Source organism: Chitinophaga niabensis (assembly GCF_039545795.1).
Classification (GTDB): domain Bacteria; phylum Bacteroidota; class Bacteroidia; order Chitinophagales; family Chitinophagaceae; genus Chitinophaga; species Chitinophaga niabensis_B.
This window is the reverse complement of sequence record NZ_CP154260.1, coordinates 6,633,006-6,690,676: the sequence shown is the minus strand read 5'-3', so window position 1 is coordinate 6,690,676 and position 57,671 is coordinate 6,633,006. Positions and strand designations below refer to the sequence as shown.

General features: G+C 42.5%; 43 protein-coding genes and 1 tRNA gene (2 of these 44 cut by a window edge). 17 read left to right on the top strand and 27 right to left on the bottom strand.

The window, feature by feature from the left end; genetic code table 11:
* Positions 1-137, top strand: the end of a protein-coding gene (locus AAHN97_RS26955) for a polysaccharide deacetylase family protein (protein WP_343305175.1). Its footprint begins 478 nt before the window's first position; 137 of the gene's 615 nt are visible here — the last part of the coding sequence; its start codon lies off the left edge, out of view; its stop codon occupies positions 135-137.
* Positions 138-190: 53 nt separating this feature from the next.
* Here the strand turns inward: AAHN97_RS26955 and AAHN97_RS26950 are convergent, their stop codons facing one another.
* Positions 191-1,069, bottom strand: a complete 879-nt coding sequence (locus AAHN97_RS26950) for a hypothetical protein (RefSeq protein ID WP_343305174.1) — start codon at positions 1,067-1,069, stop codon at positions 191-193.
* A gap of 120 nt (positions 1,070-1,189) precedes the next feature.
* Here AAHN97_RS26950 and AAHN97_RS26945 point away from each other — a divergent pair, with 120 nt between their 5' ends.
* Together AAHN97_RS26945 and AAHN97_RS26940 are read left to right on the top strand one after the other, a co-directional pair.
* Positions 1,190-1,960 (top strand): TatD family hydrolase, encoded by a 771-nt coding sequence (locus AAHN97_RS26945; protein ID WP_343305173.1) that lies wholly within the window; start codon positions 1,190-1,192, stop codon positions 1,958-1,960.
* Positions 1,961-2,002: 42 nt separating this feature from the next.
* Positions 2,003-3,040, top strand: a complete 1,038-nt coding sequence (locus tag AAHN97_RS26940) for an asparaginase (RefSeq protein WP_343305172.1) — start codon at positions 2,003-2,005, stop codon at positions 3,038-3,040.
* Positions 3,041-3,180: 140 nt separating this feature from the next.
* Here the strand turns inward: AAHN97_RS26940 and AAHN97_RS26935 are convergent, their stop codons facing one another.
* Positions 3,181-4,086 (bottom strand): sugar phosphate isomerase/epimerase family protein, encoded by a 906-nt coding sequence (locus AAHN97_RS26935; protein WP_343305171.1) that lies wholly within the window; start codon positions 4,084-4,086, stop codon positions 3,181-3,183.
* 44 nt (positions 4,087-4,130) lie between these two features.
* On the opposite strand from AAHN97_RS26935, the gene AAHN97_RS26930 reads away from it, so the two are divergent.
* The 6 genes from AAHN97_RS26930 to AAHN97_RS26905 all read left to right on the top strand — a co-directional run bounded on the left by AAHN97_RS26930 (position 4,131) and on the right by AAHN97_RS26905 (position 9,729).
* On the top strand, positions 4,131-4,376 hold the full coding sequence (locus AAHN97_RS26930) for a YdeI/OmpD-associated family protein (protein WP_074241014.1): 246 nt from the start codon (positions 4,131-4,133) through the stop codon (positions 4,374-4,376).
* An 86-nt stretch (positions 4,377-4,462) separates the two neighbouring features.
* A tRNA-Ser gene (locus tag AAHN97_RS26925) sits at positions 4,463-4,547 on the top strand.
* A gap of 461 nt (positions 4,548-5,008) precedes the next feature.
* The gene (locus AAHN97_RS26920; protein WP_343305170.1) at positions 5,009-6,151 is read left to right on the top strand and encodes a reverse transcriptase domain-containing protein; all 1,143 of its coding nucleotides are present in this window, start codon (positions 5,009-5,011) and stop codon (positions 6,149-6,151) included.
* A 5-nt stretch (positions 6,152-6,156) separates the two neighbouring features.
* The gene (locus tag AAHN97_RS26915) at positions 6,157-7,377 is read left to right on the top strand and encodes a hypothetical protein (RefSeq protein ID WP_343305169.1); all 1,221 of its coding nucleotides are present in this window, start codon (positions 6,157-6,159) and stop codon (positions 7,375-7,377) included.
* The gene (locus AAHN97_RS26910) at positions 7,377-8,018 is read left to right on the top strand and encodes a hypothetical protein (protein WP_343305168.1); all 642 of its coding nucleotides are present in this window, start codon (positions 7,377-7,379) and stop codon (positions 8,016-8,018) included. Before AAHN97_RS26915 ends, AAHN97_RS26910 begins: the two co-directional genes overlap by 1 nt.
* Positions 8,011-9,729, top strand: coding sequence for a response regulator (locus AAHN97_RS26905; RefSeq protein WP_343305167.1), 1,719 nt, complete (start codon positions 8,011-8,013; stop codon positions 9,727-9,729). The genes AAHN97_RS26910 and AAHN97_RS26905 overlap by 8 nt, the downstream gene beginning before the upstream one ends.
* Before the next feature lie 452 nt (positions 9,730-10,181).
* Here AAHN97_RS26905 and AAHN97_RS26900 read toward each other — a convergent pair whose 3' ends face one another.
* Positions 10,182-10,451: an antibiotic biosynthesis monooxygenase family protein gene (locus AAHN97_RS26900; RefSeq protein WP_343305166.1), complete on the bottom strand. Its 270-nt coding sequence runs from the start codon at positions 10,449-10,451 to the stop codon at positions 10,182-10,184.
* 85 nt (positions 10,452-10,536) lie between these two features.
* Here AAHN97_RS26900 and AAHN97_RS26895 point away from each other — a divergent pair, with 85 nt between their 5' ends.
* The 6 genes from AAHN97_RS26895 to AAHN97_RS26870 all read left to right on the top strand — a co-directional run bounded on the left by AAHN97_RS26895 (position 10,537) and on the right by AAHN97_RS26870 (position 17,242).
* The gene (locus tag AAHN97_RS26895; RefSeq protein ID WP_343305165.1) at positions 10,537-11,112 is read left to right on the top strand and encodes a Crp/Fnr family transcriptional regulator; all 576 of its coding nucleotides are present in this window, start codon (positions 10,537-10,539) and stop codon (positions 11,110-11,112) included.
* Between the two features lie 59 nt (positions 11,113-11,171).
* On the top strand, positions 11,172-11,642 hold the full coding sequence (locus AAHN97_RS26890; protein WP_343305164.1) for a nuclear transport factor 2 family protein: 471 nt from the start codon (positions 11,172-11,174) through the stop codon (positions 11,640-11,642).
* A gap of 496 nt (positions 11,643-12,138) precedes the next feature.
* Complete coding sequence (locus tag AAHN97_RS26885; RefSeq protein WP_343305163.1) at positions 12,139-13,110, top strand: helix-turn-helix transcriptional regulator; 972 nt, start codon at positions 12,139-12,141, stop codon at positions 13,108-13,110.
* 563 nt (positions 13,111-13,673) lie between these two features.
* Positions 13,674-14,027 (top strand): HTH domain-containing protein, encoded by a 354-nt coding sequence (locus AAHN97_RS26880; protein ID WP_343305162.1) that lies wholly within the window; start codon positions 13,674-13,676, stop codon positions 14,025-14,027.
* Positions 14,017-16,155, top strand: coding sequence for a protein kinase/lanthionine synthetase C family protein (locus AAHN97_RS26875; protein WP_343305161.1), 2,139 nt, complete (start codon positions 14,017-14,019; stop codon positions 16,153-16,155). Before AAHN97_RS26880 ends, AAHN97_RS26875 begins: the two co-directional genes overlap by 11 nt.
* Before the next feature lie 19 nt (positions 16,156-16,174).
* Positions 16,175-17,242: a hypothetical protein gene (locus tag AAHN97_RS26870; protein ID WP_343305160.1), complete on the top strand. Its 1,068-nt coding sequence runs from the start codon at positions 16,175-16,177 to the stop codon at positions 17,240-17,242.
* A gap of 108 nt (positions 17,243-17,350) precedes the next feature.
* On the opposite strand, the gene AAHN97_RS26865 is transcribed toward AAHN97_RS26870, so the two are convergent.
* From AAHN97_RS26865 to AAHN97_RS26815, 11 genes are all read right to left on the bottom strand, one after another.
* Positions 17,351-17,746, bottom strand: a complete 396-nt coding sequence (locus AAHN97_RS26865; protein WP_343305159.1) for a hypothetical protein — start codon at positions 17,744-17,746, stop codon at positions 17,351-17,353.
* Positions 17,747-18,296: 550 nt separating this feature from the next.
* A complete protein-coding gene (locus tag AAHN97_RS26860) occupies positions 18,297-18,695 on the bottom strand; it encodes a hypothetical protein (RefSeq protein WP_343305158.1) in 399 nt (132 codons plus the stop codon).
* 42 nt (positions 18,696-18,737) lie between these two features.
* Positions 18,738-19,610 (bottom strand): hypothetical protein, encoded by an 873-nt coding sequence (locus tag AAHN97_RS26855; RefSeq protein ID WP_343305157.1) that lies wholly within the window; start codon positions 19,608-19,610, stop codon positions 18,738-18,740.
* 100 nt (positions 19,611-19,710) lie between these two features.
* Positions 19,711-20,079, bottom strand: a complete 369-nt coding sequence (locus tag AAHN97_RS26850) for a hypothetical protein (RefSeq protein WP_343305156.1) — start codon at positions 20,077-20,079, stop codon at positions 19,711-19,713.
* Positions 20,080-20,228: 149 nt separating this feature from the next.
* Positions 20,229-22,790 carry a metallophosphoesterase gene (locus AAHN97_RS26845; protein WP_343305155.1) on the bottom strand — a complete coding sequence of 854 codons (2,562 nt, stop codon included), beginning with the start codon at positions 22,788-22,790 and terminating at the stop codon, positions 20,229-20,231.
* A gap of 21 nt (positions 22,791-22,811) precedes the next feature.
* Positions 22,812-24,260 carry a RagB/SusD family nutrient uptake outer membrane protein gene (locus AAHN97_RS26840; protein WP_343305154.1) on the bottom strand — a complete coding sequence of 483 codons (1,449 nt, stop codon included), beginning with the start codon at positions 24,258-24,260 and terminating at the stop codon, positions 22,812-22,814.
* A gap of 31 nt (positions 24,261-24,291) precedes the next feature.
* A complete protein-coding gene (locus AAHN97_RS26835) occupies positions 24,292-27,660 on the bottom strand; it encodes a SusC/RagA family TonB-linked outer membrane protein (protein WP_343305153.1) in 3,369 nt (1,122 codons plus the stop codon).
* Between the two features lie 396 nt (positions 27,661-28,056).
* Entirely contained in the window at positions 28,057-29,148 is a 1,092-nt protein-coding gene (locus AAHN97_RS26830; RefSeq protein ID WP_343305152.1) for a FecR family protein, read from the bottom strand.
* 36 nt (positions 29,149-29,184) lie between these two features.
* Positions 29,185-29,727, bottom strand: a complete 543-nt coding sequence (locus tag AAHN97_RS26825; RefSeq protein ID WP_343305151.1) for an RNA polymerase sigma factor — start codon at positions 29,725-29,727, stop codon at positions 29,185-29,187.
* A gap of 363 nt (positions 29,728-30,090) precedes the next feature.
* Positions 30,091-30,837, bottom strand: coding sequence for a hypothetical protein (locus AAHN97_RS26820; RefSeq protein ID WP_343305150.1), 747 nt, complete (start codon positions 30,835-30,837; stop codon positions 30,091-30,093).
* 46 nt (positions 30,838-30,883) lie between these two features.
* The gene (locus tag AAHN97_RS26815) at positions 30,884-31,480 is read right to left on the bottom strand and encodes a TetR/AcrR family transcriptional regulator (RefSeq protein ID WP_343305149.1); all 597 of its coding nucleotides are present in this window, start codon (positions 31,478-31,480) and stop codon (positions 30,884-30,886) included.
* A 151-nt stretch (positions 31,481-31,631) separates the two neighbouring features.
* Between AAHN97_RS26815 and AAHN97_RS26810 the strand changes: the two genes are divergently transcribed.
* Positions 31,632-32,852, top strand: a complete 1,221-nt coding sequence (locus AAHN97_RS26810; RefSeq protein WP_343305148.1) for an MFS transporter — start codon at positions 31,632-31,634, stop codon at positions 32,850-32,852.
* Positions 32,853-32,921: 69 nt separating this feature from the next.
* Here AAHN97_RS26810 and AAHN97_RS26805 read toward each other — a convergent pair whose 3' ends face one another.
* From AAHN97_RS26805 to AAHN97_RS26775, 7 genes are all read right to left on the bottom strand, one after another.
* Positions 32,922-33,425 carry a hypothetical protein gene (locus tag AAHN97_RS26805; RefSeq protein ID WP_343305147.1) on the bottom strand — a complete coding sequence of 168 codons (504 nt, stop codon included), beginning with the start codon at positions 33,423-33,425 and terminating at the stop codon, positions 32,922-32,924.
* Between the two features lie 306 nt (positions 33,426-33,731).
* The gene (locus tag AAHN97_RS26800) at positions 33,732-36,374 is read right to left on the bottom strand and encodes a TonB-dependent receptor (protein ID WP_343305146.1); all 2,643 of its coding nucleotides are present in this window, start codon (positions 36,372-36,374) and stop codon (positions 33,732-33,734) included.
* Positions 36,374-39,160: a M16 family metallopeptidase gene (locus AAHN97_RS26795; RefSeq protein ID WP_343305145.1), complete on the bottom strand. Its 2,787-nt coding sequence runs from the start codon at positions 39,158-39,160 to the stop codon at positions 36,374-36,376. Before AAHN97_RS26795 ends, AAHN97_RS26800 begins: the two co-directional genes overlap by 1 nt.
* 22 nt (positions 39,161-39,182) lie before the next feature.
* On the bottom strand, positions 39,183-40,796 hold the full coding sequence (locus AAHN97_RS26790; protein WP_343305144.1) for a SusD/RagB family nutrient-binding outer membrane lipoprotein: 1,614 nt from the start codon (positions 40,794-40,796) through the stop codon (positions 39,183-39,185).
* 13 nt (positions 40,797-40,809) lie between these two features.
* The gene (locus AAHN97_RS26785; protein ID WP_343305143.1) at positions 40,810-44,265 is read right to left on the bottom strand and encodes a SusC/RagA family TonB-linked outer membrane protein; all 3,456 of its coding nucleotides are present in this window, start codon (positions 44,263-44,265) and stop codon (positions 40,810-40,812) included.
* Between the two features lie 190 nt (positions 44,266-44,455).
* On the bottom strand, positions 44,456-45,598 hold the full coding sequence (locus AAHN97_RS26780; protein ID WP_343305142.1) for a FecR family protein: 1,143 nt from the start codon (positions 45,596-45,598) through the stop codon (positions 44,456-44,458).
* A 66-nt stretch (positions 45,599-45,664) separates the two neighbouring features.
* Positions 45,665-46,255 (bottom strand): RNA polymerase sigma-70 factor, encoded by a 591-nt coding sequence (locus tag AAHN97_RS26775; RefSeq protein ID WP_343305141.1) that lies wholly within the window; start codon positions 46,253-46,255, stop codon positions 45,665-45,667.
* Between the two features lie 143 nt (positions 46,256-46,398).
* Here AAHN97_RS26775 and AAHN97_RS26770 point away from each other — a divergent pair, with 143 nt between their 5' ends.
* A complete protein-coding gene (locus tag AAHN97_RS26770; RefSeq protein WP_343305140.1) occupies positions 46,399-47,826 on the top strand; it encodes an AAA family ATPase in 1,428 nt (475 codons plus the stop codon).
* Between the two features lie 54 nt (positions 47,827-47,880).
* Here AAHN97_RS26770 and AAHN97_RS26765 read toward each other — a convergent pair whose 3' ends face one another.
* From AAHN97_RS26765 to AAHN97_RS26740, 6 genes are all read right to left on the bottom strand, one after another.
* A complete protein-coding gene (locus tag AAHN97_RS26765) occupies positions 47,881-48,999 on the bottom strand; it encodes a TlpA disulfide reductase family protein (protein ID WP_343305139.1) in 1,119 nt (372 codons plus the stop codon).
* A 14-nt stretch (positions 49,000-49,013) separates the two neighbouring features.
* Positions 49,014-50,153, bottom strand: coding sequence for a TlpA disulfide reductase family protein (locus AAHN97_RS26760; protein ID WP_343305138.1), 1,140 nt, complete (start codon positions 50,151-50,153; stop codon positions 49,014-49,016).
* Between the two features lie 11 nt (positions 50,154-50,164).
* Positions 50,165-51,439 (bottom strand): hypothetical protein, encoded by a 1,275-nt coding sequence (locus AAHN97_RS26755; RefSeq protein ID WP_343305137.1) that lies wholly within the window; start codon positions 51,437-51,439, stop codon positions 50,165-50,167.
* Positions 51,440-51,455: 16 nt separating this feature from the next.
* Positions 51,456-53,003, bottom strand: coding sequence for a RagB/SusD family nutrient uptake outer membrane protein (locus tag AAHN97_RS26750; RefSeq protein ID WP_343305136.1), 1,548 nt, complete (start codon positions 53,001-53,003; stop codon positions 51,456-51,458).
* Between the two features lie 11 nt (positions 53,004-53,014).
* The gene (locus AAHN97_RS26745; RefSeq protein WP_343305135.1) at positions 53,015-56,527 is read right to left on the bottom strand and encodes a SusC/RagA family TonB-linked outer membrane protein; all 3,513 of its coding nucleotides are present in this window, start codon (positions 56,525-56,527) and stop codon (positions 53,015-53,017) included.
* A 114-nt stretch (positions 56,528-56,641) separates the two neighbouring features.
* Positions 56,642-57,671: the 3' portion of a FecR domain-containing protein gene (locus AAHN97_RS26740; RefSeq protein WP_343305134.1), read on the bottom strand. The gene runs 164 nt beyond the window's last position; only the last 1,030 of its 1,194 coding nucleotides appear in the window; its start codon lies beyond the right edge, outside the window; the stop codon is at positions 56,642-56,644.

The window sequence follows — 57,671 nt, the reverse complement described above, 5'->3', positions numbered from 1 at the left end:
TTGTGTTCAAACTGCAAGCGGGGTCTATTGTTGTATTTCACGATAGTGAAAAAGCATGGGACAGGCTGAGCTATGCTTTGCCCAGGGTGCTGGAACATTGCGCCCGTAAAGGGTTACGGGTAGAAGCTATTGTATAAAAAAACGCCATAACCCTAAGGTTATGGCGTTAGCATATTGTTTGGAGAAAATATTATCTCGGTAAAGTGATCTCTTTTGTTTTATCACCTACAGTCAGTACTGCTTTGTTATCACAATCGCCATTGCCATAGTCAAGGCTGGCTTTAAATGAGTTCACAGTAAGTTCCAAAACACCTTTTCCTACATAAGCGCAACTGAGCTTGCGGATCAGGCCTGATTTGATGGCAACGGTAGCGAGCACGCTGCTGTCCTGCAGGCTGGCATTACCTTTTAATTCATAAACATCATCAGAGATCACCCATGGCGTGTTAGCACCTTCTTTCTGCGCTAAAATGCGGTTGCCGCTGTAAGTAACCACCTTGCCGGAAGGATAGGTGAGTTTACCTTCAGCAATGGTATAAGTATAACCGAAACCATCGTTGTTAGACGTGTTTTGCACGGTTTGTTTTCCTTCTACCTTAATATCATTTACATAATAATTATCGAAAGTGATCTCTGCTACAGCACCGGGGCTTATAAAGATCTTATTTACAACGATCTTCAGTTTGCCTTTACGGGTACGGTTACCTTCAGTGCAACCATCTTTAAAATCGATAATGATCGTTTTAGGATAAGTCTGAAAGTCTGCGGGGTCTATGCTTAAAGCAACACCGGTACACCTGGAGTAATCATTCCATGTAGCGTTGGGTGCTTTTCTATTTCCACCATTGAGGTCTGATTCAGTGGTATTGTAGTCTAAAGCAATCGCGAAGGCATCTTCATATAAAGCATTGATCTCAGCTTCCTGCTGAGCTGCAGCGATTGTTTGATTATCTCTTTTATCATCGGCTCCTGCTTTATCATCTTTCTTACAGGCAAAGAAAATGGTAATAGCGCCAATTGCTAATGCGGTAACGGAGAGTACTTTGTTGGTGTTAAAATAGTGTTTCATCAGAACGGTTTTAATAGGTATTGGCTAATTGAGACTGTACCTTTGTGAAAAGGTTTAAATTAAATATTAGGATTTTCCAGAACTTAAAGATAAACAATTAATTGAAAAAAACTATATATAATGATCTGGATTGACACGCATGCCCATTTATACTCCCCTGAATTTGATTCAGATAGGAGTGAAATGGTCACCCGGGCCATCCGGCAGGGGGTAAACAGGCTGCTGATGCCCAATATTGACGAGGACTCCATACCCGGGATGTTAAGCCTGGAGGCTGAATTTCCGGAGGAATGTCTCCCCATGATGGGCCTGCACCCCTGTTACGTGAAAGAAAACGTGGAAGTACAACTGGCTATTGTGCAGGATTGGTTAACAAAGCGGAAATTCTGGGCCGTAGGGGAAATAGGGTTGGATTTTTACTGGGATAAAACTTTGCTTGATCAGCAATACGCTGCTTTCCGCCAGCAGATCAGGCTGGCCATGGAACACCAGCTCCCCATCGCCATCCATAGCCGGGAAGCCACCAGGGCCTGTATAGATGTGGTAAAAGAACTGCACAACGGCCATCTCACCGGCGTATTCCATTGTTTTTCAGGCACTAAGGAAGAAGCACAGGAGATTATAGACCTGGGATTCTACCTGGGGATAGGCGGTGTGGTGACTTTTAAGAAAGCAGGACTGGATGTACTGATGGCTGATATTGACCTTCAACATGTTGTGCTCGAAACAGATGCTCCTTACCTGGCACCTGTCCCTTATCGTGGTAAAAGGAACGAAAGTGCCTATATCCCATTGATCGCTCAGAAGCTCGCAGATGTAAAAAATCTAAAAATTGAGGAAGTAGCTGCAATTACTACAGGTAATGCCCGGAAATTATTCAAAATGCACTAACTGATAAGTGAATACATTTGCATGCAATTCTATAAGAGATAAATGACGAAGATTTTAATCATCTATACCGGTGGTACCGTTGGGATGATCTACGACGAAAAGACGACTGCATTACGGCCCATCGGCTTCAATGAGATCAGGAACAACCTACCTGAGCTTTATCGCATGGGAATTGACTTCTACGTTTACGCCTTCAATCCTCCCATGGATTCTTCAGACATGCTGCCGGAGATCTGGACGGAGTTAGCCAGCATTATTGAAGACCGTTACGACCGCTATGACGGGTTTGTGATCCTCCACGGTTCTGATACTATGGCCTTCACGGCCTCAGCACTCAGCTTCATGCTGGAAAATCTTTCCAAGCCCGTGATCCTTACCGGTAGCCAGTTACCGATCGGCAAGATCCGTACAGATGCTAAAGAGAATATCATCACCGCCATGGAAATTGCTTCCACCAAAAGCAATGGCCACTGTATGGTCCCCGAAGTCTGTATTTATTTCGACTTCATGCTTTTCCGCGGCAACCGCGCCAAGAAGTACAATGCTGAAAAGTTTGAAGCCTTCTACTCCATGAACTATCCTGCCCTGGCTGAAGCCGGCATCGATATCAAATACAAGAATAACTATGTATTGCCTGTTCCCGAAAAAGGATTGGTCGTTCACAAGAACCTGGATCCCAATATCGGGGTACTGAAAATATTCCCGGGCATTACCCGCCGCGCTGTGGAAGCCATTGTGAATACACCCGGCATGCGGGGTTTGATCCTGGAAACATTCGGAAGCGGTAATGCCACTACGCAAGCCTGGTTCACAGAATGCCTGCAAAAGGCTGCCGATAAAGGTATCCTGATGGTAGACATTACGCAATGTGATGGTGGTTCTGTTGAATTAGGGAAGTATGAAACCAGTCAGCATCTGCAAAAAATAGGTGTAGTAAGCGGCCATGATATGACGTTTGAAGCAGCTACCACTAAGTTGATGTTCCTGTTAGGACAGAACATTCCCATGGATGAGATGAAGCGTTTGATAGAGTTGCCGTTGAGAGGAGAATTGACGCCTGCAACAGAGATCTTGCCGTAAGGCTGGGAGCTAGAGAGCTGTAAGCAGATTAGCCATGCGTTTTATATTCTGCTTGTAATAGCATTAGCACCAAACTTTTGAGTTGGGCTTTTATAACCTGCTTTCTATAACATTAGCGCCGAACTTCAAGTTCCTGCTTTCTAGATCCCGGCAAGCATCCCTTTCAGCGTCTGCACATCTTTCTTCAACTTACCTAATACGATCTGCTGCTTTTCCTTTACAGGCAAAGCCTGCTGCGCCTTGCTCAACAATTCATATTCGAGGTGCAATGTGATAGGCACATGAATATTGAATTCTTTCACCTTTTGGAAAAACGCTTTAAAATTCACTACCCCTTCTCCCAGCGGCACATTCTGCAAGGTATTGTTCACCCATTTGAAATCTTTTATCACCAGGGTATTGATATGCGGATAGATCAGCTCAAAGGCTAAAGGCCAGCTGTTAGCTCCTTCCACTGTAGCGTGGCGGATATCGTATTGCACACCGGCATACTTCGGATTTACATCTCTGACCATGGCATACAGGTCCCACACACCCGCTCCCACTTTCAAACCAGCATGATTCTGGTAGGCTGACTGGATGTTTAATTGAGCATTTAGCTTTGCCAGCTCCTTTAACTGTTGGTTACGAACCCTGATGCTTTCCTCGATAGACTTCTCTTTTATATAATCATACCAGCCCATCCGGTAATATTTCACGCCCTGGTCAGCCGCGGTTTTCAGTAAAGTATCTGAACCCTGCGCCTCCAGGATAGCCGTAGTTATTAAAGTTGTTTTAAGACCTGCACTTTTAGCAGCCGCTACAGCCCTAGGGAGATCTGTAGTCACCTTTTCCGGTAATACATGCCCTTCCGGCCGTACGGTATAATCCACCCCATCCAAACCGGCGGCAGCGAAAGTTTCGCAGAGCAGGTTGTAATCCATCCATTGAAAGGGTTTGGAGAAGGCATGGATTTCCCAGTCTTTCCTTAATTTAAATGAGGAAAACGGTAAGGCAGCGCCGGCCATGGCAATGGTTTGAATAAAATCCCGTCTGTTATATGGCATGATGTTGGGTTTTCTATTTCTAACAAAGTACAAATCTCTTCTTTATGAAAAAAGACTTCAGCTCCTTAAAACGCCCGAAGTACCCCATGCCGGACTTCATTGAACAGGCCCTGACGAAACACAAACTGTTTGAGGCCTACGAAAACCGCCCTCCTTATCAGCAAAACGACTATATCCACTGGATCAGCAGCGCCAAAAGAGAGGAAACCAGGCTGAAAAGGTTGAACCAGATGCTGGATGAGCTGAAGAAAGGCGGGAAATACATGAATATGGTTTATAACGGCAAATAGATATAATTAAAACAAATACGGCATTTACTTGGATTTTTTAGACAAAGGCATATCTTTGCAGCCCCGAACGAATAATTTGGGACAACGGAAAGGTGCAGGAGTGGTTGATCTGGCTCGCCTGGAAAGCGGGTATACCGCAAGGTATCAAGGGTTCGAATCCCTTCCTTTCCGCAAGTTTTAAAATGCTCATCAGACGAATCTGATGAGCATTTTTTTTAGAAGAAAGGTTCCATCTGCTATTCCCTCGTCCATTATCATCGCCCCTACGATATTTTAGGTGAAAAAGTTATATTTACATTAAACCCTTAGTTCTTTAAATGCCTGCCCAAAGATTTTGAATTTGCCAGCTGTTGTGGGCCTGCGCCCATGAGAATCGGTCTGGTAGTCTCATTTTTCAGTCTGAATGGTTGCACAGTAATTTCGCTAGGAGTTTTGGAATCGTTCATAGCTGACTCCGTTTAGATATTTCTGACTCTATATTAGATTATTTCTGAATCTTTAAGAGTTATAGATCTTGAAGACGAGTCGCTCCATACATAAAGAAAACAAGGGCAGGCATTTAAAGTGCATAAAGATTGCATATGGATATAACGGAGGAACAAACCCAAAAAATAAAGACGGTTTTCAGACGCATGAAAACCAAAGAAGACCTGTTGGAATTACTTAATTACACAAAATCTATCATTTACGGCGAAAAATCCTTTCCCTTTACAATACAACAACTCAACTATTACTGCAATTCTAATAACAAAGCCAGATATACTGTCTTCAAGGTAAAAAAGAAATCAGGCGGAGAGCGAATAATACATGCACCCAAGATGGGTTTGAAGAGGATCCAGGAATGTTTGAAAATGATTCTCGAAACCTTCGATGCGATAAAACCTCAGGCAACAGGTTTCGTTAAAGGCAAATCAATTGTGGATAATGCTCAAATTCATAACGGCTATAAATTTGTATTTAATACGGATTTAAAAGACTTTTTCCCTTCAATTGATCAGGCACGAATATGGAAAAGACTACAGGTTCCCCCCTTTAAACTTAATGAGGAATCGGAAAGAGTAATCTTAGCCAACATAATTGCCGGGCTTTGTTGCGAGAAGATGGAGGTAGAACGATTAGACAAAGTCGGAAAATGGACAAAAGTAGTGGCCTCTGTTTTGCCGCAAGGGGCGCCCACTTCCCCAATAATCAGCAATATTATCTGCTCAAATCTTGACTACAAACTGCTATTCATGGCAAAGCGTTTTGGGCTGAACTATTCTCGCTATGCAGATGATATAACTTTTAGTGGCGATAAGGATGTCTTTTTCAAACATAAAGGTAACTTTATGAAAGAACTTAATAGGAATATTAAAGATGAGCGATTCAACATTAATCCGGAAAAAACAAGATTACAAAAAAGTCAATACAGGCAAGAAGTAACCGGTCTCATCGTCAATGATCATGTCAATATACCCAAAAGATACATTAAGCAATTGCGTATGTGGTTATATTATTGGGAAACATATGGATATGAGAGAATGAGTAGTTACTTCAAGCCCGCCTATATAAAAGACAAAGCTCATATTCTAAAGGGAGATTCCCCTGATTTCCAGTCCATTATCAGAGGAAAGCTGAATTATATCAAGATGGTTAAGGGACACGATGATGCATGTTACAATAAGCTTGCGGAAAGGCTTAAACAGTTGATCGCTCCAGATGATTATTTTTCTTTTCTGCTGGATACCTGGGAGAAGAAGGGGCTCAACAAAACAATGGAACAATTCTATAGTTAATCTTTATGCATGATATCAATAAATTTTTATCCGATTTTTTGAATAAAGGGACACTAAACCCCGAAAACAGAAAGCGTTTTATAAAATTGATTGAAATTGAAATCAAGAAAGGAGTAGAAATAAACGCCGATCTTCTGGGCAGAATCGATGCATTACAATCGGAAATCGGCACCGTAGAAGATCACAATACACAACACACCAATGAAAAAAAATCAGACTTAGTGACCGCAGAAGCCGTTAAGAATGAAAAGCGGAGCCTTCCACAGTACAAAAACCCTAAAAACCTCGCTAGGTTTTTAACTAGCCTAAACAGTAATACTATCCTGAAATCCACGACCCATTCTATCGATGCAGATTTATACGATGAACTGTTGTATAGAATGGGCATACCATCGTATGATTATGAAACTCACTTCAAATACATCAAAAAGGAGTATGACGAACTACTTCAGCAGTACAGAACGGCACTTCCGCCTGCTATTGTAGCAAAACTAAATGAATTCTATTTTTTTGAAAAGAAAACCGGTTGGTCCGAAGCGCATATTAGGATAGGTTGGTTTTCGGAAGAAATAAAAACCTGGTGTAGAAACCATCCTGGTTGCTGTCCCAACCCCGGGAACGATATGGAATACCTCTCCCCAAACCTTTTCCGAAGGGAAAGGGATGTAGACAATAATGTGCTGAACAATTTTCAGGATATTATTGATTCACTCAAGATGCAGATTGAATGTCGGGATAAGTCCTATCTTGAAAATGCATTATGGAAATTAAATTTCGACAAATTCAGACAATTGAATATAACCTTGGATGGAATAACAAAATGTCTACAATTTTACACAGACGTAGAGAAATTAAAGCAAGCGTACAAGAATATTATTCATATGTGTATAGAAGAACATAATAAAAAAAATGGATCACTTAAGGACCTACAAATTGAAGTCTCCTTAAAAAAGGAAAAACGTACTACTGATGATGTGGTAATTTTAAGCATTCTTCATAAAGGAAGTGTGTTTGGAAAAGATATTACTCCCCCATTTAGATATGGAAAATCATTGACCAATCTTATTCAGAACCAGTTAAACGGCATGTGTAACCTTGAATTACAAACAGTACTTCCTGATGGTCGATCCGTTATTTTCGATCTTTGGCCCAAAGGGAATTCAATTATCCCATTGCATGAGTCCATGAATGGAGTGCAATTTAATCTCATATTTAATTTAGACTAATGATCTATTTGATAGACGATAAAATTATCAGGCAGGAAAAGTATAACTGGACAAAAAAAGAATTTGCCCAATACAATAACGCATTGACCGTTATCCATTCCAAACTGGAATTGGATAAAACAAAAGAGCGAATGTTTTCTACAGATGATATTATCCTTTTTCATGACTCTTTCTTTGATAATCCGGGAAACAAACATGAAAAGAATGTTGTACAAATTAGACAAGACCTCATTGACCGTACCAGGAAAAAAGCAACGGTTGTGTTTTTTGGTGGAGCAGTAGGAAGCAGAACTATTTCAGGAAAATATGTATCCATACCAGTGAATATTCTGTACAATAATCTAGAAGTATTCCTAAATAAATATATTGAACAAGGAATGAATAATTCAATTGAGATCCGTTATCTGGTGTTTGGGGATAGATTCGACATTGAAGAAATAGCTGTTCTCAAAGAAAAAATTTGGCGGGAATTGTATGATCATCCGAATAATGGTGAGCTCAACATAAAAAGTGAACTTTCCCTACAACTGAACCAGCTTTTGAATATTACCGGCGGTACGATGGACTTTCAACAAAAATTTACAGTTGAATCTTTCAAATTCCAACTTTCAAAGCTTATAAAAAAATACATTAATGGCTAATTGTTTATTGGCAACGGATAACTCCCTGGTTAGAAAAGATGATTTTAAAAATGATACGGTTATCAAAAGCATCTCTTGGGATGTGGATGTTCATGTAGATGTATATATGGACAATTTTATCAAAAACCATCTCCAGGAAGAATATACCAATATCTTTGTTCCATTGTCAATTGGCAATACTATTACCGATTTCTTGGGGCTAAGGTTTGCAATGCACATCCGAACGGCGGCAAACAGCTTGAACCAATTATCCAACATTATTATTTACGGCATGTTTACACAGGAAGAATTGCCAAAAGACAATGAATTCCTCCCAATTCTTTTCACGAAAGGAATTATACTGACTGATTACTCTATTGATGGCATTGCACCATACCTATCAAAGACAGAACGCATTTTAAAAGAAGATCAGCTACAACAAATGGTGCATACTGTGCCATTACAGATACCCGAAAACTATTTTGATTCCCATAGTATAGCTAATATCTGGGGATTATTCCAAATATTTACAAGCGCCGGAATCGATTTCACCAGCATCCCAAGCATTCAAAATCAGCGAGACAAACTGGCCGGCATTTATTTCAAATGGCTCTTGGCTCAGCAGAAACCGTACGGATCGGTAAAATCCAGAGCAAGTACACCGATAAATTACCAAGATGTTCTATTAATTGATGATGAAGCTGCAAGAGGTTGGAAAGATGCACTTGAGTTTGTATTTGGGGTCCCGCCTGCAAACCTTACGGCCGTAAGCACTCTGGAACAAGCAATAGATTTATTAGACAATAAACAGTTTCAACTAATATTTCTAGATTTACGGTTAAACGAACTGGATCATACAAACCGTAAATTGGAGGAGTATGGAGGGCATGTGTTGCTTACAGAACACATCCGAAAGGATTTCCATGCTTTGAACTTTGCAACACCGATAATATTGTTAACTGCATCCAATAAAGCCTGGAATATTTCAGAAATGATGGATAAGGGGGTGGATGAATACTACATAAAGGCACATCCGGAACAATCAGGATTGTCCTCCAAATACATCTATGAGCGGCTATTAAACAGCCTCCCTCTTCTGACAGAACTCGAGGTTAAAAGAAAGGAAATATGGAAATTCTCTCTGGAAATTGAACAATTAGCCACCATAAAAATTGGTGATAGTAATATTAAAACGCGAATAGCTGAAAAACTTAAAATTGGGTATGGAACACTTTTCAGAAAAAGCATTCAAGTTGAGAAAGATATTCTTATTTTTAATAATGAGATTTTAGCCTATATCATATTTTGGTCTGTGTTAGAGGAAATCTCCCACGATTTTTACGATCGCAGCACACCTTACGAATGGACGCTAAAAGATAATAATTACTCACTACAATGGACAAACCCAGGCGCCCCCAACAAAGTTAAAAGTAAATTTCCACATGTATTGGAAAGTATCAATAACGAAGAAAGCAAGAGAAAAGCAGGATTGGATAATATTCCACTATCTCAACAGATTGCAGGAATACTCAGATATCAATTAATGTGGACACCTACAAAAATAATCGCAGATTTCTCCAATTCCCTGAATGATTATAGAAATGAAATAGATTATATCCATAGCAGTTCAATTTCCATATATACAAAACGCCTTGTAGATAACCAAGATAGTACTCTTGGGTATTACAAATGCATTGAAATGTTAACATTCTTGAAAATACTTCTAACATAAATAAAGCATCCGGATACAATTTATTCCGGCACAACATGCCACTAATTATTCTGGCTTTACACTTCGCCCATATTTTTCAAATATTGGATGCTGTTGATATATACATTGCATATCTTCAAATGAAAGACAAACCATCGTAGTTGGTTCCAGGCATTGAATAGAATACAGGCTGTGGCCTTGTGTAAGAAAAGCTGGTTAATGCGTGTCGTAATCCCCTTCTGCATAGAAACCAACGGTTATTTCATTTCCGTTCTGACCGATATAAGAGGACCGGACCAGGCCGTTTGTTATAAACCTATTGCCTTCTGTACTTTACCCGATTGAAGAAAAAGGTCTTTTTTTTTATTTCACTGAAAGTGAGTTTTGAAGCGAAATGGGAGAGATCAGGATCAGTCACGTTAGGGCAGATTGCCCTAACGGATTGTAAGAATATTTCTGCTCCCGGCTCCATTTTATAAACATACAACATTGTGAAGTTCCTGGTAGGAGCGTTTCGGATGGATCCCCGGCGGCAAATGGGGAACAACATACTGAGCGAACCACTGGTCTGCATCTTTCCTGGATTCCCATACTTCCATAACCGCCCAGCCATCATCAGTTGGATGCGCACATTGCAAAATGAAACCAGGTGCCTGTTTGATCAGATCTTTCACTACTGATAAAACACCTTCATATCCCTCCAGGGTTTGCCCTTTAACTTTACTTGAAATGAGTACTGCCATGTTTTTTTTAAAGCAAATCTGCAGGAATACAGGAGAAAGGACAATAGTATAATTATACTATCTTGATCTGGTAAAGACCTTCTATATGCCCGAACATCCTTCCATCATCCACAACATCCTTCAGCTCGTAGATCTTACTGAGCAGGAAATTGAATTCATTACCTCCAGGCTTGTTTTTACCAGGCTCAGAAAAAAGGAGTTTTTATTACGAGAAGGAGAAGTATGCAAGTATAAGAACTACATCGTAAAAGGGTGCCTGGTCATGTACTACATAGATGAGGAAGGCCGTGAAAGGGTCATTCATCTGGCAGACCGGGACCATTGGGCCAATGATCTCTACAGCTATTTCACCGGTAAACCTGCGAGCTTCTTTTTCCAGGCCCTGGAAGATGCGGAAGTTCTTCAGCTATCGAGGCCGGACCTTGATGCGATATTTACAAACATCCCCAAGATGGAACGCTTCTTCAGGATCAGGTATCAGAATTCCCTTGTTATCCAGCAGCACCGGATCATCCAGAACCAGTTTGAAACCGCTGAACAGAAGTACCAGGAGTTCAGGCAAAAGTACCAGGACCTTGAGCAACGTATTCCCCTTAAATATATCGCCTCCTACCTTGGCATTACCCAGCAGTTCCTGAGTGTATTACGAGCTAATTTTTAATGTAGATTAAAAATTTCCTTCCGCAATGGTCGTTCCTTTGAAGTACAAATATCAACATCATGAAAAACGTACTCACAGGAACATTGCTCTTTTTGGCAGCATGTAATAATATGTTTGAGAAGAAAACATCTGCCCAGGTAAAAAAGCTAAAGGCCATTATGGAAGAAACAGACAAGACATGGAGCTTCCAGCCATTGATAGACATCTTAGCTGAAGATGTGAAATTCAAATCTACTATCCCTGCCGGAACTCCGATCAGTGGGGAGTTTCGTGGCAAGGAGGCTGTGGCCCGGTATTTCAATGTGATATTGCAGGATGTAGCGGTGTTTAAGCAACAGGTGCCTATGGAATTTATTGAAGCAGGGAATCGTGTGATTATCCTGGGCGATGATGCTTATACATTAAAGAAGAACGGGGCAACGCATAGGAGCCCTTATGCCGCGATATTTACATTTGAGGAGGGATTGATCAGGGATATATTGATCATTCAGGATCTGTCGGGGATCTGGGATGCTTATAGGGAGAGGTAGAAAGGATCAGGTATATTGTTAAAAAGAGATAATCATAGATTATCTCTTTTTTTGTCTACCGCTTACGCGTAAACTATTATGGGCATTAAACCCGCAAACTCATTTAACCTTCTGAAAGTATTTTTAACAAATCACAACCAGATATCCATTAGCGTTAGTAACATCTATTAACAAATGTGGATTAGGATTCCTCACTTTTATACTACTTTCCAATGTTAAGTAATTGTGATCTTTATTTTTCAAATGGCTGATAATAATAAGCATAAGGTATTAGCCATGCCATAATATTATCAAAAATCACTATGACTGCGATTTGGCGTATGTTAATTGATTTAATTGCACTAGTTAGCCCTAATTTTGGTTAACAGTTTAGCTTAAAATTAATACTCGGCTAGTATACAGTAAATACTATTTAACCTAAATCCGATTTTCCCAATTTAAGACAACCAAGTAACCCTCAGACATGTTGAGCTATCCATTTTCAACCAAACCGCACATGCGGTTTATCATTAAAGGCGTGCCGGAAGAAGAAATTACCCTTACCACTGAGATCCCATCGCAGTATCGCTCACATATCTATCCCTATGCCCAAGCTATACTTGAAGAATCCGCTGCGGTGAGTATCATTCACCAGGTAATGCAAATCAATGGGTTCACTGTCTGCAACCATATATTCTTTGCTAAGAAGAATGTAATGCTTGCTCCTTATTCAGCCGAGCCTGTATCAGCCCTTCATTTCATGATGAAAGGAAGTATCCGCTGCGAACTGGCGGATGTGGGGTCCTTATGGCTACGCGCAGGACAGTTTGGATTCTTCCATGTGAGCAATGCCAGTCATAAAGCCTGGCTGGAAAAAGATGGGGTGTATGAATCCTTTCATATTGATTTCACGCGAGAACAACTGCTGGCACTGGCCTCTTACTCAGATCTGATCAGAAAACTGCTGGATAAATCGGAGAAAAACCAATCCGCCTATGTAATGCCCTCCGCAGGAATAATGGTCAACCGGCTTTATGAGCTGATTAATGAAATACGTCAAACCCCTCCCTCTTATAAAATGAAAGAACTGGAAATGCCTGCACATATTTCTTTGCTGCTCGCCAATGCCTTAAAGGATGCAGAGCAAAGCTCCGTCTCCATTCCAGCCAATGATGACACCCTCCTGTTCACTACTATCCACGCTTACATCCTCAATAATCTATCCCGTGAATTAGGCAATGTAGAGATCGCCCGTGATTATAACATCAGCGTTTCCAAACTGAAAACAGGCTACAAAAAAGTCTATGCGGAATCACTGCAGTCATTCGTAAGGCGTGCCCGGCTGGAAACCGCCAGGGAACTCATTCTCACCACTAATCTTACCATGCATAAAATATCGGAGATGGTAGGCTATGGGGATTATGGGAATTTCAGCAGAAGATACCGCGCATACTTCGGTCATCCTCCCAGTGAAGTAGTACGGCGGTAAAATGTCCAATAAGACAACAAATATGTCCGAACTGCTATTTTATTTTAATGTTAATTATCTCAACTTTATAGTAGAAGATACAGATGTATTAACCCGGCATTATTTTTAGCTTGAGATATGAGCGAATATTTAACTATTGCGATGCAGAGTTAAATACGGCTATGTTATTGTTATTACCCAATCATCTCACTTAGAGATTACCACCAAAATAAATTAGTGTTATCCAATGACAAAAGACACCCTGCAGCGCTTAGAGCGTATTGACCGACTTATCCAAATTAAAGCCACTGGATCCCATACGAAACCAGCCATTAATACTAGCATTTACGAGAGACATGCCTATATGTGTTTAAATCTCCTGAAGAGTTTTAAAGCGCATATTGATAATGAAAAACTGAGTTGTTGTTGTAGTCAGGAAGAATATTCTCCGATTTTTAAATCTCTATAAGAAGCAGCAAATTCTACTATTCTAATACGGTACCAGTTTGACCATAGAACTCTTCCATTTTAGAATGAGAAAGCAATATCATGTCTAACAACTAACATCTATAAATTATTTATTCATGTATTACGAGGAAACTATCAGACGGATAGAAAGGATCGATTATCTCATACGAAAAAAAGGCACAGGCAATGCAGCGAAGCTCGCTGAGCGGTTAGGCGTATCCAGGGCCAGCGTTTATGAGTATATCGATTTTATGAGACATAAGGGTGCCCCTATTAAATACAGCCAGAGCCGACAGACGTTTTATTATGATGAGGATGGATATTTTGCCACGTGTTTTGTATCCAAGGGGGAGGCAAATAAAGGATCCCTGGAAGGCCCTCGAAACATAATTTCCTACTTGACAACATTTGCTTTTATGATACCAGCCCTGGTTGAAGATCTGGGTCTAAATCTGCTATATGAACTCTGAAATCATTGTTGAAACTGCATTACCTATTGAGGAAACCGAGGTAAAAGGGAAAGTTGAGAAAAAGGGGGGGAAACGAATTGGGTATAATTACATAATATTAAAGAGTCTGAAAGAGCATCCTAAAAATGATGTAGTAAAGTGTATTTATATTAAAAGCTTTACCCAATTTGGTGTTTGTGTCATTAAAGAAGGAACAGCAGGAGAGCTGAAGGATAATTACAACAGGGATATTAGGGACAGATTAATCTGGCAAAAAGAACTGCATGAATTATTGCAGGACAAAGTAAGAATACCTCGGTTTGTTGGAAGCTTTGAAGAGAACGGGAATTATTATCTGGCAATCGAGCATATTAAGGGGCGAACACTGGGGAACTTATACAGAGAGCACGGAGTAAATCTACGGGAAGGATTAATTAATGGGAATAAACTCGGGATCCGGTTTCTTGGCTATTTGCTGCAGATCATTGACCTCCTAGATACATTGCATAATAATCAAATCGTACACCGTGACGTGACCTCCGCTAATTTTATAATTACTCCCAGACAGAAGGTAGCAATAATTGATATGGAATTGAGTTATTCCATTCAGAAACAGATGCCCTCACCTCCTTTTATGCTTGGAACATATGGCTATATGTCGCCGGAGCAGCTTGCTGTATCAACACCTACCATAAAGGAAGATGTTTTCTCAGTTGGAGCCATCATGTTACAAGCATGGACCAATATTGCCCCGGCTAAGTTGACACAGGCATCGGTAGAAGAACTGGAAGACAAAGTGGCGTTCTTTATCCCGGACAGGGAAATGGCCCGTATTATATCTCAATGCCTTCATCCAGATGCAGAAAAAAGACCAGTACTAAAAACGGTCCATCAAATTGTAGAACAATATAGATCCGATCTAAAGAGAAGAACAAACCGAAAAGTACAAACTCCTGTTTTTCTTAGCAAAGAACAGATAAGATTAACTATACAGCAAACAATCAATACACTATCAACTTCATTACTCACGGATAAAGAAAAAGGTTGGTTTGCAGAAAACCGGAACGCCCCTATTAAAGAAAAAAACAAGATCGCCAAAGGCTGGTATACCAATTTCCAGCACGGGGGAGCTGGCCTGTTATATTTACTTGGCCGGGCGCATCTTGCAGGATTTGATGTTGAAATAACCAGGCCTTCGATAAACTTTGCACTATCATTAATTGAGAACAAATGCACGAATAATATTAAAAATGCATCTCCAGGCTTATACCTTGGTACCGATGGAATTGCGGCCTGCCTTTCAGAAGCAATACATCATGGTTTGATCGATCCCTCTGACAAATATCGGGGTTGGATAAACGATCTATTGAGGAAAAAATCCGATTCAGATGGCATTCTATCTGGTATTGCTGGTCAGGGCCTGGCTAACATGATCGCTATCACAGCTGGGAAAGAAGAAATAAATATTCGTTTACAAGAATATGTTAGTCATTTACTGAACAAACAAACCGAACAGGGAGCATGGACACGTGATCAAACAACAAGAGTAACAAAAGGTTTCGCGAATGGTATATCCGGCATTATCTATTTTTTACTGGAATATGCACAACATTATAATGATAGTCGGTCTTTAGCAGCTGCAGAGCGAGGCCTTCAATGGCTAATGAATAATTCATTCAAGCAAAAAAACATTATTGAGTGGCATTCTTCAAAAGGAGGCAAAATATCACCATGGTGGTATGATGGTAATCCAGGAATTGCTCTAGCCTTTATAAAAGGCTACGCCATAGTCAGAGACCAGACATATAAAGAATTTGCTACCGGCGCATTGAATATTCACCCTAAAATGCTACTAACGGGGAATTCTAGTCTATATAATGGTTTAAGTGGATTAGGAGAAGTCTATCTCGAAGCCTATCAACTATTACAGGATGATCAATGGATGGAACGGGCTGAATGGATAGCACAACTCATAATGAGACTAAAAAAGACGCATGCTAGGTATGGCTCATATTGGCTGGTAGAGAATGAAAAACAACCGGTACCTGGTTTTACACAGGGCAATGGAGGGGTGCTACATTTTCTGTTGCGGTATTGTTACCCAGGAAAATTCAGCCTCCCCATGACACCAATCCACAGTAAACTTTAAATCCCGATATTCTAATACAATGAAAAACAAACTAGCCACACTGCTAATAGCATGCGCCATGTACGCGTGTAATAATCCACAACAGCCGCAGACATATAATCAAACAGGTCCAAAAATTATAGTGGAGGTAGAGCTTCCCAAGGATTTCAAGAGAACCAGTATCCTGCTTAGCTCTATTCCTGCTGATTATGTGGGAAGACCTACATGGCAGGAACATAGACCAGAGATAAAAGGTGATTTTGTAAAATGGACCATATTCAGTGATAGTGCACGGATAGTGGATCTGAGGCGGGTGCTTGGCAGGGGGAGTCAGATACAGTTTTATGAACCAGGGGATAGTATTCATATTGATCTAAAAAATGTGAAACCTGTCTATTCGGGAAGGAATGCGGATAAGTTTATTATGCTGGAAGAAATGTTTGCTAAAACAGCATTGTTAGCTGCTCCCAGGAACCCAAGGTTCAGCAGAACTGACTCATTACAGGATTACCTGGAGTGGAGTAACTATCTGAATGCTAAAGAAGCGATCATGGATGAGGCATTAACAGCCTATCAAGACCGCCTGACGCCGATTGCTTTTGATCACGTGAAAGCAGAGACAATAGTAGAAATTGAGTATGAGCGATTGATGAAGTTTGGTGCGCTTGCCGGAAAATTAATATATGAAGGAGCTGAAGGTAAGCTGGGAGACATATTTGACTCCACAGCTAACAATAAGCATGCTCAATGGCTGCATGCATATACCGGTAAAGTTGGAAATGCTTATTACTTATATGATTTTGTGAGAAAGTCAATAGAAAGAAAGTATGATTTCGCCAGAGAACATGACAGTTTACGAAGTACAGGAAGGAAGATCTTATATGCAGATCTGGCAAAAAAAATATATAAAGGTAAGGTGTTGGAAGAATGCATGATGTATCTCCTTACCTCCCAGGGATTAAAAGAACATACGCTAAAAGGTGATTCTCCTGAGATAGATACCCTTCTGGCAGCATACTATGCGCAACCTGAATACCCTGAATACAAACAATATGTTAAAGAGTATGAAAAAAAAATAAAGGAAGCTATCCTTCAAAAAGGGAAATGAAAATTATAATTGTCTGTAACCCGGTTTCATCTTGCTTCAAGCTAATTAAAAATTAAAGATCGAGGATTGCAACACCTCAATCTTTTCACGAACTAAAATTATACGGAATCAATTGTCATTTTCGGATTTAAAATTTTCATGTCCAACAGTTGTAGTTCCATCAGCCGTACACCACCCCATTTCATGTGTATCAGTGCATTCATAAGTATCTCTCGATGTTGCTGAAGCCTCATCTTCCTCATTACCACATTCACCGGTTAAAGTCCAGGAACGATTGCCCCCTACCTGAGAAGAAACCGTTGATGGCACCGAAGCAGTTACTCGGCCATTAATTGTAGATTGAACCGCATGTCCATTATTTGGAATTCGCCCCTGATGCACAGGGCCGGATTTCGCTTTTAAAGGAATCATCGCTGCTGTAAGAGCCGACACTCCCATTAATGTTAATCCCAAAAAAGAAAGTTCTTTCAGAGAGAAATTTTTAAACCTTACTATCTTTTTCATAAGAAAATGTTGAGTTTCTAATCGGCCTTCAGGGCATTAATTTTTATCTGCAAGGGGATTAATCATGATGGATCTATATTCTCGCTTGTGACACTTGTAGTTGCAAACGCCGTTGGATGCCCCATCTCTTCAGTTACCGTACATTCGTCATCTTGTGAAGTAGCTGAAAGTCCATCCTCCTCATCACATGGACTACCAGTCATTGTATAGGAACGATTTCCACCTATCTGAGAAGAAACGGTTGTCGGCACTGAAGCCGTTTCACGGCCATTTACTGTAGATTGTACACTATGGCCATTATTAGGTAAACGCTCCTGAGCGGCAATAGTATGTTTAGGTTTTGATGGGATCATTGCTGCTGCCAGAGCAGATATTCCCCAATAATACCAATCCTAAAAAGGAAGATTCTTTGAAAAAAGAATTCCTCCAACCTTTCATTCTGTACATAATAAAAAATTAACGTTTTATTTAATATTAGGGGAATGAACATCGATATCCAATTGCAGAAAGATATCCAGCTGCACCTATCAGTATCTAAAAACGCCTCAATTTAATCAAGGATCCGTTTATGGAAATTCCACGTCATTCTCCAGATCCTCTTCTGTAGTCTGATAATAAGTAGGTGTCCCTTCTCTATAGTTACCGTGCATTCATTTCCACTTACTGATGTAGCTGAAAGCCCATCCGCTCCATCACAAGGAGCTCCCGTCTTGGTATAAGAACGTACTCCCCCGACATGCTCGGTAACTGTTGCTGGTACTGTAGGAGTCTGAATTCCATTTAATGTGGATTGTATCGCATGTCCATTGTTGGGGTTAGGGTCTTGAGCAACAGCGTATTGGGGTTTTGAGGGGATAATTGCTGCAGTAAGAGCTGATACCCCGATCAGTACTAATCCAAGAAGAGAATGCTTCTTCCTAAGCTTAGCAAAATCTATCCTGTTATACATAAAAATAAATTTAAAGCGAATTAGGCGACAGTATTCTTCTCATTATTGGGCGGTCAATGTATTTAGGTGAACCCTTTCATACCTACCTTCAGAATTTACTCTAAAAAATCTTTTGTTCCTGATGAGTAAAACATCTGATCTATTCTCTGCACCTCCTTCACCACTGGTATAGATATAGGCAAGACCAGCGACCTTTTTTGCAATAAGGTTACGGGGTATGGTATTAGCTTCCTGGGGCAGGATATTTACTTCTGAAGAGTTATCGAAAATATTCGATATAAGAGAAGGTGAATAAGTATTTTTGACTCCTGAATAATGCCGGCGCACCAGCGTATTCAATTGAGTAAAGGATAAATCCTGATCGGAGAACACACCGCTTATATCTACATTCGAGATGAGTATTTTCCCTATTTTCTCTATGACATTTTTCGTCTGCAACCACCTCTTTAATTCCCGGTTCCCATCATAAAGAACTACATATGGAACTTTTAAAGTCTTCTGGCTATTGGCATAATTGGGGTGTACAAATTGCCATGACCCATCAATATTCGAAATCTCATTCTTGCCTAGTATAAAATGAACGTAACCACCACAAAATTGAGCCTTTTGTTCTAGCGCATAAATGAGCCAAAGACATTCTATATTTATTTTATTCTCTTTGAAGCAATTACCAGCAATGACTAAATGGCCCTCCCCAAAGGTCCAGTTATATGCTGCGTCTATTATCTCATATTTTAACAAAAATCTCCTTAAAGATCTAAAATCTTTAAGGATGTTATTGACTATCAACATTTTTTTTGGAATCTCAAACTCAGTTGGCTCAGCATAATGATGCTGTTTGAGCCTAACTGAAAAATATCGACCGGTCTCTTCTCTGTGAGGTTCGCAGAGTGCTATTTTTGCTTTCGCGGGCATACACTCAAAGCATAAATTGGTTCAGTAAATTGCGTCTACCAATTGGGAGAATAACTTTTTCATCCGGAAAAGATGAAAAAGTTATTCTCCCAATTCAAAATCATGCGGGATCAAGGTTTTCATGTCCAACACTAGTAGTGGCATCTGCGGTAGCCCAGCTGATTTCAGCAGTATTGGTATCATCGAAAACATCCTGTGATGTTGCTGAATCCTCATCAAATTCATCGCCAGGTAAACCTGTAGTAGTCCAGGAACGATTTCCACCTACTTGAGAAGAAACAGTTGAAGGTACTGAAGCGGTTTGACGATTATTAACTGTCGATTGCACAGAATGGCCATTATTAGGTAGACGACCTTGAGATGCAGCTTCAGATTTTGCTTTTGAAGGAATCATAGCAGCAGTAAGAGCTGATACACCCATTAATGCTAATCCCAAAAGAGAATAGTTTCTAAATGATGAATTTTCCATTTTTTTGATTTTTAAAGTGAATAACTAGATAGTAACTTATGGCCATAGTAATTACTAATACTAAAATAAGCTGATTCTGTCCAGCCAAACTGGACAAAATCAGCTTTTACTAATTATCCTAAAAACTCAACTAAATGGAAGTATTCACTTTATTTTTTTGCAACCGAAGCTTTATTAAATAACAACTCCCTCTTTCCCCGGCTATCAACACTATAATAGGAGTTTCCTTCAATAAGAAGCGCCTCTGATTCACCGTTAGAATGTTTTGTGTCTATATTAATAACCCTACCATTGTAATGGCTGCTAATTTCTTTTGCTACGATGGTATGCCCGGTTATAACTCTTGAAACGTCAAATTTCCTCAGAGTGCTATCTAATATAGCCTCGGACGTCTTTCTGGACGGATGATAGTATTCTCGGTTCCAGAATGGAGATGAGTTTTTCCCATAAATTGATGCTACTGCTTTATTAGAAGACTTGATAGCAAGTGAATCCTTTGAATAAAAAGGTCTTGCCATGCTATTGATCTCGCTTATAGAAATATCGAGCGCGTTCATCTCCCTGCTGATACCTCCATGTACAAAAAGCAGGTCCCCGATTTTTTCCATGATATTCTTTGTCCTCAGCCACATGCCTAGTTCACTATTTTCATCATATAAGTTCTGGTAAGGAAGCTTCATTAAGGTTACATTCTCTCTATACTTTTGTTGCAGATATCTTAAATCCCCATTGAGATTCATGATCTCATGGTTCCCCAAAATAAAATGAACATACCCTCCTGCATCTTTTGCCTTTTGCTCCAATGAATATATCAACCATAAACATTCCGTAACCTGTTTCCCCCTATCGAACATATCACCTGCAAATACCAGATGTCCGGCTCCAAATATCCAATTATACCGGTCATCAATCACATTATTTGCCTGGAGAAGCTTCCTAAGTGCATCAAAATTGCCCTCTATATCTGAAAGTACAAATAACTTCTCCGGACGCGCATACTGCGAAGGTTCTTCCTTATGTAACTTTTTTAATACCACCGGAAATTCTTCATTGGAAACATCCGTTTGAACTTTTAGCTGAACGGTACCAGATTTAGTATAGCTGTCTCTTATAACGGCCTGGCTCCTGACAACAATAGTTATTACAGAATCCTTTGTATGCGTTATATAAGGACCATCATTTAAAAAAGCCAGTTGTCCGTAAATTTCCTTCAGTAATTGTTTCCCTCCGTCCTTCCTGGGATCTGGTAATTTATTAGTCTTGTGTTCAGTATCGAAGTTTCCATTATAAACAAATTTACCCTCTCCGTCCAACAAGAAGACCTGTGGAAAAGAATAAATACAGTAATACTTCGAAATTGGGGAAGCCTTATCCAATGGCCGCGTTTGTAACTTATTAGAATAAGAGCCATAAGTAAGTGTGCGGAGGATCTCACCTCTTTTATCCTGATCAACAACTATTGAGAGCAACACTACATTTGTATCTTTCTCAAAGTTATACATAACTTTCTCCAACGCATTATTCATTTCATCACAATCCTTAGAATCTGGCATTACAAAATTCAGGATCACAACCTTCCTCTTAAACAGTTGTTTATCTACCCATTGACCATTTAAAAGCTGCAAGGAAAAATCAGGAGCATTCGTGTCTGCACTTACTTTTGCTCTTCTGATTCTTTTTTCATAATCTCTAACGTATTGTTTGTAGTCAGGATATTCAGGTTGCGCATAGTATGCCGTCAGAAGGGTATCTATCTCAGGAGAATTTTCCTTCAGTGTATGTTCTTTTAACCCCTGGGAGGTAAGGAGATACATCATGCATTCTTCCAACAGCCTGCCTTTATATATTTTTTTTGCCAGATCTGCATATAAAATCTTCCTTCCTGTGGTCTGCAAAATGTCCTGAGTAGTATTGAAATTGTACTGTCTTTGCACGGACTTTCTCACAAAATCATATAAGTAATAAGCATTTCCAACTTTACCGGTATATGCATGCAGCCATTGAGCATGCTTATTGTTAGCTGTGGAGTCAAATATGTCTCCCAGCTTACCTTCAGCTCCTTCATATATTAATTTTCCGGCAAGCGCACCAAACTTCATCAATCGCTCATACTCAATTTCTACTATTGTCTCTGCTTTCACGTGATCAAAAGCAATCGGCGTCAGGCGGTCTTGATAGGCTGTTAATGCCTCATCCATGATCGCTTCTTTAGCATTCAGATAGTTACTCCACTCCAGGTAATCCTGTAATGAGTCAGTTCTGCTGAACCTTGGGTTCCTGGGAGCAGCTAACAATGCTGTTTTAGCAAACATTTCTTCCAGCATAATAAACTTATCCGCATTCCTTCCCGAATAGACAGGTTTCACATTTTTTAGATCAATATGAATACTATCCCCTGGTTCATAAAACTGTATCTGACTCCCCCTGCCAAGCACCCGCCTCAGATCCACTATCCGTGCACTATCACTGAATATGGTCCATTTTACAAAATCACCTTTTATCTCTGGTCTATGTTCCTGCCATGTAGGTCTTCTCACATAATCAGCAGGAATAGAGCTAAGCAGGATACTGGTCCTCTTGAAATCCTTGGGAAGCTCTACCTCCACTATAATTTTGGATTCCTTTTCTTCCGTATCCTTTTGCCGCAGATCAGACTTTCCAACACTCAACATGCATGTCAGCATCGGCAAAAAAATCAAGATTCTCTTCATTTCTTTTATTTTAGATACTTTCTAGTAATCATCATTTTGCGCTAATCCTGATATCAATACATCACGCTTAGGAATCGGTGCAATGGCCTTAGGGCTGGGGAAGGGTATACTTTTCACCGTAGGATCTGTTTCATCAACCCTGTTAACTCCCTTTTTCCAGCGCAGCAGATCAAACATTCTTAGTCCTTCAAATGCTAACTCCTTTCTTCTTTCTTTATAAATTGTATCCAAAAGGGCACTGCCTGATACAGCTGTTCCCGTAACATATGATTTGGCCCGACTCTGTATCGCGTTCAAATAAAAACGCGCACTATCGTTATTATTCAATTGCGCATAACATTCTGCTGCTGTCAGGTACATTTCCGAAGATCTCAAAACGGTCTGGTAATAAGCGTTGGCTTTATCAGGAGTTGGATCAGTTGTTGCTCCGGATGGAAATTTGGTTATATTCCAGTTTGTAGCGGCAGCAGTGACCCAGCTTTTCCTAAGATCAGCAGGATTTGATGTTAATAATGCGGCGATATCTGATGTAGCCCTGAACTGAATTCTTGATCTGAAATAAAAATTAGCGAATGTGGTAGCATAATTATTATTCGTAGAAGTTCCGGGAGGTAATTGGAACAAAGCTTCTGTTTCTTCTGGAGTAAAGAGTTTTGCAGGATAATTCGCTGTCATAATTGGGACCTGCCGGCTGACTTCTGTAGCCAATCCTTTTGCAGATCCATAGTCTCCTTTAAATAAATACACCCTCGCCAATAAGGCCATGGCTGCATTGCGATTCATTGTCAGCGTAGTACCTGCATTAGATGGGAGCAATAGTACTGCCTCATTAAGATCTGCAATAAGTTGATTGTAAACCTCAGAGACGGTATTTCTCCTCTCTACTGGCTTTGTCCAGTCAGCAGAAAGAACAAGGGCTATTCCAGGATGAGAAGCATCTGCCGTAAACTGATATGGTTGGGCAAAAATATTCACCAGTGAGAAATAAACCAATGATCTTATTGCGTATGCCTGCCCCTTAATAAGCTTTGCTTTTTCCGGATCCTGATCGTTATACTCATTTGCTTTTTCCAGTGCAAAATTGCATGACAATATTAACTCATAAGAGGTATAGGAGGTACCATTGGAATTTGATGATGTAGTAGTCAGATTGGAAAGTATCGCAGATTCGTCAGCGAGTTGAGCCCATTTATAATGAAACAGCAAAGGAGTCGAACCTGATGAAGCTATAACGGGCTTAATATTGTCTGCTATCAGATCAGGGTAGATAACCTGGTAACCTGTAAATAAATAAGTACTTAGTCTAACATAAATACCATTTAGAAATTCTTCTGTTGTTTTAATGTCAGTAACATACTCCTGACGAAGTAGTGTCCCTCTATTATTTACGTTATTCAGAAAATCCTTTTTACAAGATACAGTCTGAATAAAAAACAATATAGCAATAATATAGTAAGTGACTTTTTTCATAAAAATTGGATATTAGTTTCATCAAAAACTTCTATTGGAAGCTTACATTTAACCCAATAGAGAATGTTCTTTCATTGGGATACTCAAACCTTGTTGATCCGCCAACGCTTACATTATCAGGGTCAGGCCCTGAAAAATTTGTTATTATGCCCAGGTTATTACCCTGTACAAATAAGTTAAGGTTACTAAGATGTAATGGATCCAATATCCTCTTATTAAAAGTATACGATAATGTTACATTTGATAATCTGACATATCCGCTATAAAATAAATACCGGGTGGAGATGAGATTTCCTAAATCTGTATTATTCAATTGTCTCCTTGGGTTAGTGGCCATATCACCAGGAGCTTTCCAATAATTGAGTGCTTGTTTTCCGGGATTAATATAGGGATTAGCTCCATCAGTCAGCAAAGAGTAATTTAATGACAGATCGTAAGTCTGAGCACCATATAAATAGTAAAGTTGTGCAGATAGATTAAACCCTTTATAGCTAAAAGAAGGTGTGACCGCCCCAAATCCATCTGGTTGCGGTTTACCCACAAATTCTCTTTTAGCCTTACTATAATTACTGGTTGGTTTACCTGCATTATCTAACCATTGAGGCTTTCCATCGGCAGGATTTACACCAGCCCATATTGGTAAATAGAAAGAATTAAAATTCCGGCCTTCTTCATTGCCTAATATACCATCTGAAAGAGTTGATAACGGTACATTCGCCTTCAGCAATATATTCCGGTTAGATCCCCAGGTTGCACCAAGGTTGAAACGAAATGCCTTACTTTTGATAATAGCGGCAGAGAGAGAAAGTTCAATCCCTTTGTTGTTAATATCACCAATATTATCGATTATTGAAGTACTGCCTGCAATGGAAGGAAGATTAACCTGATACAACAGATCACTGGTTATTCTCTCGTAAACATCTGCCGTAATTGATACCCTTTCACGGAGCAATTTCAACTCCATCCCTGCATCCCAATTAAATGTCTTCTCCCAGCGAACATCCGGATTTCCCAGACCCGATGGGACTACAACATCTCTGTTTTGATATCTGTACCTGTTTAACTTATCAAAACGCACCAATGCGCTCAATGCTCCCGAATTCCCTACCATTCCAACACTTCCTCTTAATTTTAGATAATTTACCCAAGGTAATGCCCGCTTTATTGATGGCTCTGCAGTTGCGACCCATCCGGCACCAGCAGACCAATAGGTACCCCATTGTTGCTGATCACCGAATTTAGATGATGCGTCCCTTCTTATACTGGAGGACAGAAAGTATTTATTCTTATAACCATAATTTACCTGTCCAAACAGGGAAAGCAAGGTTTGTTTTGAAGTGAATGAACTTATCTGATCTCTGGTATAACCCGGACTACTCATCTGATCATAATATGATAGTGTTTCTGCCGTCCCAACGGCACTGGCACCAAGCCCCTTTTCGGTATTGATCTGAGCTTCCTGACCAGCAATTAAATTTAATGTGTGGTCAGAAAACAGCGTCTTATCGAACCGTAACATGTTGGTATTAATTAACCCGGTTCTCCTTATATCTCTTTCTGCTATCCGGGGTGTAGTTACAACAAAGAACTTAGGATCATTCTTTTCCTTTGATTCAGTAAGCATGAAGTCTATGCCAACATTACTTGTAAAAGTCAGGTATTTCAGGAAGCGAACTTCTCCAGACAACTTACTAAGTCCGTGATAAGCCACATTTCGATTAAAGTTATACTCCGTAATGGCAGCAGGGTTTGGCAATATGGAATTAGCTCCCTGCGTGTAAACGAATTGATAATTCCCATCCGCCAAACGAACAGGTAGCAGCGGGGAAAGAGTTATGGCATCTTCTCCGGCACCTGTCGCCGTCTGAGTATTATATGAAAAAGCAGAATTAATTCCCAGTTTAAACCATGACGTAGGACGATTCTCAAAATTGAACCGCATGGATTTCCTGTCATAGCCCGTTTTCTTTATAATACCATCCTGTTTAGAGTATTCCAGGTTCAGGTAAAATGTACTCTTTTCACTACCGCCAGACATGGAAAGCTGGTTTGAAACAGTAGCCGCACGATTAGAAAATAATTCGCTATACCAGTCAGGCGCGGGATAAAAACTGCCATCAGGTCTTACCGGAAATTTACTCTTTAAATCAGCAAGAATAGCCTGATCCGTCCAAAGAATAGCATCTGTGCTTTTATATGTATCATACAACAGCGTTAAATATTCTTCCTGGTTTAGAGTCCTGATATTTCCTTTTAATCTGGAAGCGATATCGGTCTGATGTCTGAAACTAAATACCGTCTTTCCTACCTTCCCCTTTTTTGTAGTAACCAGGATAACTCCATTACTGGCCTTAGAACCGTACAAAGCAATTGCAACAGCATCTTTTAATACGGAAATTGTTTCAATATCAGAAGGATTAAATTGTGCGAGAGGATTCGTAATAGGAGTCTCATTTTGCCCCACGCTCGACTGGAAATTATCCTGGGACACAGGAACCCCGTCAATCACTATTAATGGATTTCTTGCTGTTGAGCCATAGCTTACATCAGCTCCTGTAGCAACCCCGCGAAGCACCATATTACTAACCCCTCCTCCAGGCTGACCTGTACCCTTCGTGATCTGCAACCCTGGCACCATGCCTTGTAAGCTGCGGTCAAAAGACCTGTTAGGTAAAGCCTCTATATCTGCTCCTTTTATCACAGTTATCGATCCCACGTTATCCCTTTGGGTCGTAGACCCATAGGCTGTAATAACAGATTCATCCAGGTTATTCACAGCTACAGATAATTTTATACTCAAGTCCCCCTGGTTGCTTATTTTTATCTGCCTGGTCTGAAAACCAATACTACTTACAAGCAACATCATATCCTGCTTAATGTCCTGCAGGTAAAATCGTCCGTCTCCATTTGTAGCAGTAGCCTTATTAGTCCCCCGCACCATCACAGTAGCCCCAGGTATAGCCCCTCCCACCGTATCTGTCACTATACCTGTAACATCAAAAAAAGCGCTCTCGGCACCTTTCCTGGAAGGAATTGCTTCCTTCACCTCATTCGTACTAACTGTCTTTTCATGAACAACAATCACCACCGACTTTGGACTTGTTCGTTGCAACTCGAATTTCCTGCCATAAAAAACCTGTTGCATCACTTCTTCTAAACTCGCATTCTTAACACTCACGTTCACCTTCTGTTCATCATCAACTAACCGGTTACTGTAAACAAACTTAATTCCTGTTTGATAGGTGATTTTTTTAAACACTGTTTTCAGCGGAATCGCTTTTTCGAACAGTGTAATTTTTTCTCCATCCTGGCCTTCATTAGCCAACAGAATGGTGCATAAGAATAAAGGGACTACTTGCAGGATTACTCTGCGTACACAGGCAGTAAAAGTCAGTCTCATGATCGGCAGTTTGATGTTTTCATAATTTAAAAATTCTATGCTTCAAAGACCCTTTATTGGTGAAATACTACCACTCCCTTATGTTACCTGTATGTTAAGCAAATCAGCCAGCACAGCGATTAAACAGCATTAGAACAACATGAAAAACACATCAAATAACAACCCATTAACAATATTACGTGTAGCCATAACAGATAGTATCAAACAATAACAATAGTCTTCCAGCACCATTCACATTGAGTTAACAAAAAGTCTTTCAGCTAAATTGAATACAGCAATCCAATTCATGTTTAAACACGAATTAGCTTTGCCTGCAAATAAAAAATATAAGTACTGTTAAAGTGGAGCGATATAACGCAACGAAAGTAGGAAGTCTTTCAATTAAAAAGAATGGACTTAACGGAAATGTAACACATCTCCTTTATAATAGTAGTCAGCGTCCGAAGTCGCCTTTATCTCATGCAAAAATTCACTGATCGGGCGGTTACGATCTATGTACCCTGTAAACCTGCTCTGGGCGCTGGAAGTATTGTCCAACACAACCTCCACCCCATACCACCGCGGCAATACCTTCACAATCTCTTCTAAACTCGCATTGTTAAACATATGCAAGCCCTGCATCCAACTCAACACCTCTTCGCGATCAAACTTGTTTGCGCGCAAGCCGTCATCATAAACAACTTTCTCTCCCGGTTTAATAACTTTTGATTGACCGGAAACCTGCACTTTCACAGATCCGCTAACCAATGCAACAGCCATATGATCATAAGTGCTGACATTAAACTCCGTACCAAGCACCGTTACATCCCCAGTCGGTAAATGTACTACGAAAGGCTTAGCAGCATTTTTAGCCACCTTTATATAAGCCTCTCCATCAATAGTGATCTCGCGGGTATTACCCGTAAACTGAAAAGGGAAACGAAGCCTAGTCATGGAGTTCAACCATACTTCCGTACCATCTGATAATTCAATCTTATAATCAGAGCCTGCAGGTGCCCACAGCTCATTCATCTCACCGGAAGCGGGCCCCCCGGAGTAAGTCAAACTACGGTTGTTACCATTAGTAACAGTACCATTAGGAATAATTGTTTTTTGGGGCGAACGCAGATCAATTACCTCCCCATTAGCTAATTTCAAATGGGCGGCGCTATGATCAAATGTCTTGGTATTTTTAGACGGGTAGAAGGTATATATTAATACAACAGCTGTTACACATGCGGCAGCAGCACTCATTGCAATCGCCCTGTAAACCGGGCGGCGGCGGGAAACAGTTCTGGAGGCCACACCTTTCCAGGCAGCCTTGCGGTTAACACTCTCGTAGGCAGGGACCATAGAAGCATGATAAGCGCTTCTCTCCTCCCATATCTTTCTTACTGCTTCATCATTCTGAATGAGATCATGCAAGTACTCTTTCTCTGAAGCACTGGTCTGACCAGCTAATTCCAACGAAATAAGATCTTGAATATCCGAATAATTGTTATCAGTCATACGCTAAAGACTCTCATTTGCTCTTTTTATACTACTCTATTTGGACACATCAAGATTTTTCCGCAAAAGCTTCATGGCTCGGACAAGCTGATTACGCACGGTATTAGGACTTAAAGCCAACTCATATGCCGCCTCTTTCTGCTTCTTCTGATTAAAGTACACCATCTGCACTACTTTCAAGGTCTGCGGAGGCAACATCTTCAATCCCTTTGCCAGCTCCAGCCACATAGGCGGGGGAGCCTCCAGTGGTAATGGTTCTATGCCAGACTCCCGCTGGCAATATGCATAGGCATCCAGGTTAGTCTGCAGGCGCTTCTGCGCCTCCAGCTTATCTAAACATTTGTTCCGTAAAGTCTTGAATAAATATCCACGCAGTGCTGCGTCATTGATCATTTTGTCAAACTGGTTATTCTCCCAAAACGCCACAAACACCTCCTGCACAATATCTTCCGCATCATTGGGCTCTTTGCAGTATTGCAACGCCGTAATGAGTAACGCATCAAAGTACTTATCAAATAGATCTTTGAAAGCACTTTTATCACCTTGCCTCAATCGTTGAAGAATAAGTGAGTCGTCCATAATAAAGAATCGGTTAGCTAGTAAAATAACTTATAAAGTCTCAGCCTGATATGATTAACAAGTATGGAGGGGCAAACCTCATGGAGAAAAAGTTACAGCAATAGCAAACCATTGCATCCTCAACAAGTTCAGAAAATAAAAAATATTAAAGCTTAGCAGGTTCCTATTCGGCCGGCAATATACTTCAGATATTTTTAGATTTCTTAAAATAAAGAGGAGAAAAATTTACAAGAATTTCTGCATGCAATTACAGTATATGCTATGACAGAATTGTTAATAGAATAATAACTTTTTGTTAATAGATTGATATGGTTGCTCTCAAACGCTACTCCTAATATAACACAAAAGTGGAGGATACTAAAATTAAAAAATTATTTTGCCGCTGCACCAATCTGCAAGTAGCAACTCATATTTTTCCACTACACCTGCAAACTCATCTTCGGCACTATCAAACTCCCGCAGGCATAAGTTTAAAATAACATTCTCCTTCACGATACCATAATATTGATAGTTCTCTGAACGAATCACAAAACTATCTGCCACGCCTTCAACCTCGCCTTTTTCCACACCATTTACAAACTGAAAAAATTCATCAAAGGGGATGTTCAAAACAGCCCCTTCTATTTCTTCTCTCTCATAAATAGTATCATACCCCAGCAATCCTGCATCCTCCTGCATAGCTTCCAGCATACCTTCAATAATGGTTATTTTTTCCTGGATCAACTCCAGCCGGGCAACAGGAAGTAGTTCCAATTGCCGCCAATCCTCCAGCGAAATGTTAATGACAAGCTCACTTTTAGGGTCTTCGATTAACACGGAAGGGGGATAACTCCTGGTAGGTACCATAAACTTACTAAGCGAAGCAGTTGGCTCTACCACATGCAGGGTTAACTTCTTCACCCCTTCCAGCAAAAACGGCCTGGCTTTCACTATTCGCCAGGAACGGTCGCCCATATCAAGGGTCGTGGGTTTATTAAAGATCTCGGGTAACTGTTCACGGGCCATTTTATAATCGCCCAGTACCTGGTTATTCTCCGCATGTACCAGGGTCACCAAAATTTTCTTGGGGAACAAACCGGCCATGCCTTCGTACATAGCTAAGATTTTCATAGTTAAAAATTACACTACAACGCTGCTATATTACAGCAGTCATCGTTCAGGACTTAACAACGCGATACCCCTCCAACTCATCCTTCAAACTCTGTATCACCAGATGCATGGGCTTAGCCGTGTTCATAGTACGGCTGATCAGGATCCCTCCCTGCACCGCCGCGTACATCTTCGTAGCAAACTCTTCCGCATTAAGCTTATCAGACAACTCTCCTGTATCAATCCCACCCTGCAATACTTCTGTAAAAGCCTTAAAGCCACTTTCATACAAAGCCTTCAGCTTTTTCTTGATCACAGGATTGGTATCATCTGACTCAGCAGAGAGGTTAACAATAGGACAGCCACCCTGTAACAAAGTATTCAACGGATTCCGCTGTACTTCCAGGTAAGCATGTATTTTTTTAACAGCACCTTTGTGTTTTAAAAACACCGCCTCCCTCCTTGCCCGGACTTTACCCAGCATATAATCCACACTGGCATAGGCCAGTTCTTCCTTACTTTTAAAGTGCCCGTACAGGCAGCCCTTGGCAACATCTGTTGCTTTCAGTACATCATCTATAGACGTACCCGCAATTCCCTTCTCATTGAAGATAACAGCCGCCTTTTCAATGATGGATTGCCTGGTTTGTTCTGCTTTACTCATAATACGCAAATATACTTACAAATAAATAAACCAAACAGTCTATTTTATATAGAATTAATTCATTAATTATCAATAACTTAATTCAAATGTCAAAAATATATTTGGATAAAATAAACCAAATAGTCTATTTTTGCCATCTCAACACACACTCATGAAACTCATCAAAGACAATCACCAGGGGATCAGTACCTTCTTATCATTTGCGCTGCTCCCCCTATCCGGGTTCGCTACCGATATTTACATTCCGGCTTTGCCTTCCATGGCAAGTGATCTGTCTGTTACCAATTCTGCGGTGCAGCTCTCACTAATTTTATTCATGGTGAGCTATGGCATTAGTCAATGGTTCGTAGGAAGCCTGCTGGATAGCTACGGCCGTTTCAGGCTCGGCACTTCTGCACTTCTGATATTCGCACTGGCCAGCTTCACCATCGCAGCCACACACAATATCTATCTCATCTACGCCATGCGTATTTTACAAGGTACCACAGTGGCCATGATCGTAGTTGGCAAGAGGGCTTATTTCGTGGATGTTTATTCAGGCGATAAGTTGAAACACTACGTTAGCCTGTTCTCCATCATCTGGGCCACAGCACCTATCGTTGCACCATTCATAGGCGGATACCTGCAGGCTGTTTTTGGCTGGTCTTCCAACTTCTACTTCCTGGGCATCTTCGCAGTGATCATACTGGTATTCGAATTGATCTATAGCGGGGAATCTCTCAAACATTTCCAGCCATTTAAAGCAAAGACCATTCTGCAGGTTTACCGCACCACACTCACAACAGTTGACTTTGTATTAGGACTCGTGATCATTGCCATCAGTTATGCCATGCTGGTAGTATATGGTATGACAAGCCCTTTCATCATTGAGCATGTCTTCCATCTTTCCCCGGTAGTAACGGGTTACTGTTCACTGCTTTCAGGTGTATTCCTGATGCTCGGCGGGATCACTTCTAAAATGCTGATCAAAAAGGACTTCAATAAAAAACTAGGCATCGCCATAGCATTGCAGGCTGTTGTAGCCGTCTTCATGATAGCCTCTTCAACACTGGTAAGTAATCTTTATACACTGATGGCATTTACTTTGGTCATTCACTACTTTGGCGGTTTCGTTTTCAACAACGTTTTTGCCTACTGCCTGGGTCGTTTTACTAAGAACGCCGGTATAGCAAGTGGTGTTACCGGAGGTTCCATGTATATTATAACCTCCATTTTAAGCTACGGCATCGTAAATGTAATACCTATTCAAAGTCAAAGCTTATTAGGGGTTGCATATCTTTCCTTCTCCATAGTCTTAATAGCTGCATTCACCTTGTTTGTAAGAGCGAGGGCAAGAGAAGAAGTTCAACAAAGTTTGGCGCAAGCTGTATAAATAGATAAGGATACAACAAGGGCTGAATATTTCTTAAAGAAGCATTCAGCCCTTGTTAGTAATAGAACGTTATAAAGTTTTAATCTTACTGATAATTTCCTCTACTACTTTCTTTTTAGCACCTAGTTTATTATCCAGATTTTCATCCCATGCAGTCCAGATCTCAAACCTATTTGCCTCATCTGTTCTTCTGGTAAGCATTTCAATAGTTGAATTTTTTATAAACCGGCTTCTTGCACAACAAACAATTACATCAATAACCTGTTTTATTCCGTTAGCGGATAAATTATCACTCAGGCCATCCAATAGGCTTTCTAAAACATCTGCATCATCACCCTGGCTAATTACAACAATAAGCTTACCATCCAATTCAACAACACCGATAAAATCATACAATTCTCCATCTTCACCATATATCAAATCTCCAATCAGGTTAAATGAACTATCAAAAATCCAAAAAGAAGCTGCTCCCTTAATAAGTTCCAGAAAAAGCAAACCTGCCGTAGTTGTTTTTCCACCATTTACTTTTGCTCTTATCACAATAAATTTTTCCCTAAAAAGTATACTATTCATGTAAAACTAATTTGTTTTACTAAAGACCTCTTTCCTTCAAAAATCTACCACTGTCATTCTCAAAATCACATTACCAATATGTTAATAAATCCTCCACCACATTGAATAACGATCACTTAACACTATAAGGGGGCAACCCGTTTTATTATTGCAACGATACCAACAAACAACAATATCGCCTTGAGGCATTATTTACTTCCAATTAACATAAACGGTTCAAACGAGTCCTTTGGCTTTACAGTTAAAAGCAGTTACCTGAAAAGGAAACCGCTATTTATTTACCAAAATCTAAATCAGAATGGCGGCTTATCTCATCATAATGACTCCCGCCGCAGGAGCCAATGTTTCGGTGAACCGGTTAAAATTATATTTTAAGGTGAGCATGCCATAACGCTGTAAGGCATTCACCCGCAGGTTCTCTATAAAAGCAGGTCCGGTTGTACGGGATATACTCGTGTTACCATTGAACAGATCATTCACAGACAAACGTAGCGTTAACTGTTCTTTTTTCAGGAAACGATAAGCGATGGCACCGTTCCAAACCATTACCCCCTGGATCTCTGAGTTATACCTGTAATTCATCTGGCAGGATATTTCCATCCTCTTTACAGATGTCACCTGCAATTGCCCGGTATATCCCTGTGTATTGTAGCTTACATCTTTTAAACCCGGAAGAGAGTAGGCAGTTGTATTCCACCCGTTTTCAGCACTGAGAGAAATAGTATACAACTCTTTCCAGCTGACAGATACATCCAGGTATCCATTCACTCTCCAGCCCTGGGATTCGTTACGCAGCTTTTCTACAAAACCGATCTCACGATGATTAGCGCCTCCCACATTCAAACCTCCTCTTACATTCCAATGTTTCCATTTCCGCGTACCATTCACCATCGCTGTTAACTGGATGGTCCTTCCTCCGCTCACATTCCGGAAGGTACTTACCTGCCTGCCGGATGTATCGTAAAACACATCATTCACTATCTGGTTACGCATGAAAGTGCCATTCCCCATCATATTCATACCAATACCCTTTTGCGGGATATAGCGGAACATATTGGCATAAAAGGAATGGGTGATCCCTGTTTTTAATGCAGGATTCCCCAACCGGATGTACAGGGGATTGGAATTATCCACGGCAGGTGCAAGTTGTTCCGCAGTAGGTGCTGTGGAGCTAACAGTATAACCTAAACCCAGATGTCCGTTCTGCCCCATTGTATAATTCATCTGAAGATTAGGAGAGAACTGTCGCTGCTTAATAACTATCGCCGAATCCTTCCATAATAACTTATTCTCCTGCTGCATGAACCGGATGCCCGCATTCAATGCAATGCTCAGCCGCTCTCCCTTATAAGCGATCTGCGCAGAAGGCACCTGCGTGGTATTGATGTTTTTATTATTACTGGATAATGTGCTATCGATCAGTTTAGATCCCGAAGAAAAGGTTTCTTTTAAAAAATGGCTGTTATTCCGGTCTAGTGTATATACCAATGCAGCAACAAAACGCCCTCCCAACTTGCCGGACAAGTTAAAAGTAGCATTGTGGCTGAAGGCCTTCTCATCCTGAAGTGAATGCTGATCGATCGTATCAAGGTGATAGATGGAATTATTCAACTGCCTGTCTGTGCGGTTATTCATGCCCATCCTCCAGGTTATATTCAAATTCAGCCTGCGGTCTTTTGACGTTTTATTAAAACTAAGTTCATTTCCAAAACTCCATTGATCTCCGTCACCAACAACACCTGTTCTCATGGCATGTGAGCCGGCATTGATAAAAGAAGCACCCCGTCTATTGCCGAATTGAATAGTTGGCCGCACTGTGAGAACAGTAAAAGAATCCCGTTCATAAGTGATACCGGCAGACAAACTATGGTTGCGGGAATAATCCAGTTCAGATTCATGGCTGTTATACCAGAAACTACTATCTGGCAAAAGGTTCAGCCGGTCCCTGAATGTTTCCTTCCGGGTTTCACTACGGGAGAAATTGTAACTGGCGTCTATGGACACCTTCTTACCGTATTTTGTATTCAGGTTAAAGCCGGCAGATTGTGCATCTGTAATGCCACCTCCGGAAAAGCCGGGAGAAGACGAAGCTCCCACTGTTGCCACTACAGCGCCTGATTCTCCATTTGGCGCATTCCCTGCAGACCCGTAAAAACTGAGCCGTTCCGGATCACCAAAGGAATTAACAGATGCGTTCCCCGCATAACGGGAATCTGTACCAATACCCGCCGATGCATTCCCAAACAATCCATTCTTCTTATTCTTTTTCAGTTTCAGGTTGATGGTCACATCCTCTGAAGGAGGGCGTACTGCCAGTGAACGTTGCTGTTCAAGGGATTTAGTTTCTGTTACCTGCACCTTCTCAATCATATCTCCTGGTAAATTTTCAGTAGCGGCCTGCAGGTTACCACTAAAAAAATCCCGGCCCTCCACTTGTATCTTAGTTGCTTTCTTTCCATTCACCGTAATGTTCCCCTTCTGATCTATCATAACCCCGGGCAACTTCTTCAGCAGGTCCTTCACCGCAGCATTAGGTAATAGTTTGAAAGCAGTGGCATCAAACTCCAGGGTATCATTCCTCATCTGGAAAGGAGGCCTTCGGGCAGAGATCTCCACTTCTTTGAGATCAATACTTTGCCGTGTCAGGGGCCAGGTATGGTAATCTGTACCTAATGACGTAAAAAAGATCACGGTGTCCCGGAAGCCTTTATAGGAAACAAATACTTCCAGTTCCTTATCCACAGGCAACCCGCTCAGTGTGAACTCGCCCCTGTTATTGCTGAATGTATAGGCCAGCAGCGCACTGTCCTTTTTCGCTACAGCAGAAATACTCGCCGCCTCCAACACCCCGCCGGATGCTTTATCAAGGATCCGGCCTTTAATACTACCTTTTTGCGCATATGCGCAAAAAGGTAGTACCCCAAAAACCAGGTATAATAAAGTTTTCATCATTTAGTTTCCGGTACTAAAACCACCCGGATGTAATTAGCATTATTGAAGAACTTCACTGCTGTCTGCTGCAGGCTCTCCGGGGTGATCAGCTTCATCCTGTTCTTAATCTCCGGCACCTCGGGCTCTTCGCCATTCATTGATTTACTGCTGAGATAGCTCAGCCAGAAAGCGTTTTCTTTCAGCACTCTGTCCAGGCCACTTTTTTCACCAGCTTTATACTTGGTGATATCTTCCTCAGCAGCGCCTTCCATTTTTAACTTCATGATCTCGCTGTTCACACTCAAGATCAAAGGTTCCACGTTACGGGGATCACAGATGAAGTTGATCAGGAAGGTATATTCTCCCGTAGGCACTTTCCTGATATTCACAGAGGCGCGCGCATTGTATACACCACCTTCCTGTTCACGGAGCCGCTCTATCAACCGGATGGTCAATACGGAAGCCAATGCTTTCATCTGGTCTGTAGTGGCCTTATTATATTCAAACGCACCACCAAAAGCAAGCATTACAACAGACTGTGGCTCTTTCCCTTTTATTACTTTCCTGGTGATCCTTCCCTGCGGATAATTCAAATGAAGGTCTTTTACTTTTTCCTGCCGGTGGGTGGCAGGTAAAGCACCGAGGTATTTTTCCAGTAATGGCTTAATAGCTGCCACATCAAAACTGCCCACGAAAGTAAAAGTGAAATCGCTGGCATCCGCAAACCGCTCTTTATAGATCTGCATGGCCTTATCTGCATCTAATGCATCCAGTTTCTCCGGCGGCATTTTCATTTTACGGAAATGGTAATCTCCCATAACAGCGGATAAAGTATCCCTGAATGCAGTACCCGGAGATTGATCTGTATTGGAATAAGATACCCTCACCTGCTCAACAAGATTATCGAACGCCACAGGGTCTTTGCGTGGTTTTGTGAAATACAGGTATACTAACTGCAATGCTGTTTCAAGGTCTTCCCGGGAAGCAGCGCCTGATATTCCTTCCGTATTCTCATCTATGTAAGGTGAAACGGAAATACTTTTACCTGTCAGCAAATTACGTAGTTCCTGCAAAGTCATATCAGACACACCGCTGGCAGCAATAAGACTGGTAGCCATCCTGGCGGAATAAAAATCTGCATCGCTTACCAAAGAAAGCCCACCCGGACTAAACGCATTAAAAACGATCTCATCTTTCTTAAATTCAGTAGGTTTCAGTATTACTTTCACCCCGTTGCTCAATACCAGTTCTGTGAGTCCTAATTCTTTGCGTACATTCTCGTTAGTGATGGAGCCAGGCAAAACAGCCTGATCCAACAAGCTCGTTCGGGTGCTCTTTTTGTCTTCATATGCCGTAACAGGCCCTACAGGCTGTAACCATTGCATCACAGCAGCTTCTGCAGGTAAAGACTGTTTCTCATCTCCAATGATCACAATATCCCTGTTTGTATCTGTGATGTATTTACCGGCGAGCTGGTTCATTTCATCAGTACCCAGTTCAGCAATGAGCTTTTTATACAATTCGTATTCATATACAATACCAGGGGCACCAACCTGGTGCAGGAAATGCTGTGTATATTCCCGCACGTAATTCTCCGAAGGAACTTTCTCTCTTTCTTTATAAGTACGTTCCATACTGCTCATGAAGTTGATGCCGGCCCTTTTCAGTTCACTAGCCGTAAATCCGTGTTGCTTCAAACGTTCCAGTTCTGTCCAGTAAGCTTTGATCCCTTTCTCTGCTAAGCCCGGTTTCAGTATCACCCTTCCGCTAAAAGCATCCAGGTTGGCCAGTGATTGCCCGATACTGCAACTGGCACTCAGGAAAGGTGCTTCTGACTGCTGTGCGATCTCGGAAAAGCGGTTGGCTATCATCATACCAAACAGCACCCGCTTTGTGGCTTCGCGGAAATCTGCCACCGTTTTCATTTCCATTGCAGGATGTTTGATGGTGATCTCCATCCTGGCTGCTGATACTTCCGGATCTGTTACCAGCAGGAATTGATTCTTACCACTCAGCGGGATCTTATATTCCTCTCTTTCTTTAGGCCGGGCGGGTTGTTTGAGATTGGAAAATAAACTGATCACCATTTTCTCTGTTGCAGCTACATTTATATCTCCCACTACAATGAGCGCCTGCAGATCCGGCCGGTACCAGTCTTCATAAAATTTGCGGATCTCTTCATGTTTGAAATTCTTCAGCACTTCCTCTGTACCAATAGGCATGCGATACGCGTAGCGGGAATTGTTCGTCAATACCGGAAACACTTTATCCTGTATACGTTGGGAGGAACCCAGGCGCTGGCGTTTTTCTTCGAGGATCACACCACGTTCTTTGTCTATTTCCGCGCCTTCCAGTGTAATGCCCTGTGCCCAATCACGCAAGATCTGAAGTGCGTTGCGGAACAGGGTTTTATCTTCCGTGGAAACCGGTAACTGGTAAATGGTTTCATCAAAAGAAGTAGATGCATTGAGGTCTGCCCCAAAACGTACGCCTGCTTTCTGCAGATAATTCACCAGTTCGTTCTTAGGGAAATGGGTAGTGCCATTAAAGGCCATATGTTCCAGGAAGTGTGCGAGGCCTTGCTGCGTATCTGTTTCCAATATGGATCCTACCTTGTTCACCAGGTACAGTACCGCCCTGTTTTCAGGTGCAGTGTTCTTCCTGATGTAATAGGTGAAACCATTGGGTAACTTACCCACTTTCACGGCTGCGTCCAATGGCACCTCCTGCGCAAAAGCAATTCCATTAAAAAATATAGACATAGCGATAGCCGCTGCGGCTATTTTGCCACAAAAATTAATCATAACACACATTGATTTTAAAGGATTACGGCATCCACCATATTTTGCTGGTGAACACATCGATAGTGCCCTGCGCTTCCAGGTTCTCCTTATTGAGTAATAATTCACTCACAGGATAAGGAAGCCTTACCGGCATTTTGTCTGATGCACGGCCAGGATCATAAGATAAAGGGATAGCAGGGAAAGCACCATTACGCCGGTAATCCACCCATGATTCAAAGGGTTCGATACCATTGAAGGCCATGTATTTCTGGAACATGAGTAACTTATATTTATCCGGTGCAGCAGCCCAATTCACTTTCGCATTAGCCGCCTCCTGTGTATACCAGGTATTAAACGCAGCATCAGATAAAGCAGGCGTATTGCTGTTACCACCAACATTCAACCAGCGGAATGATTCTTTTACGGCATCTTTATAAGCTGTCTCTGCATCACCCGGTAACCAGCCACGGTACACTGCTTCTGCCTGCAGGAACATACTTTCTATACTGGTCAGGATCCAGGAATCCATATTGTATCCTTTGATGATACCAGTGGATGCAGGAGATACTGCAGATCGTATGGCCCTCACACCGCCGACCTGGGATACATAATCTGTTTGCTGATAAGGATATTGCAACCTGTCTATGGGTAAACCCGCTTTATTACCCCTGAACTCAACAGGGCCAGGCTGTGTAAAAGGTTCCGCAGCACCGGCCGGTAATGGCAGACGGGCAGGGGAATAAAAGAAACGCAGGCGCGGATCATTACTTTCCTTCAGCAGGTTCATGGCTGTTACGTTCGCTGAAGCTATTTGCCAGTAGGGAATATACGATCCACCCATTATAAGATAGTGACGGGCATAGATATCAAAAGCGGAGAACTTCGAAAAATACTGTGCTGGCTTTATATCTGTGTACCCCGGGTTTACATCTGCATCTTCACCACTCTTCAGGAATCCGCTACCTTCAGCCGTGATCTTTGCGATCTCCGCCTGAATGTATGCAGCCCTGTCTGTTCTGCAGGCCTGATGCATCAGCAGGCGCAATTTGAGGGTGTTAATGAATTTCACCCACATGGCTTTATCGCCTTTGAACATAATGTCTGCAATGCCAATACGAAGCGCCTTATCCTGAGGTGCTCCTTTGATGAGCGTAATAGCGGCATCCAGTTCTTTTATCAGGCCTTCATAGATCACCCGGCCTTCATCATAACGGGGTTTTCTTATTTCCACTTTCCCTACATCACCGTAAGGGATGTTGTTACTGATATCAACAGCCTTGCTCCATTGTAGTGCCTTCAACACTTTTGCAATACCTACATAATAGGGCTGCTCATGCCGCAGTGCATTTTGTTCGAACAGGAAGATATTGATATCAGGTGTGGACGAACCCAGGAACTGATGGTCCAGCGGATAATAGGTATTTTGCGGTGAACCGGTAGGATACTCCCCATAAGCCCAGTAGCCCATCAGGCTTTGCAGCCAATCGTCTGCAACGGTCGCCTGGCTCCTGATAAGCAGGTTCGGCAGAATAAGGTCAGGTGTGGAATTATTCTCCGTTAGCTGCAACGGGTTATAGTTGATATCGATCCATCCTTTTTTACAACCCGCCAATAAGAGCACAAGAGCCGTAAATAGTAGTTTATATTGTTTACGCATAACATTCATTTTATTAAAAACTAAAAGTGGTAATAACACCATACTGTGCAATACCAGGCACAGTAGAAACACCAGAAGAAGAACCCGTGAGGTTATCAGGAATGGTTCTGTATCCTCTGCTGCCCGGACCTTTTATCAATTGCGGATCGCCGTATACATTGTCCTTTGCGTAGTAGTTGAAGATATTCCTGCCGTACACACTCAGGTTCACTTTCTTTACGAACTTTGATCTGAAGAACCGCTCATACCCTATCACGATCTCGCGTATTTTCAGGAAGTCTGCTTTCACGAGATACAGCGTACTGGTATTCATATAGTGGTTGTAAAGCTCCTGGTTGGTATTACTCACGTAAACGGAAGTATTTTCCAGGTATTTGCCGGGTGTACCATCTTCATACACTGAATTAGGGAAGATGAACGGCTCGCGGTTATTGTAGGTGGTCATCACGTGCATGCCGCTTTGTGTCTCTGCAGCACCATGTTCAAAATAATGCATGGCACCCTGGTTGAATTCTCCGAGAACAGCAAGGGATAAACCTTTCCAGGAGAGGTTGAAATTTAATCCGCCCGTAAACTTCGGCAATGTTTTACCATTGAACATCGCTTTTTCCGTATCTGTATCCGGCATACCAGTTGCTTTATCTACAATCACCCTTCCTTGCGGATCACGCTTCCAGTCATACACCTGGTATTCAAATGCAGTTTGACCTGTGCGGGCCATGATGCCATACATGCTTCCCCAATATGGTTTTTTCAAAGGGAAAACACCTTCGTAAACCTCGCTGATGGATAATACTTTGTTATTGTTCATCGCCAGTCGTACGTCCGCAGTAAGGGTAAGGCTATTCTTTAGTTTGAAGACCGGGTTCAGCTTAAGGTCCATTTCCCAACCGTAATTGCGCAATATGCCCAGGTTATCTATGGTGCTGCCACTGCTTAACCATGGGATGGCTACTTTCATGATCACACCGTTATTACGCTGGGTATAATAAGATACATCCAGTAACACGCGATCTTTCCAGAGATTGAAAGAAGCGCCGTATTCCTGTGTCAATATCTTTTCCGGTTTCAGGTAAGGATTTGGGTTACCACCCATGAACCCATAACTTAATACACCATCATCTGTAGCGCCGGCATAAGGGAAACCAGTTCCATAAGCCAGTTCTAAAGTTCTTTCGGACTGATAAGGTTCGATATTCATATTGGCAGTACCATTCACTGCTGCGCGCAATTGCAGACGGGATAACCATTTCAGGTTTCCGAGAGCAGGGATCACTTCATTCAGTATAACAGAGGTATTGGCACCTACGTACAGATCTTTGCCTCTTCCAACCCTCGCGCGTTTGGAATCCCAATCGTTCCGGGCCATCAGTTCTACAAAAACACGGTCCTTATATCCAATGCCGGAAGTACCAAAGAAGGAATAAAAACGGCTCAACAGCGATTTCTCACTACCGGAGGCGGGATCCCTGGAAAAAGCCAGGTTAAATACCGGTACAACAGGGTTACCGGAACCGGTGAGTTCTTTCGTAAAGCTTTCCCGGATGGAAGAACCGAAAGTTGTTCTGAAATTAAAATACCCTGCTTTGGTCAATGCTGTAATTAACAGATCGTTATTCAGGCTGGTAGCCAACCTGGATTCTTCCTTCAACCAGGCCAGTTTGTTGCGGTACCTTTCAGGCCCGCCGTACAATAAGGCGAAATCAGAAAAGATGATCGGCTGACGGGTGTTCCTTTCAATAATGCCGTTGTATACAATACCAGGTTTCTCAGTGATGGTTAACCAGGGCAATACTTTCAGGCTTAATACCAAACCTGCCACTATGGAATTGCTGGTGGAATTACTCCTGGCCTCTGCAGCTAACTGGTAGGGACTCATCAGATCCGTGTCATACCAGTAGTGATTGTTGTCAGACCATTTATCGTTCTTATAATCTTTGTAACTCAGCAAAGGGATAAAAGTAGGTGTACTCAACAGTGATGCGAATTCCGGGCCGGTATCATAAACATTGCGGGTATAGTTCATATTCAGCTGAACATTCAGCTTGCCCAGCTTCCTGCCGCCACTGAAGAAAAGGGTGAGGGCGTTTTGTTTATCGCCCGGGATCATACCTTTCTGGGTAGTATGATTTAATCCCAGGTAAAAATCAGAGTTCGCATCTGACTGTGATAAAGACAGGTTGTTCTGTATAGTTTGTCCCACCTTGAAAAAACGGCGGGCATCTTTTTTATCTGAATAGGTAACCTGTTGCATATCGCCGTTTTCATCCGGCCGGCCAATGGATACCAGCTGTCCGTTATAGGCAGGGCCCCAGCCGTTATTGTTTATAGGGCTGTAAATACCCTTTCCATTTGCATCTACATTACCGGTTCCGGTACCAAATGATCTTTGTCTGCTGAGGTCATTCCGGAAGTCCATCCGCTGAAAGGAAACACTATTCCGGTAATTGAATGCCGGTTTTCCCTTCTGCCCTTTCTTGGTGGTGATAATGATCACCCCATTCACTCCTTCCGGGCCATACAACGCAGTACCGTTTGCACCTTTCAACACCGTTACATCTTCAATATCCGCAGGATTGATGTTATTGATAAAATCCATCACCAGGCTGGCGGACGCCTGATCAGAACCAAAGCTGAGCGGTGTGCCGTTCATGATGAACAGAGGTTGGTTATTACTGGTTTCACCAAAAGAACGGATACCACGAAGCAATACACGCATCTGCGGGTTCATGTCCGCACTCTGGATAGCGATGTTCAATCCGGATACTTTCCCTGCCAGACCTGTCAGCAGGTTACCGGAGTTAGCGCGGTTGATATCCTCGCCACTTACTTTGGCTACACTATACCCTATCTCTTTGGAACTCTTTTCAATCCCAAAAGCGGTTACCACTGTTTCATTCAGTTTCGCAGCTTTCTCTGCTAAGGGAATGATCATGGTTGTTTCATTCCTGTTTATCTTAATTTCTTTGGTTTCATACCCCAGGGAAGAGATCTCAAGTATAACACCCGGCTCTACTTCTATCCTGAAATTACCTTTAGCATCTGTGATAGTGCCTGTTCCTGCACCTTTTACTTTCACGGAAGCAGAAGCTACCGGCACCCCGGTATTGCTGTTCACCACCTGGCCCGTGAATTCCATGAACACCGTTTCTATCTTAAAAGGCTGCGGTATTTCCTGTTTGCGGAACAAGGTGATCATCTTGTCCGTAATGCGGTAATTTAATGGTTGGTCCCTGAAAGTGATCTCCAGGAAGGTGGACAGCGGCATTTTATTGACATCTACCGTAACAGGATGCGCGTTTTCCAGCAGCTCCCTGTTATAGAAAACAACATATCCGGTCTGTTTTTCGATGGAAGAAAAGATCTTCTTCAAAGGCAGGTCCTTGCCGGAAAGGGACACAGTCTGCGAAACCCCTGATGCATGTACACTCAGGAAGGCCACTGTGAGGAAGAGGAACGTTAGCTTCATTACTAACAAGATTTTGGTAATGTGAAGATGCTTCCACCAAAACGGGTGGCCATAGCAAATAGATTTTTGCATAAATTGCATTTGGTTTGGTTGATAAGAAAATTCTCAGCTTGAAAAATTTTTGATTGACCACAACTTTCCGCCGGAAGTGGGTCCAATCACTTCCGGTTTTTATTTGCGGCATCTCTTTTTATTGGTTACTAATAATCAGCTTCCTGCCCTCTTCCAGTGTGAAGTGCACTTCCGCGTCTTCCAATACTTTTAATAGTTGGCTCAGGTTGATGTTCCGCAGCATTTTACCCCCGAATACGATATCTGGTACTGTTCCTTCATATATAACTTCTATATCGTACCACCTGGAAAGCTGGCGCATTACTTCCTTCAGGTTCTGTCCTTCGAAATTGAATAAGCCATACCGCCATGCCATCACGGCGCTGGTATCTACATGTCTGTTTATTTGTATGCCTGTTGTTATTTGCGCCTGTTCTCCGGGGTTCAATACCACATCCATCACTTTGATCTTACCCTCCAGCAATGTAGTCCTGACAGCAGCTTCGTCTGCATAGGCATTAATATTGAAATGGGTGCCCAGCACTTCTACCGTAGCTTCTTTGCTGATCTTTACCCTGAAAGGCATGGCTGCATTCTTCACTACTTCAAAATAAGCCTCCCCGGTAATTTCTACTTTCCGCTCACCTCCTGTAAAAGCAGTAGGATACCTCAAAGAGCTGGCTGCGTTCAACCATACTTTGGTACCATCCGGCAAAATGATCTGGAACTGGCCGCCTCTTGGCGTAGAAAGGGTATTATAGCTAACGGAAGTTTCCGTTCCCTGTTGGTCGTATTGTAACTGCCCTCCCTGCTGATGAATGGCAATGGTACCCTGGCGGAGTACCTGGTTGCCGGAACTGTCCAAAGCAACGCGGGAACCATCTCCTAAAATCAGCACGGCCTTGTTGCCACCGGGTGCTACATCGTTTTTGGCATAAGTGTCTACAGTGGATTTTTCACCGGTCCTGTTCCAGAAATACAGCCCTGTAGCGATAATACCCAATACCATAGCTGCCGCCGCAAATTGCAGGAAGCGGATGGGTAATAGTCGTTTCTTTGTGGAAGCGGAGGTACTGAGAATGCCGGAGATCATATCCTCCCAGTGTTCTTTTTTGTAAGAAGGATCTTTTTCGCTGCCCATGGCCATTTCCTGTAATGCCAGTTCTAACGCTTCCGTTCCTTCCTGTTCCAGCAATGCATCCGCCAGGAGGGCCGATTCGCTCTCCGTGATGGTGCCATCCAGGTGTTGTTGCAGTAAATATTGGATCTGTTCTCGCTTCACGTAGAAACCCCTTTAATATAAAACGCAGTAAAAAGGGGGAAGGACTGTTCCCCCGGAAAAAAAATTTCAGCGGTTAAAAAGCATGACAAGGATGGAAATAGAGATGCCGGTTTCTTTGCGGATGTATCCTTTGATAAATTTCAATGATATAACAAGCTGGTCTTTGACGGTATTCTGCGACAGGCCTAACTTTCCCGCTATTTCTTTATGGCTCAGGCCCGTTTGCCTGCTGAGTTGGTAAATTTGCTGGCGCCTGGGAGGTAATTGCGCAATGGCTTTGTTGATCAGCTCCTGGATCTCCTTTGCGCCCAAAGAATCGGTGACATTATTTGCAGAGAGTTCCTGTGTTCCGCCCAGCTGCTGCATTTTCTTTTCATGACCTGCCAGCTGGCGGAGATAGGAAATGGAGAGATTAGATGCCACACGGTAAAGCCAGCCTACGGGATGTTCCATTTGAGCTACCTCTTCCCTGTTCACCCAGAGGCGGAGGAACACTTCCTGCACAATCTCTTCCGCTACCATTTCTGACTTGCTGATCTTGCAGACGAAGGGAAAAAGACGGGCATTATATTCATGAAAGATCTGCGTGAAGGCGACCTCGTCTCCATCGGCAATTCCCCTGAACAGTTCTTTGTCTTTATATAACAGCTCCTCCATCTGGAGGTATAAAGATAGAAAAATCTTCCTCAATCATTTTTCGGCTGATCTATAATCCGCCAAATGTACTATTTTTATGTTAGTTTCGGCAAGATATAAACATCTATAATCTGCCAAAACAATTAGATTAAAAACCTCAGAATATGGAATCAATCATAGGCAGGGAGCAGGAAAAGACTCTTTTATCAAGGATTGAAAGATCCGGAGAAGCAGAACTTGTAGCTATATATGGACGGCGGAGGGTAGGCAAAACCTTCCTGATCCGTAACTTCTTCCACAAACAATTGGCATTTGAATTCTCAGGTATACACAATGCTTCTTTAGATCAACAATTGGAAAACTTCAGCGATGCATTAACCAAAGCTGCAGGGAGTCTTCCTTTAGCAAAGCCGGCAAGTTGGATACAAGCATTCAGGATGTTGACAGATTATATTACACCATTGATTAAGAAAAAAAGGCGTGTTATTTTTCTTGATGAATTTCCCTGGATACACACCCCCCGTTCAGGCTTCATGCAGGCCTTTGAAAACTTTTGGAACACCTGGGCCTCCAAGCAAAATAATCTGATCGTTATTATTTGTGGATCAGCCGCTGCCTGGATGATACAAAAGGTCATAAATAACAGAGGAGGGTTGTACAACAGGGTGACAAGGAGAATACGGTTATTACCTTTTACTATTGGAGAAACTGCCGCTTTTCTAAAGGAAAGAAAAATCAATCTCGACAGATATCAGATCTTACAACTGTATATGGCGATGGGAGGTGTACCGCAATATCTTAAAGAAGTTGAAAGTGGACAAAGTGCCTCTCAGGTGATTGACCGGATATGCTTTACAAAAGATGGTTTGCTGCATGACGAGTTTAAACATCTGTTTCATTCACTTTTTGATGATGCCTCCTATCACATGGAAGTAATACGGGCTCTTGCAAAGAAGGGAGCAGGGCTTACCCGGAATGAGATCATCGAAACCTGCAAATTAACTTCTGGTGGAGGTACTACCCAATTACTTGCAGAACTTACTGAATCCGGATTTATTTCGGCATACATTCCATTTGATAAAACCGCTAAGGATATCATTTATAAGCTGACGGATGAGTATTCACTCTTCTATGTGAAATTTATAGAAAACAGCAAATTCAAAGGTCCGGGTAGCTGGATGCAGTTTTCAACTGGTAGTTCATGGAAAAGCTGGAGCGGAATAGCATTTGAAAGCATTTGTATGAAACATACTGATCAGTTAAAGAAAGCGCTTGGTATCAGTGGGGTGCATACCGAATCATCTATGTGGCGCAACAAGCCTTTGAGGGGCCAACAAGGAATCCAGATAGATCTATTAATTGACAGACAGGATATGTGTATCAATCTATGTGAAATCAAGTTTTCTATCAGTGAATATGAAATTCCGAAAGGATATGCAAAAGAACTGGAAAATAAGTTGACTGTTTTCAGAGATAATACGAAAACAAAAAAATCCCTATTTCTTACAATGATAACCACATACGGGGTAAAAAATATAAAAACCTTTCCGGGGCTAATTCAAACACAGATCACTATGGACGCATTATTCTAATAGCTTAATTCTGAACTATCCGGAAATTCCGGATAGTTCAGAATTATTTATTTATCACTTCGCTCCGAACAGCTCTACCAGCTTTTTCTCCAGGGGACTATTCCCTCCCGGCTCAAACCCAACTTCCTTCATCAGGATCTTTCCTTTGGGATCGATCAGGAAAGTAGTAGGCACACCCGTTACGGCAAAGCCGCTTTGGGAAATATTCCTGGTATCCAGGGTCTGCAACCAGGGAAGGTCTTGTTCTTTCAGTCCCTTCAGCCATGCCGCCTTATCCTTGTCGATGGAGATGCTGTAGATCTCAAATTTATCGCTCTTGTATTTGGCGTATACTTCCTTCATATGCGGGAAGGATTGTTTGCAGGGCCCGCACCAGCTGGCCCAGAAATCGATCATTACGTATTTGCCTTTCAGGGAGCTGAAGCTGAACAATTGCTCGTCCGGTGTGGTTAAAGTGAAGTCCTTTACTGTGCTGCCGATAGCGGAGTTTTTCAGGCCGTTCAGGTAATCTGCTACATTCTTTGCTTCTTCTGTTTGTTTTGCTTTTGGAGAAAGTAGTTTGTACAGCTTCTCCATATCCTCCGTTTTCAGGGTAGAGCGGGCAGAACTTAATGCCAGCGAAGAAGCATAAGAATCAGGGTGCGATTTGATGAATGCATGTAATACGCCTGATATTTCCGCAGCAGTCAGCTTTTCTCTCTCCTCATTGATCTCTGCGGATTTCGGGTTCTTCTTGTCGTACCAGGTAGGGCCGAACTTAGCAGCGATCTGGTCATTTACTTTTTTATACACCGCTGTTTGTTGCTGGCGCAGTTCGTTGTATTCCGCTGCGGATTTCAGGCCGGATACGGTAAAACTACCCATGCCTTTGGTGATGTCTCCCTCAGAAAGGATGATCTCGCCGGGTTGTTCCACCAATACGGGGAAAGGGGAGTACATACGTTTTACGTTCCTGTCGTACTCCGTGTAAAATAGCGGAAGGAAAGGTTTTTCGAATGGTAATTTGAATTCAAAGTTACCATCCACCATCACTGCAGAATCGTTCTTTACGTTAGTGCCGTAGATGTATACTTTATTATTCCCTTTGGTATCTCCGGAAAACTTTCCTTTGATCACCACCTCCTGTGCAAATGCAAAGGATGGCAGCAGCAACAATGCAAATAATTTCTTCATTGTATAAAATTGTTTTAGTGTAACTCTTTGGCCAAACGTTCTTCCAGTTCTTTCCCACGCATGTTAGCTGCAATGATCTTACCATTGGGGTCTATCAGCCAGTTCTGTGGAACGGCACGTACATTGTACAGTTGCGCTACCACGTTCTTCCAGCCTTGCAGGTCACTTACATGCAACCAAGGCAAACCATCATCCGCAATGGCTTTGATCCATGCATCTTTTTTATCATCGAGGGAAACGGCCAGGATCTCAAAGTTTTTACCTTTGAACTTATCATAGGCCAGTTTCACGTTAGGGTTCTCTGCACGGCAGGGACCACACCAGCTGGCCCAGAAATCGATCAGCACATATTTACCTTTCAGGGATGCCAGGGAAACCGGTACACCTTCTGTATTGTTCTGTGCAAAATCAGGTGCTGTAGCACCGATAGCGGTAGTGTAGGCAATTTTCAGTCTTTCTTCAAACTCTTTTCCGTCTTTGGTATTGCGTAATGCAGCATTGAGTTTTTTATACTGCTCCTCCGTTTCCTTTGGATTGCTGATAATGCTTTTGCCGGTTACTACGTTAAAGCTTACCCAGCTATTGGGGTGTGAGAGCACGAACGCATTGTCAACCGGTCCGTTCTCTTTCATGGTAGCAATAAGTTTTGCATACAGGTTTTTATACGCTTCACCCTCTCTGTCTGTAGCATACTTTTTCATCTCATCGCTGATAGCAGTGAGTTTATCCACAACAGGTTTACGGGCTTTCTGCAATACCGCATAATCGTCCTGTGCTGCAGAGCCTTTGATATCGGATTCTTTGATGGTTTTACCGGTCAGGGTAATGTTCCCTTTATCCAGGTAGAAAGAGCAGCCATCACGACCGATAATCTCACCACCATATCCCATCCCAAAATTCATGCGTGGGTTGGCACTGCCTTTCATAACAGTGATCACTGCCTGTACCGGTTTGTTGATCTTGCCTGAAAAACTAAAGGCGCCTGCTTTCAGCTCTGCGGTATCTGTTACTCTCTTTCCATCGAAAGCATACAATAATATTACCTTGGCGGGTTCTCCCAGGTCATCTATTTTTCCATTCAGCGTAAAGGCCTCCTGGGCGTGCAGTATGGAGGAAAACATTCCTGCAGCTGCTAACAACATTATTTTCTTCATGATGTATGGTTTTACTGATTTTTAGCATTCATTCTTCCAGGGCAGCGTGCCATTACTGCACGCATACGGGCCACCTGGTCCGCTGTGATGGAATTGAGTAAAGTAGGATACCGGCTGTCGTCCATCGCATTGTCTGCAACATATTTCTCATTGTCCAGGCCCACTTTTAATGCAAAGGAATAACTGTTACGTTTATCCTGCCCATCGAACTTACGGGTATCGTAACACAGATCGGAGTAAAGGCGGGAGGCAGAATACGAAGGCGTATACAATCCATAGAATGTACCTATGAAGCGGAACATTTCTATCTTCCGTTCAATACCCGGGAAGAGCATGGTGCGTGGAAATCCGACACAGGCGTTGGCATAGTCCAGGATAAAATCATCCTCATTGACTGCAGTACCTGCTACTCCCAGGATAGCCTGCTGGCCGGGCTGCGGAGCCAGTTGTTTAGCAGGATATACTGTACCCATGGCATTGTTGGCACCGGAAGGTATTACCTGTACATTCAGGTACTGCTTCGGGTTCCAGATAGTAGTGGCTTTATTCGCATTGATGAACGCAATGAAATCCGATACGTTAAAAATAGTGGCCAACGGGTTCACTTTCACATTGTCGCTATATATAATTCTGTTAAAACCTGGTTCGGGTAAGGTTTGGCCTGCCTGGTTCTTTGTGGCCAGCCGGAATTCAATATTCGCCTTAGCACCGTTAGGACTTTTGCCTACCTGGTTATTGATAACGCTGTTCATATAAGCGATGCCTTCCTGCAATTGTGCCAGCTTCACCGGTTGGTAAGAGGATACATCGTAGCTGGAATGTGTTGTGTTCAGCTCCCATACATGGAAGATCACATCTACATATACTTTAGCAGGATCAGCCGGTTTGGCCCTTAAGGCCACAGGTTTGGTGGCGGACTTCATTGTTCCGATCTCTGCATGGAACTTCACGGTATCGAAAGGGATGGTAGTAGTGGAATAACTCAATCCTACTTCTTTGCCGGACCTCTCCTCTATTATTTTCAAAGAACCGGCTGGTAATTTACGGTAGTCGATAAACTCCAGGCTATCCTTACCAGAGGGCAGACGCACTGTACGATAGGCTTCCACTATAAAGTTCAGGGTAGCCTGACCGTCTGCGATCATCATTTTATCTGTAGCAGAGAGGTAGATGGAATCCACATCGTCTATTGTTGGCTCGTATAATTTGTAGGCGAATCCATCTTTTTCACAACCGGCCTGTGCCAGTGACAATAAGCAGATGAGCCCTATTAATAGCTTGTTCATAATTTGCATTTAATGATTAGTACTCAATGGCTATCCAACCTTCATTTGGTATAAGGTCCTTGTTCTCCTGCACTTCCGTTAAAGGAATAGGTAAGGCATAACGGTAATCGTTAGGCGCTACCGTAAACTCATAACTCTTGTTGAGGAAGAAGAGTTTGCGGGTAATGGTTTTCTTACCGAAACGTTTCAGGTCCAGCCAGCGTTTATCGTTATCACCAAAGAATTCTTTCCTGCGTTCATCTATGATCTCCTGCAACAAAGCATCGCCGGCCAGGCCGTCTGCAGTTCCTGCATTTCTGAAGGCTTTGAATTTGTTGAGCGTGGTGATGGCTTCGCCAGTGCTATTCAGCCTGAATTGCGCTTCCGCCAGCATCAGGAATGCTTCTTCCGGTTTAAAGAAGCAGGCATTACCACGTTTGAGTGAACCGGTAGCTGTTCCATCGGAAGGCCATCCCCAGTTCAATGTTTTACCGGCTGTACCTACCTTACCACCTGCGCGTGCAGGATCAGCATTGAAGATAGCACCGATACGCACATCGCCGGGTTTGAAAAGTGCGGCAAACTCTGCGCTCAGCGGAATATTCTCCGGACCATAGGTACCGGGAAGGAGATACTGGAAATTAGAGCCATATATTACACCAAAAGCTCCCTGCAAATTATTCTCCTGGCATAAGGCAGGATAGTTAGGATCTTTGGCGCCATAGGCATTGATCATACCTGTAACAGTAGTAGGGATAAAGGCTTCCGTGTTTTCTGCCGCAATGGCTGCATGTGTTTTTACCTGCTCATAATCCGATGTTTCCTTTGCAGGAGATTCTGCTTTGAACCAATATACCTGCGCCATCAGGTGATGAATGTAACGGTTATTATAAAAAACACTGAAACCTGCAACCGGTGCCGTTCTTTTGATCATGGTCTCCGCCATCTTCAGATCATCGAGAATGATCTTATAAACTTCTGCCTGTGTTCTCCTGGGCATTTCAATTCCCAATACCCCCTCTCCTGTATGCAGATATACCGGGATACCCAGCTCTCCTTTATTATAGGGCGCAAAATATTCCAGCAGCTTAAACAGGTAGTAAGCACGGTGTACGTACATTTCCCCCAACAGCTGATCCTGTTGCTGCGGGGTGGCTTCAATCTCTTCCATCTGATCAATGAGGCTATTCAGAAAACCAACGATTGAATAATGCTGGTTCCAGATTAAGCCGGGTGTATTAAAATCATTCCACAGCAAAAGGTCCGCATACCCCTGTTCTACTTTAAGGTGATTATTATTAGGTTTCAGATAGGTTTGCGGTACAGCCAGCTCAAAATCGATATTATCTGAATATGCTTCAAACATCAGTGTGCCACTGGCTGGAGCCAGGCACATCACATTACCATACAAAGGTTTTACACGCAGCTCTGCCACTCCCCTTAGGTAAGATGCCAGCAATGTTTTCACATCATCTACCGTGGTAACGGTACGCTGATTTTTTGCGGGAAGGTCCAGGAATTGCTTGCAGCTCCACGAAGTAGTGAGTGCTGCTATTAAAAAGAATATAATGATGTTATGCCTCATAACAAAAAAGTTTAAAATCCAACGGTTAATGACAGTGTATACATCCTGGTATTAGGATATCCGAACGGCGTTTTTGTTTCCGCATCCGTTCCACTATAAGGACTCAAAGCCAGCACATTGTTTGCCACTAGCGTGGCCTTTAATGTTTTCATGGCTGTTCTGGCCAGCAGTTGGCGGGGCGCTCTCCAGGACAGGGAAAGCTCTGTGCATTTCAGATAAGCGCCGCTTTCAACATCCGTGGAAATAAGATACTGGGTATAGTTGGAAAGCGCTGTTCTGTAAATGGGAATATCTGTAATATCTCCGGCCTGCCTCCAGCGATAAAGATTATCCTTTAACCTGTTAGTACGGCTGGCTATGATATCACTTGTAGCACCACTCGGGCCTTCCCTTCTGTCGCGGAAACTGACGATCTCATTGCCATCTGCATACACGAAGTTGGCAGTAAGCTCTATTGTTTTGTAAGTCACTCTTGTATTGAAACCTCCATATAATTCCGGATCGCTATGTCCCAGGTAGTAGGGCCTGTATAATGCAGTAAGGTCAGCCGCACTGATCCTGCTCAGGTCTATTTCCGCATCAGCATAAGTAGTTTCAACTTTTCCTCCTACCAGTTTTGAATTCCTTTTTTGTGCCAGCACAATGAGCCCTCCTGTTACGGGGTCTACATGTGAGAACTTGTAGCCGAACCAGCTGTTCACAGGATACCCCTGTATATTGGCGGTATAGTTATTTCCTAATGTGGGCACTTCTTTCTCAAATACGTTGCTCAGGTTATTTTTCACCGTTGTGATATTACCACCTACTTCCCAGAGGAAATCTTTTGTTTTAATGGCTTCTACACGAAGGTTCAATTCCAGCCCTTTGTTCGTAAGATTACCCACGTTCACCATGGCAGATGGCCTTCCCACAGAAGGAGGTGTTCTGGTATTGTCCAGCAGGTCCATTACTTCTTCCGTAAAATAACGCCAGTCTGTATTGATCCTTCCATTGAACAGGGACAGTTCCAATCCAAGGTTGGTTTCTCTTTTCTTTTCCCATTTGATCACCGGGTTACCATATTGGAATTCAGTAGCTAAGGGAATGTTGGCATATACTGCTGTTCCCAGGGTGTAAGTATGGAAAGGATATACACTCCTGTTGATACTTCCCCTGTAGCCATATCCTACTGACAGTACCAGCCTGCTGATAGTGGAAGCATAATCTTTCAGGAAACTTTCGCTATGCGCATTCCATTTCACACCGGCAGACCATAAAGGAGAGAACTGGTTTTCCGATCCAATGATATCCACACCATCATACCGCACATTGGCATTCAGTACATAACGGTTATCATATACATAAGCCATGGAACCAATGAAGGAAGCACTCCTGTTTTCGCGGGTATAGGTGCTGCCTAACCTGGCCAGTTGCAGGTTGATGAAACGGTTATCCGGTATCAGGTCCCAGCTGGGATAGCCGGCAATGCCATATTGTTGTAAATAAATGGGATTGAAATGGGAGAACTTATCATTCTGCACAGCGCCGAATTCATTGGCGAAGAAAGCCTGCACAAAATGTTTCGCGGCAAATGTATTCGTATACTCTATGGTATTACGAATGGTATAATCCAATGTTCTTCCGGAGCCTTCCTGGAGGTATCCCCTGTTATGTTCAGGCAATACACCACCGGCAGTGGAGGTTTGGTTAAGCCAGTTATTGGCCCATGAACGATAAGTGCCGCCAAAGGACTCATCTTTATCCTGCACGGAAGTATAAGAGCCTGCTACATTTCCGGTGTATTTAAAGTGTTTGAGGAAATCATACTCTACGGTAAATTGTGCCCTGATATTTCCATAAGTGTTCGTCAACCTGTTTTCACGCAACTCACGGATAATATTGAAGGTATTATAATACAGCGCGGAATTACTTCCCACATCATAAGGAATGGCACGATAGGTAAGATCTGAAGCGTAGGTGCCATCCGCATTATAAGGTTTCTCATAAGGATTGGCAAATACCGCATATTTGAAAGGATCCACGCCTGCCTGTCCTTCCACATTCTTTTTAAGTGTGGTGTAAAGATTTACCCTGAAGAGTAATTTATTCGTTACAAAACGGGAGAGCTTCATATTGAAGCCACCTGTCTGGAATTTATTTTCAATCAGGCTGCCTTTTGAGTCCTGGAAGTTAAAACCTGCGTAATAAGTTGTTTTGGTATTCCCGCCGCTGAAGCTGATGTTGTGCGACTGGCTGTTGGCCACTCTGTAGAGTTGTTTGATCCAGTCTGTATTGGTCTGCTCCAGTAAAGCGATCTGCCTTTCTGCTTCATCATAAGTGATAGCGCCTTTATCTGCAAGGCTCAGCAGTTGTATCACACGGCCTCCGGATTCGTAAGGTGGATAATAATCATCCCGCAGTCCTCTTTCAAACGCCACCTTTTCTTTGGAGTTCATAAAATTGAATCCATTCTCGGGGCGCATGGTTACGCCCAGTTTGCCGGTGTAATTAATGTAATCACTGCCCATTTTACCATTCTTGGTAGTGATCACAATAACACCGTTGGCCGCCCTCGATCCATAGATCGAGGCAGCCGTGGCGTCTTTGAGGATAGTGATGCTTTCTATATTTTCAGGAGGTATATTACCGATACCGTTTGTGATCAGGCTGTTCATGCCGCCGGATACTTCATCTCCCTGCAAAGGCATACCATCCAGTATATACAGCGGATTCACATTTCCCGTTAAGGTGTTCACACCACGGATAATGATCTGCCCTGTTTCACCGGGGCGGCCTGAAACACTGCGTACATATACACCCGGCATTTTACCAGCCAGGGCTTTATCAAAAGTGGTGATACCTGAATTCTCCAGGTCTTTAGCCGTAACCGTACTGATGGAACCTACGGAAGCGATCTGCCTTCTGTTCTGAAAACCGTTACTCACCACGGATATCGTACTGAGGTCGTTGGAGGCGGCGCTCATTTTGATGGCACCTGTGCTTGCAATTGCCGGCACTCTCATCGTTACAGCCCTGTAACCAATATAGGATGCACTCAATACCGCATCATTATCTGCTTTGATACTGAACTGCCCGGCCTGGTTGGTGGTAGTCCCCCCGGAACGTCCCAGGATGCGGATACTTACACCCGGCAATGGTTGCCCGGAACTATCCGTTACTACCCCCACAATTACTTTCGTTCCCTCGCGGGTGGTATCTGCCGGCGCACGCGGGATAGCCATGGTAACAGCTCTCTTTCGCCGGATAATAATGGTACGGTTCTCAATGGCATAATCAAGATGAGGGCCTTTGAACAGTTCATTGAGAAAAGATTCCAAAGGCATGCTCTTTGCGCTGATGGTAACAGGCGGTGCTTCTTTAATGAGTTGGCTGTTGCTCATAACGAGGTACTTCGTCTGTTTTTGCACTTCGGTCAGGACGTCCTGCAGGGGTACTTTTGTACCGGCATAGGTGATCGTTTGTCCAGCCGCCTTGCCGCAAAGGAGCGTTGCGCATGCAAATAGCATTAAGGCAATTAGTCGCATAGTCAGTAGTTGATCTTGGTTGGTAAATGAATAAATAAGGCGCACTTCCGCTCACGAGCCAGGAATGGCCCATGATACATGCGTCCGCATACTTTTTACTTTTTTAGATTGTTGCTATTGTAACACGATCAGCTTGTTGATACTCTCCAGTTTTACTCTCACGTCCATACCGTTGAGGATCGTTATCAGCTGTTGCAGATTCTGGTTCCTTTCCATCCTGCCCCAAACCTTTATATCCGGAATACTTTTTTCATAAACAATATCGATGTTGTACCACCTGGATACCTGGCGCATGACTTCAGACAGCTTGGTGTCATTGAAATCAAATACACCGTTCTTCCAGGCTACGGCGCGTATCGTATCTGCGGGTTCAACAATAATGGCCTTATTTCCATCATGATCAGTAACAGCCCGTTGCCCTGGAGCAATTGCTCTGCCAAAGCTGCCGGAATTTACCGCTACAGCACCTTCCAACAATGTAGTGTGGATCTTCTCTTCGTCTGTGTATGCATTTACATTGAAACGGGTTCCCAATACCTGGATGGAAGTATGTTGGTTGATATCTACAATAAAAGGTTTCTTTGCGTCTTTAGCCACTTCAAAATAGGCTTCGCCGCTGAGCTGCACCCTTCTTTCCGTTCCTGTAAAACGGGTAGGGAAGCGGATGGACGATGCGGCATTCATCCAAACGTGCGTACCATCTTCCAGCAGCAAATGATACTCTCCTCCTTTGGGTGTGATCAGCTGATGAAATTGTATCTCTTCGTAGTTGTTATTAATATCTTCATACGCCAGCAATCCCTGTTGCTGCTGCACCTTTACAGATGCGCCCTGCATAAAGGAAGTATCGCTGCCGGTATTGAGCTCCATGCTATTACCATTGGATAATACCAGCTGTGCTTTCTGGCTGCCGGGCAAAACATTTTCAGCATATTCTGCTGTGGTGATATGATCCGGTTTGCGGAACTGCGTTTGCCAGATCGCAGCTGCGGCTGCCAGTACTAAGAGCAATACACCTGCGGCCCTGTAAAAAAACAGGCGCCTTATACGGAAAGCTTTACGTTTTGCTACTTCAGCGGCTAACTCTTTGCGGGCTTTTTCCGTTCTTTCCCGGTAATAAGCCAGCTTACGCCATTCTTCCGCA

What these genes read in the sequence shown, in the direction of transcription:
- AAHN97_RS26950 (WP_343305174.1), bottom strand. Translation starts at nt 1,069, where the DNA reads ATGAAACACTATTTTAACACCAACAAAGTACTCTCCGTTACCGCATTA.
- AAHN97_RS26945 (WP_343305173.1), top strand. Translation starts at nt 1,190, where the DNA reads ATGATCTGGATTGACACGCATGCCCATTTATACTCCCCTGAATTTGAT.
- AAHN97_RS26940 (WP_343305172.1), top strand. Translation starts at nt 2,003, where the DNA reads ATGACGAAGATTTTAATCATCTATACCGGTGGTACCGTTGGGATGATC.
- AAHN97_RS26935 (WP_343305171.1), bottom strand. Translation starts at nt 4,086, where the DNA reads ATGCCATATAACAGACGGGATTTTATTCAAACCATTGCCATGGCCGGC.
- AAHN97_RS26930 (WP_074241014.1), top strand. Translation starts at nt 4,131, where the DNA reads ATGAAAAAAGACTTCAGCTCCTTAAAACGCCCGAAGTACCCCATGCCG.
- AAHN97_RS26920 (WP_343305170.1), top strand. Translation starts at nt 5,009, where the DNA reads ATGAAAACCAAAGAAGACCTGTTGGAATTACTTAATTACACAAAATCT.
- AAHN97_RS26915 (WP_343305169.1), top strand. Translation starts at nt 6,157, where the DNA reads ATGCATGATATCAATAAATTTTTATCCGATTTTTTGAATAAAGGGACA.
- AAHN97_RS26910 (WP_343305168.1), top strand. Translation starts at nt 7,377, where the DNA reads ATGATCTATTTGATAGACGATAAAATTATCAGGCAGGAAAAGTATAAC.
- AAHN97_RS26905 (WP_343305167.1), top strand. Translation starts at nt 8,011, where the DNA reads ATGGCTAATTGTTTATTGGCAACGGATAACTCCCTGGTTAGAAAAGAT.
- AAHN97_RS26900 (WP_343305166.1), bottom strand. Translation starts at nt 10,451, where the DNA reads ATGGCAGTACTCATTTCAAGTAAAGTTAAAGGGCAAACCCTGGAGGGA.
- AAHN97_RS26895 (WP_343305165.1), top strand. Translation starts at nt 10,537, where the DNA reads ATGCCCGAACATCCTTCCATCATCCACAACATCCTTCAGCTCGTAGAT.
- AAHN97_RS26890 (WP_343305164.1), top strand. Translation starts at nt 11,172, where the DNA reads ATGAAAAACGTACTCACAGGAACATTGCTCTTTTTGGCAGCATGTAAT.
- AAHN97_RS26885 (WP_343305163.1), top strand. Translation starts at nt 12,139, where the DNA reads ATGCGGTTTATCATTAAAGGCGTGCCGGAAGAAGAAATTACCCTTACC.
- AAHN97_RS26880 (WP_343305162.1), top strand. Translation starts at nt 13,674, where the DNA reads ATGTATTACGAGGAAACTATCAGACGGATAGAAAGGATCGATTATCTC.
- AAHN97_RS26875 (WP_343305161.1), top strand. Translation starts at nt 14,017, where the DNA reads ATGAACTCTGAAATCATTGTTGAAACTGCATTACCTATTGAGGAAACC.
- AAHN97_RS26870 (WP_343305160.1), top strand. Translation starts at nt 16,175, where the DNA reads ATGAAAAACAAACTAGCCACACTGCTAATAGCATGCGCCATGTACGCG.
- AAHN97_RS26865 (WP_343305159.1), bottom strand. Translation starts at nt 17,746, where the DNA reads ATGAAAAAGATAGTAAGGTTTAAAAATTTCTCTCTGAAAGAACTTTCT.
- AAHN97_RS26860 (WP_343305158.1), bottom strand. Translation starts at nt 18,695, where the DNA reads ATGTATAACAGGATAGATTTTGCTAAGCTTAGGAAGAAGCATTCTCTT.
- AAHN97_RS26855 (WP_343305157.1), bottom strand. Translation starts at nt 19,610, where the DNA reads ATGCCCGCGAAAGCAAAAATAGCACTCTGCGAACCTCACAGAGAAGAG.
- AAHN97_RS26850 (WP_343305156.1), bottom strand. Translation starts at nt 20,079, where the DNA reads ATGGAAAATTCATCATTTAGAAACTATTCTCTTTTGGGATTAGCATTA.
- AAHN97_RS26845 (WP_343305155.1), bottom strand. Translation starts at nt 22,790, where the DNA reads ATGAAGAGAATCTTGATTTTTTTGCCGATGCTGACATGCATGTTGAGT.
- AAHN97_RS26840 (WP_343305154.1), bottom strand. Translation starts at nt 24,260, where the DNA reads ATGAAAAAAGTCACTTACTATATTATTGCTATATTGTTTTTTATTCAG.
- AAHN97_RS26835 (WP_343305153.1), bottom strand. Translation starts at nt 27,660, where the DNA reads ATGAGACTGACTTTTACTGCCTGTGTACGCAGAGTAATCCTGCAAGTA.
- AAHN97_RS26830 (WP_343305152.1), bottom strand. Translation starts at nt 29,148, where the DNA reads ATGACTGATAACAATTATTCGGATATTCAAGATCTTATTTCGTTGGAA.
- AAHN97_RS26825 (WP_343305151.1), bottom strand. Translation starts at nt 29,727, where the DNA reads ATGGACGACTCACTTATTCTTCAACGATTGAGGCAAGGTGATAAAAGT.
- AAHN97_RS26820 (WP_343305150.1), bottom strand. Translation starts at nt 30,837, where the DNA reads ATGAAAATCTTAGCTATGTACGAAGGCATGGCCGGTTTGTTCCCCAAG.
- AAHN97_RS26815 (WP_343305149.1), bottom strand. Translation starts at nt 31,480, where the DNA reads ATGAGTAAAGCAGAACAAACCAGGCAATCCATCATTGAAAAGGCGGCT.
- AAHN97_RS26810 (WP_343305148.1), top strand. Translation starts at nt 31,632, where the DNA reads ATGAAACTCATCAAAGACAATCACCAGGGGATCAGTACCTTCTTATCA.
- AAHN97_RS26805 (WP_343305147.1), bottom strand. Translation starts at nt 33,425, where the DNA reads ATGAATAGTATACTTTTTAGGGAAAAATTTATTGTGATAAGAGCAAAA.
- AAHN97_RS26800 (WP_343305146.1), bottom strand. Translation starts at nt 36,374, where the DNA reads ATGAAAACTTTATTATACCTGGTTTTTGGGGTACTACCTTTTTGCGCA.
- AAHN97_RS26795 (WP_343305145.1), bottom strand. Translation starts at nt 39,160, where the DNA reads ATGATTAATTTTTGTGGCAAAATAGCCGCAGCGGCTATCGCTATGTCT.
- AAHN97_RS26790 (WP_343305144.1), bottom strand. Translation starts at nt 40,796, where the DNA reads ATGCGTAAACAATATAAACTACTATTTACGGCTCTTGTGCTCTTATTG.
- AAHN97_RS26785 (WP_343305143.1), bottom strand. Translation starts at nt 44,265, where the DNA reads ATGAAGCTAACGTTCCTCTTCCTCACAGTGGCCTTCCTGAGTGTACAT.
- AAHN97_RS26775 (WP_343305141.1), bottom strand. Translation starts at nt 46,255, where the DNA reads ATGGAGGAGCTGTTATATAAAGACAAAGAACTGTTCAGGGGAATTGCC.
- AAHN97_RS26770 (WP_343305140.1), top strand. Translation starts at nt 46,399, where the DNA reads ATGGAATCAATCATAGGCAGGGAGCAGGAAAAGACTCTTTTATCAAGG.
- AAHN97_RS26765 (WP_343305139.1), bottom strand. Translation starts at nt 48,999, where the DNA reads ATGAAGAAATTATTTGCATTGTTGCTGCTGCCATCCTTTGCATTTGCA.
- AAHN97_RS26760 (WP_343305138.1), bottom strand. Translation starts at nt 50,153, where the DNA reads ATGAAGAAAATAATGTTGTTAGCAGCTGCAGGAATGTTTTCCTCCATA.
- AAHN97_RS26755 (WP_343305137.1), bottom strand. Translation starts at nt 51,439, where the DNA reads ATGAACAAGCTATTAATAGGGCTCATCTGCTTATTGTCACTGGCACAG.
- AAHN97_RS26750 (WP_343305136.1), bottom strand. Translation starts at nt 53,003, where the DNA reads ATGAGGCATAACATCATTATATTCTTTTTAATAGCAGCACTCACTACT.
- AAHN97_RS26745 (WP_343305135.1), bottom strand. Translation starts at nt 56,527, where the DNA reads ATGCGACTAATTGCCTTAATGCTATTTGCATGCGCAACGCTCCTTTGC.